The organism is Rhizobium sp. P40RR-XXII, assembly GCF_012641405.1.
Taxonomy (GTDB): Bacteria; Pseudomonadota; Alphaproteobacteria; order Rhizobiales; family Rhizobiaceae; genus Rhizobium.
Genome location: NZ_JABAII010000003.1, coordinates 343,936 through 400,223, shown reverse-complemented (window position 1 = coordinate 400,223; position 56,288 = coordinate 343,936). Strand labels below are relative to the sequence as shown.

Below are 56,288 nucleotides of genomic sequence, written 5' to 3'. Positions count from 1 at the left end.
AAAGGCACAGTAGCAGGCCATGGCGAGCAACAGATCGAAGCGCGGCAAAATCCCAGGTGGATGCTTTCGGTCACCGCAATGATAATGGCAAACGTCGGAAAGGCGCATCATGACACTGGTTACGTTCATCATTCCCGTTCGCCACCAGGCCAACTCCAATGATTGGCCCGCGCTGAAACGGCGGTTGTCGCAAACGATCGCCTCGATCTCCGGACAATCCAACAGCAACTGGCGCGGTGTCGTTGTTGCCAATGAGGGCGCAGATCTGCCCGACCTGCCGCCGAATTTTACGGCGGCGCGCGTGACATTTCCGCCGAACCAGCTCCACGACATCAACGGCGCCGACCGGGAGAAGGTCTACGACGCATTCCGGCTGGACAAGGGCCGCCGCGTTCTGAGCGGCATGCTGTCGGCGCGCGACACCCGCTTCTTCATGATCGTCGACGACGATGATTTCGTCAGCGCCAACATCGTCGACTTCGCGGCCAAAAATACCGATGCCAATGGCTGGAAAATCGATCGCGGCTATCTCTGGAACGAAGGTGGCCGGCTGCTGCTGCACCATAACGACTTCGCCAATTACTGCGGCACGTCGCTGATCATTCGCTCCGATCTCTACCGATTGCCGGCAAGCTTCGCGGACGCCGAGGTCGACTATATCAAATCCATGCTCGGCAGCCATGTGCGCATCGGCAAGCTGCTCGCCGATGCCGGCTCCCCGCTCGGGTCCCTTCCCTTCCGCGGTGCGATCTATCGGGTCGGCCATAGCGGCGCCCATAGCAAATCCTCCGGTCTGATCAGGACCCATTTCCTCAACCGGTCGGTACTCACAAGTCCCCGCCAATTCCTGGGCAATCTTTCGCGGGTGCGCCCGCTCGATCGAAACTTGAGAAATGAGTTTTTCGGGGCGCGCGCCGCCGGATAGCAGGCGCAATCCTTCCGCTCAACGAGGCTTCGACCAATGCCGGCTGACGCAACGAAACATAGATACGCCGCCCTGGATGCGATGCGCGGCCTGGCAGCCCTCGCCGTTGTCGTCTATCACCTCGACAGGCCCTATGCCCCATCGGCCTATATCGCGGTCGACTTCTTCTTCGTGCTCAGCGGCTTCGTCATCGCCAGGGCCTATAGTGAGAAACTCGCCGGCGGCATGACCGTTCTTGCCTTCATGAAGGCGCGCTATGCCCGCCTCTACCCGCTCTTCCTGATCGGCAGCGTCTACGGTCTTGTGCAATTGCTATTACATTGGCAGGCGGCGGGCGTCGGACAGGCCGATCTCTGGGCAAGCATCCTCACGACGGTTTTCATGCTGCCTTCGCCGAGCTTTCTGACCCGATCGGCGGGTGATATCTGGGCGCTCTATCCGCTGAACGGTCCAGCCTGGTCGCTCTTCTGGGAATTGCTCGCCAACCTCGTCTTCGCGCTCGCGCTGTTCAGGCTGACAACACGGAGCCTCATCCTCATTGCTGCCTCATCGCTGGCGCTGCTGATCGGCTCCGTCTTCCTGCACAAATCGCTTGATCTCGGCTGGGAATGGCGCTCGGTGGACGGCGGCTTTGCCCGCGTTTTCTTCTCCTTCACGCTCGGAATGATCATCTATCGGCTGCGAAGCAGCACAGCGTTTGGCTGGACCATGAACAGCTATGCCGCCCTGCTGCCGATCGTGGCGATCTCAGCCTTGTTGTTTCTTCCGACCTATTCGCTGAAATATGCGCTTGTTTTCTGCATCCTGATCTCGCCGCTCATCGTCCTTGCCGGCACGATGCTCGAATTGCCGGCCAGGCTGCAGCGGCTCGGCATTTTTCTCGGCTACCTCTCCTATCCGATCTACATGTGCCATCGCGGCTTTACCGAGATCTACGGGCATTTGATGCGCGACGTCCAACTGCCGCAGCCGATCTACATCGCGATCTATCTCGTCGCGATTTCCGTGATTGCATTCCTCTCGGCAAAGCTTGCCGCGATCCTGGTAAAATATGCATCACCCTGGAAAGGCGCACCCAAAAGCATAGGCGCGACCCCGAGCCGATAACATGGCCGGTCACGTATGGACGGCCGCCAGCGCAATGGCATCGGCAACTTCTTCCAGCCGCTCCGAGAGATTGGCCGTCGCCACGCGCAAGTGGCTGCTGGGCAGAATGGAGAACTTGGCGCCGGGATGCACCGCGATGCCTCTGGCGGCAAGCGTCACCACCGCGAAGGGCTCCGACGAAACCGGTATCCAGGCGCACAGCCCGTCGCCGTGGCGCGCATTGACGCCGCGCTCGCCGAGCGCATCGATGAGGCCGGCCCGGCGCTGCCGATAGGTCTGCCGGGCGTGGTCGAGACATACCGCCGTCGCCGGATCGCGCAGCAGCCAGGCACCGGCCGCCTGCAGAATCCGGCTCGTCCATCCGGCACTGAAGCTGCGATAGGACTGGATCTGCTCGACAATCGCCCGCGAGCTCGACAACACCGCCAGCCGCAGATCCGGCCCATGCGTCTTCGAGTAGGATAGAATATGGATGACGCGATCGGGAAAGAGTTGCCCCATCGAATGACGCGGTGCCGTCGAGATATCGGCAACGCCGTCGTCCTCGACGATCAATGTATCCTTGCCGCGAAGAATCCCGGCGATGCTCGCCATGCGCGCCGGGCTCACACTCTGGCCGGTGACGGAATGAATGCGCGGCTGGAAGATGAAAGCGACCGGACGATATCGCAGCGCCTCGTCCAGCGACGACGGCAGTGGCCCCTCCTCATCGCATTTCACCGGAATGATGCGCGCACCGCGATCCTCGAGGATATCCAGAAGGCGCATGGCGGTCGGGTCCTCGATCGCAACGGTCGCTCCCGGCATCACCAGGGCGTTGATCAAGGTATAGACGGCATTATAGCCGCCATTGGTTGCCAGAAACGCCTCGGGTTCGTAGGGCCACGTCTTCCTGACCTGCTCCTCCAGCTCCGGCAAGATCCGGCTGCGCTCGTAGCTGTTGAGATTTTCAGCGGAGGCTCCATAGGCCATCGCCGCCTCCAGCTTCGGCAGCAATCGCACGTCGGGAACGGCGGCTGTCAGGTTCAGAGCGTCGGAGCCGTAGTCACCGACGCTTGCGAGCCGCGCCGGCTTGGCAACGAAGCGATCGCCGCTGACCCATGTACCGTTCCTGCCGCGCCCGCTGATGATCTTCTGGCGCCTGAGCTCGCTCCAGGCTTCGGATAGGGTTGCCGGGCTCACCCCAAGGACAAAGGCGAGATCCCGGATCGGGGGCAACTTGGTACCAACAGGCAGCGCGCCGGCGCGAATAAGCGCGCTGGTCTCCAGCGCGATACCGCGGATCGTCCGATCGTTCAATTTTTCGGCAAACCATTTCGCGTCTCGGATTTCGCTCATTTCCGCGCCATTTTTAATGTTCAATAACGTAATAACATTTGATCGTGTTATTTTGAACATTTAATCAATGGGAAAATAAGTTTTCCCGCGAGTGAATTTCATGCCCCTTACTCTCCGCCTTGCCCTCCGTGATTGGGACTACATGACGCCTTTGGTTTTGGGCGATGTCTCTTCTCCGAAACTCGACATCAAGGTGGACCGCGTCGGTACCTTGATCTCACATATCGGCAAGAGCGATGCGTATGATGCTGCCGAGACCTCCTTCAGCCGCTACACGCAGCTGCGCATAGATGGCGATGACAGCGTGGTCGGGATACCGAATTTCATCATGCGCGGCTTCCGCCACCGTTGCGTCATCACCTCCAAGGACAGCCCGATCACGAGCTTCGCCCAACTTGCCGGCAAGCGCATCGGCGTCACCGGATGGCGCGACTCCGGCAATACCTGGACGCGCGCAGCCCTCCGGCGCGAAGGCGTCGGCGTCGAGGATGCCATGTGGTATGCCGGCCGTCTCACCGAAGCCCATCCGATCACCGATCGCCTCGACGGCTTCGGCCGCCCCGGCCGCATCGAGGCGGCCCCGGGTGAAAGGCCGATGGTGGATCTGCTCAAGGAAGGCGAGCTGGACGCGATCTTCACACCGTTCATGCCGGACGGCTATTTCGCCGGCAATTCCGGTTTCCGCCAGGTCCTCCCGGATTTCCGCGCGGCCGAGCATCGCTATTTTGCTGACGTGGGCTATGTACCGGGTATGCACCTGATCGGATTGAACGCGGAGTTTGTCGCCGAGCATCCCTGGGTCATGGCCGAGCTGAGCGCTCTCATCGATGAATCGCAGCGCGTCTGGCTGAGCAAGCGGCGCAAATATGCCGACACCACGCCATTCATGCTCGACGAACTGCTGAAATCGGCGGCCGAGCTGCCCGAGGGTTGGGATGCGAGCGGCTTTGCCGCCAACCGCAAGATGGTCGCCGATTTCGCTGGGGAATTGCACGTGCAGGGCATCCTGCCGCGGCTGATGGCGCCGGAGGAACTCTTTGCCTTCGACGTCGACGGCAGCAGGACAAGTGCTGCCTGATCACCGACTGAATTTCAAAGACGCAAAGCAAAAAGGGGAATGAATATGTCGTTGAAAAAGATAACCTACCTCGCACTCGCAAGTCTGATGATGTCCGCCGCCGCCTATGCGGAGGATGCCAGCCTGCCGAAACTCTCGGTCAACAAGGACCTGCAGGCCAAGCTGCCGGACGCGATCCGCACGGCAGGGAAGATGATATCAGTCAATAACGGCTCGTTCCCTCCCTACGAGATCGTCACCGGCACCAAGCTGACCGGCGCCAGCGCCGATCTGACCGACGCGATCGGCGAAGTGCTTGGCCTAAAGATCGAACATGAAAGCGTCAGCGGACTGCCTGCCATCCTCGCCGGCATCAATTCCGGCCGCTATCAGTTCGCCTTCGGCCCGATCGGCGATTTCAAGAGCCGCGAAGAAGCAAACGACTTCGTCGACTGGGTACAGGAATTCGTCGTCTTCGCCGTTCAAAAGGGCAATCCGAAGGGCATTACCTCGCTGGACAGCGCCTGTGGCCAGCGCATCGCCGTCATGGCGGGCGGATCGGCCGAAAAGGTGATCCAGGTCCAGGCGGAAAAATGCAAGACCGATGGCAAAGGCGCAATCGAGATTCAGTCCTTCACCGACCAGCCAAGCTCGATTCTCGCGGTCCGCTCAAAGCGTTCCGATGCTTTCTTCTCCTCGCAGGCGCCGCTCACCTATTTCGTTTCGCAGGCGAACGGCCAGTTGGCGCTGACCGGTGTCGGCCAGAAGAACGGCTTTGAAGACCTCTATCAGGGCGCGGTGGTACCGAAGGGCTCGCCGCTAGGGCCTATTCTCAAGGATGCCGTCAAGCTTCTGATTGATAATGGCACCTATGCCGCCATCATGAAGAAATGGGGCCTTGAGAACAATATGATCAAGGAGCCGGGTATCAATCTTGGCGGGACCTTGCCGAAATGAGCACCAATGCCGGAAACATCGCATCGCCATCCGGCGATGCGTCCGAGCGGGATGTGGCGAACGCCCACACACCGTTTCCGAAGGGCCGCGTAGCAGCCTGGATCGTAACGCTATCGATCGCAACCTATTGCGCCTGGTCGGTCGCCCATAATGAGAATTTCGGCTGGCATGTCGTCGTCCAGTATTTCTTCGATCCGGTCGTCATCAGCGGGCTCTATGTCTCGCTCGGCCTGACCGTCGTCGCCATGGCGCTCGGCATCGCCTTTGGCCTGTTGCTGGCGATCGCCAGGCTGTCGAAGGATACGCTGGCAAGCTCGCTTGCTTCGCTGTTCATCTGGTTCTTCCGCGGCACGCCGCTCCTCGTGCAGCTGATCTTCTGGTACAATCTCTCGACGCTCTTCCCCACATTGTCGATCGGCATTCCCTTCGGCCCAACCTTCGTCAGCTGGGACACGAATTCGGTGATCAGTCCCATGACGGCGGCGATTGCCGGCCTTGCCCTCAACGAGGCCGCCTATATGGCCGAGATCATTCGCGGCGGCCTGCTTTCGGTCGACAGGGGCCAGTTCGAGACCGCCGAAGCCTTCGGCATGACGCGCATCCGCGCGCTGCGCCGCATCATCATTCCACAGGCCATGCGCTCCATCGTGCCGCCGACGGGAAACCAGCTCATCAGCATGATCAAGGCGACGTCGCTCGTCAGCGTCATCGCCATGGCCGATCTGCTCTATTCCGTGCAGTCGATTTACAACCGTACCTTCGAAGTCGTCCCGATGCTGCTCGTCGCCGTCATCTGGTACCTGCTGATCACCTCGGTGCTGAACATGGGCCAGAGCTATATCGAGCGCTACTATAGCCGCGCCGACCGCCGCTCCGGTGGGATGAGGGCCGCAAAGGACAGCGCGCCGGCGCAGGAGGCGAACCAATGAACGCCCCGATGAATACTACGCCAGTGAGCACTGTTGCCGACTTGTCGCCGCTGGTGCTGGCGCGCAACGTCCATAAATCCTTCGAAAATCTCGAAGTCTTGAAAGGCATCGACCTCGATGTGATGCCGGGCGAAGTGGTCGTCATTCTGGGACCGTCCGGCTCCGGCAAATCGACCTTCCTGCGCTGCATCAATCATCTGGAAGCGATCAATCGCGGCTCGATCGAGCTGGATGGCGAGCAGGTCGGCTATCGGCTGAACAAAGGGCGGTTGGTCAAACTGTCCAATCATGCGATCGCGCTGCAGCGGCGCAAAATCGGCATGGTGTTCCAGCAGTTCAATCTCTACCCGCATATGACGGCGCTGCAGAATGTCATCGAAGCGCCGATCGGCATCCATGGCGAGAGCCGCAGCCAAGCGACCGAGAATGCGCTGGCACTGCTCGACCGCGTCGGGCTTTCGGCCAAGGCGAACAACTATCCAAGGCAGCTTTCCGGCGGCCAGCAGCAGCGCGTCGCGATTGCGAGAGCACTGGCGATCAAGCCGAAGCTGATGCTCTTCGACGAACCGACCTCGGCGCTCGATCCGGAATTGGTCGGCGAGGTCCTGTCGACCATGCGGGATCTTGCCAGCCAGGGCCTGACGATGATCGTCGTCACCCACGAGATCGGCTTTGCCCGCGAAGCGGCCGACCGCGTCGTCTTCATGGACGGCGGCAAGATCGTCGAACAGGGCAAGCCGGAAGATGTGATTGGCAATCCGCAGCATCCGCGCACCAGAAGCTTCCTGTCGCGCTTCATCTAGCGCGGCAGGCCCATCATCAGTGAGGCCTGCACGCTCTATGGCGGATGGCGGCTCAAGCGAACTATTGGAATAGCCATGACCCTCGACAACGATTTCGCCCGCCTCTCGGACTTCGAGCCGATGAAGGCCGAACTGACCGGCATCCGACAGCATCTCCACGCCAATCCCGAGCTCTCCTTCGAGGAAGCGGAAACCGCGCGCTTCGTCGCCGAGAAGCTGGAAGCCTGGGGCTATGAGGTGACGCGCAATGTCGGTGGCCACGGTGTCGTCGCCCGTCTGACGGTCGGGGCAGGCAAGAAGAGCATCGCGATCCGCGCCGACATGGACGCCCTGCCGATCACCGAGCAAACCGGTCGCCCCTACTCCAGCAAGGCGCCAGGGAAGATGCATGCCTGCGGTCACGACGGCCACACGACGATGCTGCTGGGGGCTGCTGAATATCTCGCTCGCACCCGCCGCTTCAACGGCACGGTGAACCTGATCTTCCAGCCAGCCGAAGAGGCAGGGGCGGTCAGCGGCGCTCCGGCGATGATCAAGGATGGCCTCTTCGAACGCTTCCCCTTCGATGTCATTTTCGGCCTGCACAATCACCCGGGCGCGGCGGAAGGCACCTGGCTGCTGCGCTCCGGCCCGCTGATGGCGGCGGCGGATACAGTGGAGATCACCATCATAGGCAAGGGCGGCCATGCCTCGCGCCCGCATCTGACCGTCGATCCCGTCGTGGTTGCCTGCAATCTCGTCGTCAGCCTGCAAACGATCGTTGCCCGCAGCATCGATCCGACACAGACCGCGGTCGTGACGGTCGGCGCCATTCATGCCGGCGAAGCTTCGAACGTCATTCCGGAAAGCGCCAAGATGTTGCTGACCGTCCGCTCCTTCGATCCGAAGGTGCGCGAGCTGCTTGAGGCCCGGATACGCAAGCTGACCCAATCAGTCGCAGAGGGCTACGACGCGACCGTCGAGATCGACTATGTCCACGGCCATCCGGTCGTCGTCAACTCGGAGAAGGAAACGAAATTCGCGCGCATGGTGGCCGAAGAGCTCGTCGGCGCCGACAAGGTCGCCACCTGTGGCCTGATCCCCGGCAGCGAGGATTTCTCGCATTATCTGGAGCACAAGCCGGGCAGTTTCCTGCGCCTCGGCAACGGCATCGGTTCCGCCGTCCTTCACAGCGCCAAATATGATTTTGCCGACGAAAGCCTCACCGTGGGGGCTGCCATGTGGGCACGGCTGACGGAACGTTATCTCGACGCCTGAAGCGATAGAAACGACAGCCCTGGCTTAGGCCGGGGCTGTTTCTTTTTAGGGGCTGCAATGGGAAAAGTGGCAGTGCCGGCGGACAGCATTGCAGGAGTTACAGCCTGTCGGTGCAGCGCGATCCGGCCTCCGGAAACGATTACTTATCGAGGGATCGGAGACCATCGGAGGTTGCCGGCGCGGTGTTGACGGGCGTTTCAGCCCGCAGTCCGGTCTTGGACGGCACGTTCTCAGCTTGCATGAGCCGCCATTCATTTTCTAGGCGATCAATCACATACGTAGGAATTTCATCTCTTACGTTTTCAAACTCTTGCATCACGACCTCCATTGCCATGCATTTACGGCATGACATGGAAGAGTTTCTTTGTAAATCAAGGCGTTAAATCATTTAAACGATTGAAATAATTTTAATCGTTTGAAACATCCTCCCCTGTGGAAAAGAATGGAGCTGCGTTAACATGCGCGTGTAAAGATGATTGGTTCGCGAGGGATCACCGGCCGTCTCGGCTGGTTGCCGGCAGCTGCAAACGACCGTCAAATTCCAGATCCTGTGTGCGCGAAATCGAATCGTGCTGCTCGCGCATTGCGTCGGCGGCTTCGCGAACCACCTCGGAAATCTGCGCGAGCTGCCTGGCCAGGGGGCTCGTCTTGCGCCAGATCATGCCGATCGTTCGCGAGGGCTGCGGGCTCTGGAAGCGCACGGTCGAAACCGAAGCCGAGCGCGTCTCCACCGCGACGGCCATCTCCGGTATCAGGGTGACACCGATGCCGGCGCTGACCATCTGCACCAGCGTCGACAGCGAGCTGCCATCCATCAGTTCCCGAGGAAGGGCCGACTGTATATTACAGAAGGACAGAGCCTGATCGCGGAAGCAATGCCCCTCCTCCAGCAATAGCAGCCGCATTTCGCGGAGCGCTTCGCGGTTGGGCACCGGCTTGCCCTCATCCTCGCGTGGCCGCACCAGCACGAAGTTTTCGGCAAATAGCGGGATTTCCGTCAGCGACGGCTCGGATACGGGCAGAGCGACAATGGCGGTGTCAAGCCGCCCCTCCTCCAGCTCCTCCACCAGTTTCGACGTCAGGGTCTCGCGCACATGGATATCGAGTCCGTCATAGATGCGGGAGAGATTGCCGATGATGCTCGGCAGCAGATACGGGGCGACCGTCGGAATGATCCCGATTCGCAGTCGGCCGACAGGCTGGTTGTGCGATGCGCGCGCAAGGTCTCCGAGCTCATCGACCGATCGCAGGATATTGCGGACGCGGCCCGCGAAAGCCTCTCCGAAATTCGTCAGCCGAACCTGCCGCGCACCTCTTTCGAAAAGATCCGTGCCGAGCTGCTCTTCCAATTCCTTGATCTGCATCGACAAAGCGGGCTGAGAGATGGCGCATACATCGGCGGCGCGTCCGAAGTGGCCGTGCCTGGCCAAGGCTTCGAAATAGCGAAGCTGCTTGAAAGTCAAATTTGTCATAAGTTTATCTTATCGCACCAATCAGGAAATCCAACTTAAATTAATGGGTAGCCTTGGCTATAGTCCCGCCGCAGAGATGAGATGCGGCCGCCTGTCATACGAAGCTCACATTGAGAGCATTGACTGCGTTCAATTCATCGACGCGCGGACCGTTTGGAAAGCGAGGCATTTGACTTGTCGGTTTTCCGCGAATCCGCTTTATGCGAGGTCGATACAATGAGAGATTTTCATGCGTCGGACATGCCGCCGTTACGCTTGTCATAAAACCAAACGACTTCCCGGGAGGGTCACCAACCCCTTTCTCCAGTCGTCGCAGTCCACATCATCGTAAGGGAGAAAATTATGGATACAAAAGTCGAAAATGCCGGCAAGTGTCCGTTTCCGCATGGAAACACAAGCGTTTCGGCCCGTTCGAACCGTGACTGGTGGCCAAACCAGCTGAACCTCAAGATCCTTCATCAGAACTCCGCGCTGTCCAGCCCGATGGGCAAGGCATTCAACTATGCGGAAGAGTTCAAGAAGCTCGATCTGGAGGCCCTCAAGAAGGACCTTACCGCCCTCATGACGGATTCGCAGGACTGGTGGCCGGCCGACTTCGGTCATTACGGCCCGCTCTTCATCCGCATGGCCTGGCACAGCGCCGGCACCTACCGCACGGGCGACGGCCGCGGCGGCGCCTCCTCCGGTACGCAGCGTTTTGCGCCGCTCAACAGCTGGCCTGACAACGTCAACCTCGACAAGGCACGCCGCCTGCTCTGGCCGATCAAGCAGAAATACGGCAACAGCATTTCCTGGGCCGACCTTCTGATCCTCACCGGCAACGTCGCCCTGGAATCCATGGGCTTCAAGACCTTCGGCTTCGGCGGCGGTCGCGAAGACGTCTGGGAACCGGAAGAGGACATTTACTGGGGCGCGGAAGAGACCTGGCTCGGCGACAAACGCTATTCTGGCGACCGTGACCTGGAAAACCCGCTGGCTGCCGTGCAGATGGGCCTCATCTACGTTAATCCGGAAGGCCCGAACGGCAATCCCGATCCGCTTGCAGCAGCACGCGACATCCGCGACACCTTCGCCCGCATGGCGATGAACGACGAGGAAACCGTGGCTCTCATCGCCGGCGGCCACACCTTCGGCAAGACCCATGGCGCAGGCGATGCGGCGCATGTCGGCCCCGAGCCGGAAGCAGCCGGCATCGAGGAACAGGGCCTCGGCTGGAAGAACAGCTTCCGCAGCGGCAAAGGCGGCGACACGATCGGCAGCGGTCTCGAAGTCACCTGGACCTCGACGCCGACGAAGTGGAGCAACAATTTCTTCTGGAACCTGTTCGGCTACGAATGGGAACTGACGAAGAGCCCGGCCGGCGCGCATCAATGGGTGCCGAAGCACGGCGCCGGCGCCGGCTCCATCCCGGACGCGCACGACAAGTCCAAGCGTCACGCTCCCTCCATGCTGACCACGGACCTCGCCTTGCGCTTCGATCCGGCTTACGAGAAGATTTCTCGCCGCTTCTTCGAAAACCCGGACGAGTTTGCTGACGCCTTCGCCCGCGCATGGTTCAAGCTGACCCATCGCGATATGGGTCCGCACACCCGTTATCTCGGCCCGGAAGTGCCCAGCGAAGAGCTCATCTGGCAGGATCCGATTCCTTCGGCCGATCATGCATCGATCGACGCCAACGATATCGCCACCCTCAAGAGCGAGATCGCCGCATCGGGCCTGACCATTCCGCAGCTGGTTTCGACGGCCTGGGCCTCCGCCTCCACCTTCCGCGGCTCCGACAAGCGCGGTGGTGCGAATGGCGCCCGCATTCGTCTCGCTCCGCAGAAGGATTGGGAGGCCAACCAGCCAGCCCAGCTCGCTTCCGTGCTGCAGACGCTCGAAGGCATCCAGAAGAAGTTCAACGATGCCCAGAGCGGCGGCAAGAAGGTATCGCTCGCCGATCTGATCGTTCTCGGCGGCTCGGTCGCCGTCGAGCAGGCTGCGAAGAAGGCCGGCCACGATGTGGTTGTTCCCTTCGCTCCGGGTCGCACCGATGCATCTCAGGAACAGACCGATGTCGAGGCCTTTGCCGTTCTCGAGCCGATGGCAGACGGGTTCCGCAACTATCAGCAGAAAGCCTATAGCGTCTCTTCCGAGGAGCTGCTGATCGACAAGGCACAGCTATTGACACTGACGGCTCCGGAAATGACGGTTCTCGTCGGCGGCCTGCGTGCGCTGAACGCCAATGTCGGCCAGAGCCAGCATGGCGTCTTCACCAAGCGCCCGGAAGCACTGACGAACGACTTCTTCGTGAACCTGCTCGACATGGGCACGGAGTGGAAGGCCGTTTCCGATGCCAAGGACGTCTTCGAGGGACGGGATCGCGCAAGCGGCGACGTCAAGTGGACCGCCACACGGGTCGATCTTGTTTTCGGCTCAAACTCGCAGCTGCGCGCGCTCGCCGAACTCTACGGCCAATCCGACGCCGAGAAGAAGTTCGTGCAGGACTTCGTTGCGGCCTGGACCAAGGTGATGAACGCCGACCGCTTCGACATTGCTTGAAGTGAAGTAAAATAGTTCCGGACGCGACCAGCTTCAGGTCGCGTCCGGTTGACGAATGACCCGCGTACGCGACCGCGCAGCGAGGACATCATGTTGACGGCGTGCTTCCATACGGCAGCGCTATCGCCGCGTCAGCTAGCCGGACGCAATTGCAGGCGGGAAACGCCGGCTGCGACATTCAGGCCGGTTCCCGCTTCGCCGCTCAGCGGCTGCAGCGCAAAATTCTTGGAATTGCCGCCGACCAGCGCATTGGCTCCAAGACCGAGGCCAACGGAAGCACCCGCGGATGCACCGACATAGGTGCCAGCCAGGGCACCATCGCCGACGCGCGTGGGTGCGGTGTTGATGACGATCCAGCTCAGATAGGTCTTGCGGGTCACGCCGATGTCGATCCCGAGCTTGCCGATCGCGCCCGTATAGCGTTCGACCTTGCCGGTTCGCTGTTTGAAGGTGCAGCTGACCTGCTTGTTGGAACCGATGATCATGCCGACGCCGCCTGCCACTTCGCAAGAAAGCGTTCCAAGGCGTTGCCTGGGCTCGGAGGCGACTTGCGCCGATTGCCTTTTCGGATGGTGTTGCTGGCTGCTGGCGGCGGAAGCCGCGGAACCGAACGCCACGGCAATGGCCGCGGCCGCAATGATGGTCTTTTTCATGTCACCTCCTTCGGCGGTTTAAGCGCCGCGGTCAGCCCGGACGGCGCAGGGGAACTCGACGAGCCGATCCCGGTCTCGATGGAAGATCCGCGATTAGCCTGGATAACGATGTTGTTGATGATGCGGGTCCCAGCATATTCGCCGGCAATCGCAATGGCTCGCTGACGTGCCTGATCGGAGGGCGCAACCCCGGACAGGACGATGGCCCCCTCCGAGGCGATGACCTCGATGCGGCAATCTTCGAGTCCTTCGGCATAAGCAATCAGGCACCGGATCGCCGCGCAGGTCGCACCTCGATCCGGTGATGTCATCAGCGATGAAAGCTTGGCCAGGAAAAGCATCGGAAGCCTCGACAAGTCGCAAGAACAAGTGTTTGCCCGCCGCATGGCGTCAACGAAGCGCGTTCCGGCTCAGCTTTCCGGTTGTTTGCCTGACTGCGCCTTTGACACGGTTTTTGTCCATTTCCTGTCTCCTTGAGCTTTTTCAAAAGAAGCAGCGCGGGCATTCCCCGAAGCCATGACAATGAAGTAGGGCGGCAACGCCTGCGCGTGTAGAGCAGAAACGAACATGACTACTAGTAGAAAACAGCCTTTTTGAGGCCAGGACCGGCCCGGATAGGGCGTTCCCGTTCACATTCAGTGGCGGCGACGTGCCTCCCGCTCATGCCATTCCTCGTCTCGATATTGGCAACTCAGATAGGAGGAATGATCGATAAGCGAAGCCGTCGCGTGAGCAGGCAGGGACGGCATTGGCAAATGATCAAAGGCCGACCGCTTACCGGGGCGTTATCCACGCGCTGGCAGGAGCGGCGTCGCGCAGTAATAGCGATGGGGCAAGCGAATGACTCGGGATCGTTAGCGCATCGAGGGTCACCGTCTGCTCTGTCGATAGGCAGACATCGAGTGCACCAATATCCTCGTCAAGCTGCTCCATGCTCCGCACGCCGATAACGGTGGACGACACGGCCGGACGCGCCATAGCCCAGGCAAGGGCGACGCGAGCAGTGCTGGTGCCAAGCTCGCCGGCGACGCGGATCAGGGCATCGACGATTTCGAAATCCTCCTCGCCGGGCGTCTGCGCCAATTGCGCAGCCTGACCCGACCTCAGCCGTGCATTGTCTGTGCGCGTATACTTGCCGCTGATGAGCCCGCCGTTTAACGGCGAATGCGATACGACGCCGAGCCCCAATCCCCGCGCCATCGGAATGAGCTCGACCTCAAACAGGCGCGCGGCGAGCGAATATTCAATCTGCAGACCGATGAACGGCGGCCAGCCGTTGGATTGTGCGAGCAGATGTGCATGCGCCACCTTCCAGGCCGGTGCATCGGAGATGCCGAAATAGCGCAGTTTTCCCGATTGGACGAGATCATGCAGCGCCGCGAGTATCTCCTCCAGCGGAGCCTGTATGTCCCAATTGTTCAGCCAATAGAGGTCAAGATAGTCCGTACGAAGCCGCCGCAGGGCCTGTTCGAAGCCATTTATCACGGCTTTGCGGCCAGATGCTTGGCCGTTCCGATCCGCGTTGAACCTGGCAGCAATGACAAGCCGATCGCGCCTGATCGAGTTCTGCGCAAAGTAATTGCCGACAACCGTCTGGCCACCCGCTTTTACGTCGCCGTTGCCAGTGTCGATATAATTGCCGCCGAGATCAAGGTAGCGATCAAGAATCACCTCAGCCTTGTCGCGCGAATGCCAGGCAAAATCCTCATCGAAAGTCATGGTTCCGAGGGCAAGCGGGCTGACGCGCAACTCCGAATGCCCGAGCGCGGCATAATCACCAAGATGCATGCATTATCCCCCAGCCGGCGCAAGCCGATACATATCCGATGTGGTATGTAAGATCGTCGAATAAAGGAATTAAGCCGCAATTTTCGATTTTACAATTCGGGAATTCGGATAATGGTCGGTCGCTGATCCGCTGATCGCTTGCCACGCGGGACTAAGCTTTCAAGGGTGCGAGGAATTCTCCGACAGGAGCGCGCGGGAAGGCCAAGGATTGCGGCCTTCCCGCAGCCAGGCGAGCGTGTCGAGGACTGGCTAGGCTCGGTGCTTACGGAGGCTGGAGCAAGCGATAATGCTTTACCGCCCGCACGCCAGATCATGCTGCTTCTCGACGGTTCGTTTGCCGTCGTGCTGCTTCATCGCGATCTAAGCTACATGGAAACCGCCGCGGGTGCGGTCGCCGAACTTATTAGAGGTAGGCTGGTTGCCTCAAATACCACAGGACAAGCGGGTCGCTTTAAATCAGCTAAAGGACAGGAGACCATATAGGCCAGCGGCAACTTGATCGACCACCACCTCCTGCGTTGTCTTGCTGCCATCGTCCGTCTCGGTATCGTCTTTCTTATCTTTGTCCTTATGCGACCGCTTTTCGAACGCGCGGGTCACCTTGTCATTGTCGCCACCATCCGTGGCGCTGTTGATGACGTCCTCAAGCGATAGACCGAGCTTGTCGAGACCAAGTTCCTTTTCCAGCCCGTGGATAGCCCCCATTCCGCCCGGCTGTACCTTTATCTCGCCAAAGGCTTTTTTCATCGCCGCGACAAAATCATCCATGGACGCATAACTGCTCCGCTCGATGCCAAGAGCCTTGCCCGTGCGCTCGATAAGATCGAGCTTCTGTTTCGCAATACTATTCCCGCTCATGCTGAACATGGCCTCGGAGACTTTCGACTGCGCAGGGGTCGGTTGCCTGGAGACGCTCACCATATTTGCCTGACCGGTTGCCACCGCAATTAAGCTGTCGGTGCCCGATTGTGCCCGCTGCGGTGCCGCAGTGCCGGTGGCGTCAGCCGTTGAAGGATGACCAACGCCACTGACGGCGTGTTGGGGATGGAAGTCATAGCGAATCCTCGCAACGCTCAACCTCCCCTTCATGGAGACCTGGCGCAAAGCTCTATGCCTCATGCGATAGTCTATACGATCAGCACTACCAGAGGTTAGTTAAAGCTTGGATAACCCAGGATATAAATGTCCATGATGACTTCTCCATAAGTTGCATCCCAGCGCAAAGCCAATCCGACGTCCGATCGACACTCGGCACTTAGCAAGTGCCCTGCAACGCGGACGCCGGCCTCGCGATGCGATCAATGATATTTCAGCCGTTCCCGTCCAAGAATGGCAGGCGCGTCGACACCGGCAATGGGCTGGGAAAGATCGCTCGAAATGTCGCCGGCAAGCTGCAGGTCGAGATAGCGCGCGCAGCAGACACGCAGGAACGAGGTAAAATTACCGAGATCATGGCCGGCATCGATTGATTCATGGTGCAGCTTCGTAATCAGCTGCACCACGTTCATACCGTCGCGCCGGGCGATTTCCTCCAGCTTCGACCAGAAGAAGTTTTCCAATCTCACGCTGGTCACCATGCCGTCGATGCGCAGGGAGCGCGTGGTGCTTTCCCATGGCCTGGCATCGGCCTTGATGAACAATTCGCACATGCGTGTCCCCTTCAGTTTCAGGCGGCGTTGGCTTCCGACAAAGCGTTGGCATCGAGCACGGCCATGAAGTGGCGCAGCCATGCCGGATGCGCCGGCCAGGCCGGCGCTGTCACGAGATTGCCGTCGGCGACGGCGTCGTTGATGGCGATATCGGCATATATGCCGCCGGCGAGCTCCACTTCCGGGCGGCAGGCGGGATAGGCCGAGCAGGTGCGCCCCTTGAGGACACCAGCTGCGGTCAGCAATTGCGCCCCGTGGCAAATGGCGGCAACCGGCTTGTCTGCCTCGAAGAAGTGCTGAACGGCATTGATGACGTCGGGGTTCAGGCGCAGATATTCCGGCGCCCGGCCGCCCGGAATGACGAGCGCGTCGTAATCCTCGGCGCGGATGCTGGCGAAGGTGGCGTTCAACGCAAAATTATGGCCGCGCTTCTCGGAATAGGTCTGATCGCCTTCGAAATCATGGATGGCCGTTGCCACTGTCTCGCCGGCATTCTTGCCCGGGCAAACGGCATGGACCGTATAACCACAGGCAAGCAGCGTCTGGAACGGCACCATGGTTTCGTAGTTTTCGGTTAAATCACCCGTGATCATCAGGATCTTTGCTGCCGGCATTGTCTTCCTCCCTCAAAACCAACAGACGACACTCTAGCAAAACGCCGGGCGGCGGGGGTATTAAGAGAATACTACACGCCGTTTATGACCCTGCTTACTGCCTCGGCGGATGGCTGATGTCCGGGATTGTACAGGCTTCGCCGCCGCCAAAAAGGCGCGACCGTGTGAGAAACCGCCTCTCCCGCCCATTGTCGAGCGAGAACATGCCGCCACGCCCCGGCACGACATCGATGATGAGCTGCGTATGCTTCCACGCCTCGAACTGGCTACCGCTGATATAGACGGGCACGCCGCCGATCTCGCCGAGTTTCACGTCATTATCGCCGATCATGAACTCATCAGCCGGATAGCACATCGGCGACGAGCCGTCGCAGCACCCGCCCGACTGATGAAAAAGGATATCGGGATGCTCCTTCTGTATCTCGCGGATGAGCTCGAGCGCCTTGCCGGTCGCAAGCACCCGAGGCTCCGATCCACTATCGTCCATGATGATCCTCCCTCCTCGATATGCGAATACCTGAAGGCCCCCAGCTGCCGCTGGGAGCCTCAATGGCTTCGTTGGGAGGTCTCAGAAGAAGCCGAGCGCTTTCGGGCTGTAGCTGACCAGCATATTCTTGGTCTGCTGATAGTGATCGAGCATCATCTTGTGCGTCTCGCGCCCGATGCCCGACTGCTTGTAGCCGCCGAAGGCCGCATGCGCCGGATAGGCATGATAGCAATTCGTCCAGACGCGTCCGGCCTGGATTTCGCGGCCGAAGCGATAGGCGCGGTTACCGTCGCGGGTCCAAACGCCGGCGCCAAGGCCGTAGAGCGTATCGTTGGCGATTTCGAGTGCTTCCTTCTCGTCCTTGAAGGTGGTCACCGATACGACAGGGCCGAAGATTTCCTCCTGGAACACACGCATCTTGTTGTGGCCCCTGAAGATGGTCGGCTTGATGTAGTAGCCGCTCGACAATTCGCCACCGAGATCAGAGCGCGCGCCGCCCGTCAGCACTTCGGCGCCTTCCTGCCTGCCGATATCGAGATAGGAGAGGATTTTCTCCATCTGCTCGCTCGAAGCCTGGGCGCCGATCATGGTTGCGGGGTCGAGCGGATTACCCTGCTTGATGGCTTCCACGCGTTTGACGGCCCGCTCCATGAAGCGGTCGTAGACCGATTCCTGGATCAGCGCGCGGCTGGGGCATGTGCAGACTTCGCCCTGGTTAAGCGCGAACATCGCAAAGCCTTCGAGCGCCTTGTCGAAGAAATCATCGTCCTCGGCAGCGACATCGGCAAAGAAAATGTTCGGCGATTTGCCGCCGAGTTCGAGCGTCACGGGGATCAGGTTCTGACTGGCATATTGCATGATGAGCCGGCCCGTCGTCGTCTCGCCGGTAAAGGCGATCTTGGCGATACGCGGGCTGGTCGCCAGCGGCTTACCGGCCTCCAGGCCGAAGCCGTTGACGATGTTGAGCACACCCGCCGGCAGAAGATCGCCGATGAGCTCCGCCCAGACCAGCAGCGAGGCGGGTGTCTGCTCGGCCGGCTTGATGACGACGCAATTGCCGGCTGCGAGCGCCGGCGCAAGCTTCCAGGCCGCCATCAGGATCGGGAAGTTCCAGGGAATGATCTGCCCGACGACGCCGAGCGGCTCATGGAAGTGGTAGGCGACGGTATCGTGATCGATTTCGCCGATCGAGCCCTCCTGGGCGCGGATGCACGAAGCGAAGTAGCGGAAGTGATCGATGGCGAGCGGGATGTCGGCCGCCATGGTTTCGCGGATCGGCTTGCCATTGTCCCAGCTTTCCGCCTGCGCCAGCACTTCCAGCTTGTCTTCCATGCGCTGGGCGATCTTCATCAGGATGTTGGAACGCTCGGTGACGGAGGTCCGGCCCCATTTATCCTTTGCCGCATGGGCGGCATCGAGGGCGGCGTTGATATCCTTTTCGTCGGAACGCGGTATCTCGCAGATCTTGGCGCCGGTGATCGGCGTGAGGTTGTCGAAATACCTGCCGGCGATCGGCTCGCGCCACTCGCCGCCGATATAGTTGCCATATTTCAGCTTGAACGGAGATTCGACGATCTTCTGATGCAGCATGCCATCCTCCCTTGGTCGGCGGGTCCGGTCAACGAACCCAATGGGAAAAGTCTGCGTGCATATGGCCACCGGCGATAGGGGCGACCTTACGTGCTGCGGCGCACAGTGTCGCAACTCTGCGACACGTGCCCCTGGGAATGTACCTCTATCGGCAATTCAGTGCAGATTGAGCCGGTTCATCTTTCGATGCAGCGTCGAGCGGCTCATGCCGAGCGCCGCGGCTGCCTGGGAGACATTGCCATTGGCGCGGGAAAGCGCCCTGAGCAGGGCGGCACGTTCTGCCTCCAGGAGATCCTCACTCCCGGCGCCCTGCTCGCGCAGAATATCGGACGCGGGAATTCCCGCAGCGATACGGTGATCGTCGAGCCGCAGGGCAAGACGGGCTGCCCGTGTCGCACCGAGCACGAGATCGTTGCGATCGACCGCGAGCAGCGCAGAAGTGGAAGCCGTATCCGTCGGCACCATGACGAAGCGGGCGCCTGCAAAGGCGCCGCGGAAGAGATTGAGCTCGATGCGCACCGCCGCGTCCCGCACGGTCTGCGACAGGATCGCCAGGGTCGCGTCGTTGATATCGTCGCGGCAGGAGGAAATGTCGAGAGCGCCGGCAAGCTGGCCGCGATGATCGCGGATCGGAGCGGTCGTGCAGCTGAGATTGATGTTGGAGGAAAAGAAGTGCTGATCGCGAAAGATCGCCACGGCCCGCTCGTCGGCAAGCGCCGTGCCGATACCATTGGTGCCGATGCTAGCCTCGGTCCAGACGGAGCCGGTCCATAGGCCCAGATCGTGGAATTCCTTGTCGTCGCCGGCAGCACCACGGCGTTCGAGCGCGATGCCGTCACGATCGGTCAGCAGCAGGCAGCAACCGGCCTTGCCGACCGCAAGGAAAAGACGATCCAGTTCGTTCGAAGCTTCGGCAACCAGCCGCTGCGACCGCTCCAATGCCACCTGGAACTCCTGACCGGCCAGGCGCATCGGCAAACGCTGATCCTCCGGCGCGAGACGATGCATGGTCATGCAGCGCCGCCAGGAAGCCACTACCGAAGAACTTGCCGCCGCCGATTGCGCGGACGCATAGACCTGATCCGCATGCGCGGAATATTCGTGCATCTGGCTCCTCCCACCGAACGCTGCCTTGATTGTCGCTAAAAAAGGCGGTTGAGGCAATCCTCCCCTCGCTTTGCGAGGGCGACTGCGAAATTCCGCCGCTACCTCGTTGGCGACAAAGTCTTTTTCAGCGCCGCGCGGCCTTCAGGCGGCTGTCAGCGTGTTGTTGTAGCAGCTTTTTCCAAGGGAAGCGGAGCTGAAGGCGATTGGTGAGCCCGGCTCCATGAGCGAATGATCGACAGCAATGGGAAGTCGGCTTCATGCAGGCATGGCAGCGGAAACAGGAGGTCATGAAAGAAGCGCTGGGGCATTCTGCGAAAACCTGTCGCAGACGCGTAACCGGCGGCCTTCGATGCTTCTTCAGAGCGCCTGCCGTCGCGCCTCCCGAAAATCGTGCATTTCTCGAACGCCCTATCGCCATCATCGCCATCTTCCTTGTCCTATCATTGCTCGTGATGGTGACTTCAGACTACCCTCTCGGCCTCTGGATGAAGTCGTTCCCCGAGCAGCTGCGCGGAATGGCGAAATGGATCAGCAGCCTCGGCACGGGGTTGCTCGTGCTTTCGTTCAGCGGCGCCCTGCTGATGTTCGCCATCCTCGCGCCCGCACACAAATTGCGCAAATCGGTGCGAACCGGCACAGATCTCATCGCCACTGCCACGGCATTCGTCTTCCTGGCCGTCGCCGGCGGCGGCATTGTCGCTTCGCTCGCCAAGAACATTATCGGCCGCGCCAGACCGGAACTGCTGCAGACGAATGGCGCCTTTTATTTTCAACCCTTTGCCTTTCACGCCGACTTCGCATCCTTTCCTTCCGGACACTCGGCAACGGCCGGCGCCATGGCGATGTCGCTGGCGCTCGTCTTCCCCCGCCTTCGCCCCGTCTTCATGCCTGTCGGCGTCCTGATCTGCCTGTCGCGCCAATGGGTCGGCGCCCATTGGGCAAGCGACACGCTGATGGGCTGGGGCGTCGGCGTCGCCTTCGCCCTGTGGCTGGCGCATGCATTCGCGCGGCGCCGTCTGCTCTTTGCCTATGATTCCGATGGCCGCCTGTGTCCTGGAGAGCAGTATAAGGCGATCCTGGCCGTCCTGCGCACTTTGATACGGCGTATGCCGATGATCGGAAAAAAGGTGGCACCCGCGGAAAAGACATGTCCGTCACAGTCCGGCCGCATCCCAAATCTTTGAAATCCAGCCCTGATCCCGCAGCAGGCACAGCTCCTCGGCGTGGCTTGTAGGCTTGCGCACTGCAAATGCCTGTTTTCCTCATGTGAATGCAAAATGATCGAAACGCAGCGACGGATTTACCGATCTCGGCCGTTTAAGCGCTGAAGGGATAACAGCGTCAAGCTCTTCTAGGACGAATGAGGACATCATGAAAAAGATCATCTTGCTGGCTTTTGCAGCGACTGCCTGCTTCGCCGCGATCTCGCCGGCCGAGGCTCGCGACGGATGCGGCATCGGCTTCCATCGCGGCCCCTACGGCTATTGCCGCCCGAATGGACGGCCGGTCGTTGTCGTACCGGCTGGTCCGGTGGTGGGTATCTTTTATCCCGGCCGCGGCTACTGGGACGGGCATCGCTACTGGCTACATCGCGAGCGGTGGCACGGCGGCTGGCGCTATCGCTAAGCCCCTTTTCTGACGGAAATTCGGCCCGGTCATCAAGATCGGGCCGCATGCCGGCGGGGCAGCTCGATGGTCCTGTTTGTCCCGCCCCTCTCCACAACCTGCTCTCTGCGACACAAACCTCACGCTCTTGTGTTGGTTTGGCATGGCAGCACCCCGAAACGGGCAATTGACGACGGCCGCTCAACCGGACAAAGCTGCGAACAAACCGGGGGCGGAAAAACGCGACGCCAGCATGTGCAAAAGCAATATCAGCGAATCCCAAGGGCCGATCATCGTCTTCGACGCCATGTGCGTCCTCTGTACCGCCAACGCTCAGTTCGTGCTTCGCCACGACCGCATCGGCCGCTTCCGCCTCGCCTCCATGCAGAATGAAACCGGCGCTGCTCTTTATCGCCGCTGCGGGATAGACCCCGCCAATCCGGACAGCCGGATCATCGTCGATGGGGCAAAGGTGCTGCGAGACAGCGACGCGGTGCTTTCGATCTATGCCGGCCTCGGCTGGCCCTGGAAGGCAATTTCCCTCTTGCGCCTTGTACCCGGCATGCTGCGCGACCCGATCTATCATTGGCTTGCCCGCAATCGCTACCGCATCTTCGGCAAGCGCGAGACATGCTGGGTGCCGACACCTGAACAGGCGAGCCGCATTCTTTGAGAAAGATCCTCGTTCTCGGCGGTTATGGCGGCTTCGGCGCGCGCCTGTCCCGGCGCCTTGCCGGCGACGGTTTCGACGTGCTGGTTGCCGGGCGTAACCTTGAGGCGGCAAAGGCGCTCGCCGCTCAATTGCCCAACGCTCGGGCGCTCCGGGCCGACCGCAACGGCGATATGGCTGCGATCCTCGACGAGCACAAGCCATTCCTGCTCATCGATGCGGCCGGTCCCTTCCAGCAAAGCGACGACCGCGTCGCGCGGGCCTGCATAAAGGCGGGTGTCCATTACATCGATCTTGCCGACGCGCGCGATTTCGTCGGCGCGATCGGGTCGCTCGACGCACAGGCCAAGGCTCAGGGCGTCACTGTGATCTCCGGCGCATCGAGCGTGCCGGCTTTGTCGAGTGCCGTCGTGACGGAGCTCGGCAAGGGCATGCAGGCGGTCCGCTCGATCGACATGTCGATCAGTGCATCCAATCGCGCGACCGCCGGCGCCTCAGTCGCAGCGGCGATCCTGAGCTACGTCGGCAAGCCGGTGCGGCTCTGGCGCGGACGGCGCTGGCAGGACGCGACCGGCTGGCACATGCTAAGGTGCGAGACCTATGTGGTCGCCGGCCACCGCCCTCTGCGCCGGCTGGTGGCGCTTGCCGATGTGCCGGATCACGATCTGCTGGTCGATAGCGCTATCGGGCGCCCCAGCGTCATTTTTCGGGCCGGGCCTGAATTTGCATTTCAGACGCTGGCGCTCTGGCTGCTGTCCTGGCCGGTCGCCTGGGGTTGGCTGACATCGCTCAGGAAGATCGGCCGCTTTCTGCTGCCACTGCAGAGCACGACGGCGAAGCTTGGCACGGCGCGCTCTGCTGTAACCATCGACATCAAGGGGATCGCGCAAGGCGCCATGCAAGCCCGTCGCTGGACGCTCATCGCCGAAAACGGCGACGGCGTGGAAATTCCCACCCTTCCGGCGCAATTGCTGGCCCGCGCGCTGCGCGATAACCGGCTTTCGCCCGGCGCCCGTCATGCAGGCGGGCTTCTGTCCCTCGATGATTTTCGAACCTTGTTTCGCGATATGACGATCGGCGAGGAAACAACGGAAGCGCTCTACACGCCGCTCTATCAGCGTGTCATGGGTTCCGCGTTCGCGCATCTGTCCGAGCCAGTGCGCACCATGCACGACGTCTTCGGAGATGGCGGCGCCAAGGGCGAGGCTGTCGTGATCCGTGGGCGATCGCTTGCTGCCCGGCTGACCGCGAAATTGTTCGGCTTCCCCGCAGCTGGAAAACACGCGCTGCATGTATCCTTTGAGGAACGCAATGGGATCGAGCAATGGACCCGGGATTTTTCCGGTCAGTGTTTCTCCAGCCGTCTGAGCGAGGAAAACGAACGGCTTGTCGAGCGCTTCGGCCCCTTCCGCTTCGCATTCGACCTTCTGCCGCGCGGCAACAGGCTCAGCATGGAGATACGGCGCTGGTCGTTCCTCCGCATCCGGCTGCCGCTCCTTCTTGCACCCCGAAGCACGGCTCATGAGTGGGCGCAGAACGATCGATTTCATTTCGACGTGTCGATCGCTTTGCCGTTCATCGGCCCGGTCGTTCACTATCGTGGCTGGCTGCGGCCAATCGATTGATCCAATCGGCCAATTCACGGCCGATAGAGCGAGCGAAACCGGCTAGGCTATTCTGACAGGACGATCTCTACCGGTCGCCCGCCAGGCAGCCGAACATGCGGAAATCATGGAAGGCCTCTTTGAACCGCGCCTTCTGGCGCAGCGTGCCCTCATATTGGAACCCTGCCTTTTCAAGAACCCGATCGGAGGCGGTGTTTCCCGGCAGCGTCCAGGCTTCGATGCGATTGAGGGAAAAAACGTCAAAGCCGCATCGAACGACGGCCTTTGCCGCCTCACTCATGAGTCCTTTGCCCCAGGCGGAGGGATGCAGCTCGTATCCGAGTTCGGCACACCTGGCGCGCCGGTCGATACTGTTGAAGCGGATCGCGCCGAGCAACTGGCCGGAAACCCGATCTTCGATAATCCATGAACAGCCTGTTCCTTTGGGAAAGATTTTGATCATCCATCGCAAGGAGCGCTCGATCTGCGGCATTTTCGGCGCATCGACCCAGTTCGAGAACCGCGTGACTTCCGGAATCGAAATCAACGCATGGAAGTCGCCGCGATCCTCCATGCTTGCTTCGCGAAGCCGCAGCCGCTCCGTCAAAAGCTCGGGAAACCTGTCTTTTGGCGAAACCACTCTTCAGGCTTTCAGGAAGTTGGCGAGGATGATCTCGCGCCAGACACGCGTGGGCGTTATCCAGGCATCCCATGCATTATATTTGCCGGAATAGATGACGGCGGCAATTCCCGCATCGGGCATCAGCCAGAGCCTTTGACCGCCGTTCCCGAAGCCCGCATGCCAAGGGCGTGGATTGGCAAACGCCGGCGCGGGCGCATCCCCGCAAAACCACAGCATGCCATAGTGCAAACCGTCGCCGGTCGAAATGGCCGGCGTGAAGGATCGCGCGATCCATTCTTCCGAAACGATCCTCTGGCCGTTCCAGACACCATTTTGCAGAAGCAGCATGCCGACCTTCAGCAAATCTGGGGCCGTCAGGCGCAATCCGGACGCGGGCGACGCCACGCCGTCATATCCCGTCGACCAGTGGAACTTTGTAATATCCAGCGGCTCGAAGAGGGCGGTTCGCGCGAAATCAGGCAAGCGCTGGCCGGTGCCCCGCTCGATGATGGCGCCGACCAATGCGACACTGCCGCCGGAATAAATCCAACGTGTTCCCGGCTCTGCGACCATCGGGCGCTCCAGAACGAAGCGATAGCGATCCGGCGCGTTTTCCATGGCTATTTCGCTGTTCAACGGGTCGGTGTAGGGACGATCCTCGTCCCACTCCATCCCCAGCGTCATCGTCAGTGCATGCCCGATGGTGATCTTGGCGCGTACGGCATCCTTGGCGAGATCGTTATAGTCCGGAAATTGCTCGTAAAGAGGTGCATCCAGCGGCGGCACCAATCCCTTGTCCAGCGCGATGCCGTAAAGGAGGCTGACTATGCTCTTGGTCACCGAGCGGAGATCGTGCAGCGTGTCCGCATCGAATGCGACGCTGTCGAGCGGCGTGCCCCAATTTTCATCGGAACCGACGCCGTAATACTCCATGAAGATCTGCTGGGAACGAGCGGCGAGTACGACATGCAGATCACGCAGCAAGCCGGATTCGATGCCAGCCGCAAACTTGCGGTGAAGGGCCGGATCGAAGCCTACCGACTGCAGGGTCTCGCTATCCGAAGCATTCCGCGTCATTCCCATAAATCGCGCCCTCCATTTATGCGATTTCCGGCCTCAAGCTACAATCGAGACGCGCATTCGACAAGGCGGCAAAACCGGATTTCGGCGTGATATTCGCGCCCTTTAAAATCAGCTCTGCCCTCTCTTCAATTCCTCCTCTGGTTCCATCGCAAAGGCCGCCACCGTCCTGTTGCGTCCGTCGAGCTTGGCCTTCAGCAAAGCGCCGTCGGCACGATTGATCAGTGTCTTGGCAGGTCCGGAAGCCGGGGATGAGGCGATGCCAACGGAAACGGAGAGCGGTCCGACGATGCGTGCGCGATAGGAAAACGGTGTGGCGAAGACGCGCGCGCGCAGTCGCTCGGCGAGCACGAAGCCCGCTTCGTCGGCCATGTCGGTGGCGATGACCGTCAGTTCCTCTCCGCCGAAACGATAGACCGTGCCGGTCTCGGCAACCGTATCGGCGACGATCTGCCCGACATGGCGCAGCACTTCGTCGCCGGCATCGTGGCCGAACTCGTCGTTGAAGCGTTTGAAGTGATCGATGTCGATCATCATGCAGATGACCGTGCGGGCTGAATGATCCCGGTAAAGATTGTTCAGCATCTCATCCAGCGAGCGCCTGTTGAGCAGACCCGTCAGCGCGTCGCGCACGGCAAGATTGATCAGCCTGTCGCGCAGCTGCAGGTTTGCGATGGCAAGGCCGATATTTTCGGCAATCAGTTCCAGGTAAAGCCGCGGCGCGTCGGCCGCGGTCGCGTCCTTCGATCGATCTTCGAAATAAAGCAGGCCGATCGCCTCGCCGAGCGCTGTCAAGGGAACGCAAAGGCCGGGCACGCCGGAACCATCCAAATGCTGGCAGGGAATATCATTATCCGCGACATGACTGACATGCGGCCGGCCGCGCCGAAGCCCCCAGCAGGCCGAAGCGGAGAAAGAAAGCTCGGTATGGGCCGGCTCCAGCCACCGGCTGACTTCCGTTAGCGCCGTCCTGCTCTCGTTCATCGTATAGAGGCATCCGGCGATGCCCGGAAAGATCTGCGGCACGAACAGCGCGACCACTTCGGCAAGCTCGTTCTGAGCGTAGCAGGCCTGCAGGCGGTGCATCATCTGCAGGATGAGATCCTTCGTCTCCAGGTCCCGCTTGCGCTCGGCGTCCAGCCGGTTGCGCTCCAGGCCGTTCTCGCGGAAGATCTGTATGGCGTCGTTCATCTCACCGATTTCATCACGGCGGCGGTCGGGCGGCACTTCGACGGCATAGTCCTGCTTGGCCAAACGGTTGACGATGCCGGTCATGCGGATCAGCGGCAGCGCAACCCGGCGCCGCAGGACGAAATAAAGCACGCCGAGAAACACCGCTGCCGTGAAGGCAAGCATCACCTTGGCGACATCGGCCCAGAGATCGCTGCGTGCCTGCGTGCCGCGGACAGCCGCTTCGGTGCGGGCTGTTGCCATGGCGCGAAATTGGCTCACACCGCTGAGGAGCGCCATCTGGATGCGTTCATGCTCCGCGCCGAACAGGGTGTCGCGTGCACCTGTCTGATTTCCACCGGTATAGGCAGCAACCGCCGCTTCCTCGATCTTAGCGAGCGCTTCCGCGTTGGCTGCCACCTGCCCGACGACCTGCAGTTCGGCGTCGGGAATCCCGGAGCCGCGCAGGGCGTTGATCGCGGCATCGCGCCGCCGCTCTTCGCCTTCGTCGACCGTGAAAGCATCAAGATGCCTCGCCTCCCCACGCATGACGTAGAGACGAGCCTCGTCCGTCGTCTCTTCCGCCGCGAGCGCAAGCTCCTCGCCCATGCTGGTCAACAGCAGATGCTGCTCCACTGCCTGCCTTTCCTGCACGGCGCTTCGGGCCGACAGAATGAAGGCCACGGCAGACAGCACGGTCAGGACGACGGTAATGCCGTAGGCCCAATTCGTAATCGTCGTAATTCTCATCTGCCGTTTCCTGCGCCTCGCTCATGCATTCCTGAAGTATTCCTCTCGTCGAGCCTTCGGTTATGACATCAGCCTCTATGATAAAGCGTGAATAAGCGGCGAGGAAAGCCTATTGCGGACCTCTATGATGCCATCCCCGGCAATCCAATCCACGACTATGGCGAATGGCTGGATTCCGATACGCCCCAATATTTCCAAGCCGCCCTCTCACCCTTTTGGGCGCCGGCTGACCGGTATTGGTATCCTCTGACGGGAATCTCGGCCGCAGCCGAGGGGCCGCCTCCGAGACTCCCGGCTGTCGTCAGGGGTGAATACGACAGCGCCGACAACAAATCGATTTTCAAACCGGCAATCCATAGGGGGACCGGAAGCTGGAAAACAGAAGGTTAAATTCCACAAGTAACTGCCCCGTTTTGGGACATCCATCGCAAAAAGCTCGAATTAATCCTGGCCAAGATTAGCGCACCCGAAGCAATTGTTGTTCGGCACCCGCACAGTGCCGATGAATTCGACTTTCGAACTTAACTCGCCAATCTGGCGGAGAACGCCTTTCAGAATGGCGCCATGACCCTTGCGATCAGGACGGGCGGCAATGGGCGACGGATGACGATCTAAGTTCGCGACAATGGCACGGGCATGGGCCTCGGTATCGTGCGGGCGATGCTCGCCTCGCATGGCGGCGGCATCGAGCTGCTGGAGAGCAGCAAGGGTGGCACGATCTTTCAGATCATTCTGCCGCATATCTCCTGAAACGGAGATGAAGCAGTCTGTAGAGGATCTAATGTCGACAAGAGAAAGCGGTCGATGGCTCCAACCGCCGACCGCTTTCTTGTTCAGGAGCAGAAGCTTACGCCGCCTGTGATTGCGACTGAGCTTCCAAGGCCATGGCGCGGGCCGTTACGAAATCGATCTTGCCGGAGCCGAGGACCGGCACCTTGCCGACGGTCACGTCGGCGGGAACCATCATTTCCGTGGCGCCCTTCGATTTCGCGAATGCCAGGAAATCGCTTCGGGTCGCACCCGGTGCATCGGTCAGAAGCACCAAACGCTCCCCCTTCTTGGCATCGGGCACGGCCGAGACGACGCTCAATGCACCGGGCCAGAGCTGCGCGGCAAGGGTCTCCACCGCGGCAAGCGAAATCATCTCGCCGCCGATCTTGGCAAAGCGCTTGGCACGGCCGCGGATCTTGACGAAACCATCCTCGTCGATGGTGACGATATCGCCGGTGTCGTGCCAGCCCTCCGGCAGCGGCTCGAGGACGCCGGGATTATCGGCGCGCAGGTAGCCGGCCATGACGTTGGCGCCGCGGATGAGCAGACGGCCGCCCTCGTCGATGCCGGGAACCGGCTCAAGCTTCCATTCCATGCCTGGCATGATCTTGCCGACCGTTCCGGAGCGGTTGTACATCGGCGTATTCAGCGAGATCACCGGAGCGGCCTCGGTCACGCCATAGCCTTCGAGGATGCGCAGGCCGAATTTCTCCATATAGGCCTCGCGGGTCGATGCCTTCACCGGCTCGGCGCCAGAGAAGATATAGCGGATCGATCTCAGGTCATAGGGATGAGCGCTGCGCGCATAGCCGTTCAGGAACGTATCCGTGCCGAAGACGATGGTCGCATTCGAGACGTAGATCAGCTCCGGCACGATGCGATAGTGCAGCGGCGACGGATAGAAGAACACCGGCACGCCCGAGACCAGCGGCAGGATGGTGCCCGCCGTCAGGCCGAAAGAGTGGAACATCGGCAGGATGTTGAACACTTTGTCGCCGGGGTGGAAATCGATGCGCGAGGCGGCCTGGGCTGCGTTCGATAGAATATTGCGGTGGCTCAGCACCACGCCCTTCGGCGCACCTTCGGAACCGGAGGTGAAGAGGATGACGGCCGGATCGTCGGCACTGCGCTTCACCAGCGGCCGGTACTTGCGGATAAGGCCGACGATCTTGTCGAGGAAGGTGACCTGCGTGCGCAGCTCATCCAGCCAGACGAACGTCACGTGCTTTTCCAGCTCCTCGACCACGGGGCCGAGCTTTGCCTGGGTGATGAAGGCGCGCGAGCAGAGCACATGCTCGACCTCTGCCGTCCGGCAGGCGGATAGGATATTGGCGGCACCCGCCGTGAAGTTCAGCATGGCCGGAACCTTGCCCGCCGACATGACGCCAAGCACGGTCGCGGCGGTGCCGTTGGCGTTCGGCAGCATGACGCCCAGCGTCTTCTCGTTCGGGAACATCTTCCGGAACTTCGCGCCCAGCACCGCAGCACCGGTCAGGAGCTTGGCATAGGATAGCTTGCCGGCAATCGGATCCTCGACGGCGAGCTTCTTGCCGCCATATTCGTGGGCGCTTTCGATGACGCGGCCAAGCACGGTGTTGTCGGTGTCGGCGGTGCGGAACATCAGCGTCGACATGATCTGATAGAGGGCGGCACCGGCGGCGATGCGCCGCTTCCTGCCCTTGAGTTCGGCAGGAACGTCGAGCTTGACCGGCTCGAGGATTGTCACCTTGACCTTGGGGAAGAGACGGCGGCGAACATGGCTCGACGTCAGATAGGAGGCGTAACTCTTTTCGAGACCGTCGATGCGAACCGGCACGATCATCGCGCCGGTCTTGTCGGCGACCATGGCGGCCCCGTCATAGACCTTCATCAGCGTGCCCGTGACGGTCAGGCGACCCTCGGGAAAGATGCCGACGGGGCTGCCGTCCTGGATCACCTTGATCAGCGAGCGCGTCGCCATCGGCTTCGTGGGGTCGAGCGGCAGGAACTTGCACTTCGTGAGAAGCGGCCGCACCCACCATTTCTTGGCGAAGGCATAGTCGATCGCAAAGACGGGCTCTTCCTCGGTGATGGCAAGTGCCAGGGCGCCGTCGAGCAGGCTCACATGGTTGAGCGCGATGATCGGCGCAGGCCCGGCCTTGCGGATATTTTCAAGGCCCTCGACTTCCAGCCGCATGAAGGCGCGGAAGATGATGGAGATGAGATCGCGGAAGGCATTGGTCGGCAGCATCTTCAGCATGAGCCAGGCGATCGCGACGTTGAGCACGGAGATGCTGAGAATGACCACCGGAACCGACAGGCCGACGGCCTGCAGGACGGCCACGAGCGCCAGGCCGACGGCAATGAAGAGGGCCGACAGCACGTTGGCTGCGCCGATGACGCGGGCGCGACGATCCTCATGCGCCCAGCTCTGCATCGCCGAGAAGGTCGGGACGGCCAGGAAGGCACCGCCGATCGCCATGCCGGCGAGATCGATGGCGACGCGAATGGTCTTCGGCCCGGCGAAGAAGGCGAGAATGGTTTCGGCATGCGACGTCGACTGCAGACCCCACAGGTTCCAGGCGAGATCGAGGCCGAAGAGCGCGACGATCAGCATGCCGATCGGTGCGGGAAGCAGCACGATGCGGCCCGCGGCCATCCATCCGGCAATGGCCGAGCCGATGGCGACGGACACGGCGAAGATCGCCAGATAGGCGGGAACGACGATTTCCGAACCGCCGAGAATGTCGGTCACCATGACCGGCAGCATCGACATGATGAAGGCGCCGACGAACCAGAACCAGCAGTTCATCAGCGAGGCTCGCCAGATGCGGCTATCGGCGCGAAGTTCGTTGACCAGCCTGTAGCTGGAACGCACGACATTGGTGTCGACGACCAGATCCGGCGCCTTGGAACCGGTGGACGGGATCATGCGCGCGGCGAACCAGCAAAGGATGGAAAGCCCCATCATCATCGGGCCGAAGATCCAGACATTCTCACCCTCGCGGAAGGCGACCGCTGCGATCATGGTGCCGGTGAGAATGGCGATGAAGGTGCCGCCCTCGATCCAGGCATTCGCCTTGGGCAGATCCCGGCTTTGCAGGTGATCGGGCAGGATGCCGTATTTGATCGGTCCGAAGAGCGAGGAAATCACACCGAAGCCGAAGAGGGCAAGCATCAGGATCCAGATGGACGAAAAGGCGATGCCGACGACCGAGATCGCCGCCACGCCAAGCTCGCAGCGCTTCAAAAGCTCCGCCATCTTGGCCTTGTCGTATTTGTCCGCCAGCTCACCGGCAATCGCCGACAGGAGCAGAAACGGCACGATGAAGATGCCGCCGGCAAGCGTCACCAGCGCCGCACCCTCTGTCGCCATCTGCGCGAGGATGACGAAGACCAGAGTCTGCTTGAGAAAATTATCGTTAAAGGCGGTGAGGAACTGCGTCCAGAACAGCGGCGCGAACTTCCTCGATCTCATCAGGTGCTTTTGCATGACGTATCCCTCATTCAGCCAACAACAGGACGCCACAGAGTTGTTACGCAAAGATTGAGCGCGGATACAACTCTGCGGCACCGTTAACAAAGACTAGGCCTGACCGTCACGATTGAACTTAACGAGCAGCTTTTCCGTGCGGGCATCCTCTACCTTGCGGATCAGCTTGTCAGCCTCGCTGTTATCGCGGATCGTCTTGGTGACGTTGACCGCCGTCTGCACCAGCATCAGGATGCCCATGGCGAGATAACCTTTACCCCAAAGATCGATCGGCATCATGTAGAGACCGACGAACAGCATGAAGGCGGCGGCTGCGAAGGAGATGTAGGAGAAGCTGACCCAAGCCTGGGAATGTTTCTGGAAGCTGTCGTTCATGATCGTATCCTCTCAAATATGTTCGATGTGTTCGGTTTCAGGCTGCTGAATTCATGCGCTCACGCAGGCGGGCGAGCACGTCGTCGGCCGATGGGCCGAGCGGTGCGCCGCAACCCGCATTGGCAAGCTTTTCGATGATGTGCGCCTGCCGGCTTGCCGCATTCATTTCCTTCATGGCCGAGGCTGCGATCTCGCAGCGGCTCTGGTAGGCCTGGAGACGGGCAAGCGTTTCCTCGGCGTCATCAAGCGTCGCTGGACCGGAATTGTCGTGGCAGACGGCATTCAGCTTCTGTGTCTGCTCGGTGGCACGCGCCAGGCGCTCGCCACGCTGCAATTCCTGCAGGCGCGCTTCCGATGTGCGAACAATTGCCTTGAGCCTGCCGATGGTCTGGGTGAATTGCGCCTGCGCCTTCTCGGAAGCATCGCGCTCGGCTTCGAGCTGGGCAATCGCCTCGGCCGCTTCCCTGGCAAGTTCGTCGCTGCCCTTTAGCAGGGCGGCAACGGCGCGCGTTTCCAGATCCGCAATGCGGCCGGCAATTGCTGCGTACCGGTTCTTTTCCTGCTCATTCTGCGCGATGGCGATGGCCGCTGCCCGCCGCGCCGACTGAATGGCACCGGCTGCGTCGCGGATCTGCTGGGCCAACAGAGGCACGGCATTTCGATCGATGAACGCCTGTTCCGCATCGTAGGCCCGACCGCGAATAAGCGTCAGAATTGAATTGAACATTTGTCGCCTCCTGTTTATGAACGATGTTCACGGAATGATGTATGCCAGAATCATGAACATCGTTCAAGAATAATTTTGAACAATGTTCAGAAAATCGGATTGGAATTGATAATGGCGAGAAAAACCCTGGAAAAGCGCGAGGATCTGAAGCTGCGGCTGATCGAGGCGGCGCGTAATCGCATCGCGGCCGGCGGCCTTTCCAACCTGCGGGCACGCGACGTCACCCAGGATGTCGGCTGCGCCCTTGGAGGTCTCTATACGGTCTTTGCCGACCTTGACGACCTGGTGATCCACGTCAATTCCGCGACGCTGAAGGCGCTCGAGGCGTCCCTGACCCTGGCCGAAGTCAAGGATCACACGCCGACGGACCGGCTGCGAAACCTGGCGCGCGGCTATCTGCGGTTCGCGGTCGCCCACCGCAATCTATGGAAGGCGCTCTTCGATCACCGGCCGCCGGATGATCGGGCAAGCCCCGAATGGCATCTGGAAGAACATATGTTCCTGATGGGCGTCATTGCCGAGCCGCTTGCGGAATTGCAGCCGACCATGCCGGAGACGGCGCGCGCCATCCGCGCCAGAACGCTGTTCGGCGCCGTCCACGGTGTCGTCAGCATCAGCCTCGAAGGCCGTTTCGTCGGCCTGCCGGTCGAGAGCCTAGAGCAGGAACTCGACGACTTCATCCTGACGGTTGCGACAGGAGCCGCGGCAAGACAGGCCTGAGCAAATTCAGGTGGTTCAGGGATTCGGCGGCGCGTAGTTTCTGATATCGCCGAAGGCATAGCCGCGTTCGCGAAGCTTGTGGATCAACGTTCTCAGATTATCCTGCCCATTGAACTGATCCTGGAACATTTCGTCGTGCATCAGCAGGATCATCTTTCCCCGCTGCGTGAAGCGGCCGTATTGGAAAAGGTGATCGATCTCGTTGACGAGATGATCCACCGATTGCACCGGCTTGCCGTCGTCGCTGTGGACCCATTCGAAATCCCAGCCGTAGAGATAAAAGCCGGCTTCGGCGACGAGTTCATAGTCCAGCCATTCGCGCTCCCACTGAGCGACGTTGATGGATAGATCCTCTCTCGATACGGTCGGGAGCCGAAAGACGTCCCTGCCCGGCAGCCGCGCATTCACGATCGGCGTCAGGCCGAGGACCTGATTGGCATGGCGCATATCCGCGACCACCGCCTGGGTATCCGAGTAATATTTCCTGTAGCGATTGTTGGCGTGGCTGTAGCTGTGGTTGCCGACCGTCACGAGCGACATGGCCTTGGCCTCGGCAAGCAGATCGCGCCCGGATGGAATGGTTTCGACATGCAGACCGACCATGAACATGGCCGCCGGAACCTTCTCTTCGCTCAGCACGGCGAGAATGTTCTTCGTTCCCGGCAAGGGGCCGTCGTCGAATGTGAGATAAATCGTCTTGTCGGCCGCCTGGGCACCGATGGCACATACAGCGAGGAAGATGCCGGCAAGCAGCCATGAGAACACGGCATTCCGTTGATTGTCCAATCCGCCCAAGCCAACCGCCTCCCCGCATGATAGGCGCAAACTGGCATATCGCATCGGCCAAGAAAAGTGCCGTGCCGCGAACACGACAAAAGCAAAGGGCGCTCTACCCATTTCTGGGGAGCGCCCTTGCTTCTTTAACCCGGACAGCGAACACCGTCTCGACACGGAAATGTCAGCGGCAGGCCATCGATACAGGTGATAGCGTGCAAATAGTCGCGAATCGCACCCTTTGCAAGGGCGAACTTCGAAATATTTCGAAGATCCGCCACAAGGGAAAACCATGTGCCATCATTCGCACACATATGCGGCGTCGATGCTTCCGTCAGGCCGCCTTCAAGGCCGCATCACGGGGGATCTCGACATCGATCTCCAGCATGGAAACGTCCTTGTCGCGATCCATCTTCACCTGCACCTTGTCACGATCGACCTGCACATGCTTGGCGATGACGGCGAGGATTTCCTCCCGCAGCACGGATACGAGATCCGAGCCCACGGAAGCGCGCTCATGGGCAAGGAGGATCTGCAGGCGCTCGCGCGCCATGGGTGCAGATCTCTGCTTGCGGAACAGTCCGAAAATGCTCATGCGGCCCTCCTTGCGAAGATTTTGCCGAAGATACCCCGCTTTTCGCCAGGGATGGTGATCGGCACCTGCTCGCCGGCAAGACGGCGCGCGGCGTCGAAATAGGCAAGCGACGGCGCGCAGCGTGCATCGGCAAGCGTGACCGGCGAGCCGAGGTTGGAAGCGCGCAGGACGTCCGTGCTTTCCGGGATGATGCCGAGCAGCGGGATGGAGAGGATCTCCAGCACGTCGTCGACCTTCAGCATGTCACCGCGTTCGGCGCGGGCGGGGTCGAAGCGGGTCAGCAGCAGGTGCTTTTCCATGCGCTCGCCGCGCTCCGCCTTTAGCGTCTTGGAGTCCAGCAGGCCGATGATGCGATCGGAATCGCGCACCGAGGAAACTTCCGGATTGGTGACGACGACGGCGACGTCGGCATGGCGCATGGCAAGAGTTGCGCCGCGCTCGATCCCGGCTGGGCTGTCGCAGATGACCCAGTCAAAATAGTTCCTGAGTTCGTTGATGACGCGCTCGACACCCTCGGGCGTCAGATTATCCTTGTCGCGGGTCTGCGAAGCCGGCAGGAGGAAGAGCGTCTCCAGCCGCTTGTCGCGGATCAGGGCCTGCGGCAGCTTGGCATCGCCATGAATGACGTTGACGAGGTCGTAGACGACGCGGCGTTCCGCACCCATGACGAGATCGAGATTGCGCAGGCCGACATCGAAATCGACCACGACGACCTTTTCGCCTCTCTGTGCCAAAGCCGCCCCCAATGCAGCCGTCGAAGTTGTCTTTCCAACTCCGCCCTTGCCTGATGTGACGACGATTACCTTGCCCATCTCGCTCTCCTGTTTTGGCCGGCTTCGGCTCAGATTAGTTTTTCGGCCACGATCGTTTCGCCATCCAGCCAAAGCTGAACGGCCTGCCCCCTGAGGCCGGGTGATATGTCTTCCGCCATCTTGTAGATGCCATCGATCGCCAAAAGCTCGGCCTCGAGCTTGCGGCAAAAGATTCGCGCCGAGGCATTGCCGATCGAACCCGCCATGGCGCGGCCGCGAAGGGCGCCATAGATGTGGACCGATCCGCCCGCGATGACCTCAGCTCCCGACGCCACCGAACCGATGACGGTGACATCGCCCTCGGGAAAGATCACCGACTGGCCCGAACGCACCGGCTCGCGGATGATCAGCGACTGCGTGACCGGCCTAATTTCCGGCGGCGGCGCCTTAGGCTCGCTGTTGCGCCGTTCCACGACCGGCTCGGCCTCGGAGACTTCGAAATCGGCAGCCGGACGCCCACCCTTCAGGATCGGCGGCATGCCAGGTCCGGCGATCGACGGACGACCGCCCTCGATGCCCATGATGCTGACATTGCGGGCCGAAAGCTCTGCTATCAGCTCCTTGAGCTGCGCCTTGTCGATCGGCAGATCGGTGATGTCGAGCACGACCGGCCGCCCCAGAAAGAAGCCGGCCGAACGGGCTGCAAGGTCGTCAAGCCTGATCAACCACTGATCCAGCGGAAGATCCGGCGAAAGCATGACCGCAAGAAAGGAGCGGCCCTTGATACGGATCGAACGAGCGTCTGTTAGCACTTTGGTCATCTATGTGAATAAATCGTTGACCTTGTGTACCGTTGATATGGTTAACAAGTGGTTAACGTGGGCTCCCATTCGAGCCCGAACCGCCCCACAAAACGGCGATGCTCGCAAGCGCCGAAGGCTCGCTGGAACTGGGGTCGTAGACGCATGGAGCGGCGAAAATCGCAGCTCCTGCAAGGAGAAGAATGATGGGACGCATGTGATCCTCCAGTCGCAAAGCTGAAGCTGCCTTGCTGATATCCGATGCAATAAAAATTAACGATTCGGCGCGCCGCACCTTCAGGCACGGCGCGCAATATCAAGGCGCGGGCGATTCTCAGGCGAGCTTCAGTTCGACATTGATGTTGCCGCGGGTCGCCTTCGAATAGGGGCAGGTCTGGTGGGCTTCCTCGACCAGCGTGCGTGCCAGCTCAGGCTCGATGCCGGGTATGCTGACGGTCAGGCGAGCCTGCAGGAAGTAGGCGCCTTCCGTGGTGCCGAGATCCACTTCAGCATCGACGGCGAGATCGGCCGGAAGCTTGATCTTGCGCTTGGCCGCAGCAAGGCCCATTGCGCCGATGAAGCAGGCCGACCAGCCGGCTGCGAAGAGCTGCTCGGGATTGGTGCCGGCATGCGCGCTGCCGGGAGGGGAAAGCTTGACATCAAGCTGATGGTCATCGCTGCGCGCGAAACCATCGCGGCCGCCGATGGTGTGCGTTCTGCCGGTGTAGAGCACCTTGTCGATCTTGGTCATGGAACACTCCTTTGTTGCGTCGCCCGGTTTGTTGTGGCGTGGGGCAACGTCTGTTGACGGAGTTGTTTTTGATGGATCGACGTATCCGGCATGTTTCCGGAATCGCCGGAAGTGTCACAAAACGTAGGGCCTAAAAGGCCGGATACAATGGCTTACAAATGCCCTGAAAATCGTCGCAAGGAGCATCAGGAAATGATGACTTCGGCCGCTAGGCCGCCACCCTCGCGGTTATAGAGCCTGACGGAACCGCCGAGTGTCTGGGCTAGCTGCTGGGCAATCGCAAGCCCAAGTCCTGTGCCGCCGGTGTTGCGGTTACGCGACTGTTCCAGCCGGAAGAAGGGCCGCATTGCCGCCTCGATCTGGTCGTTCGGAATGCCGGGACCACGATCGAGCACGGTTATGGCAATCCCGCCGGTATCCCTGCGTTCCACGGCGATTTCCGCCGCGCCTGCAAACTTTATGGCGTTGTCGATGAAGTTTGTGAGGATACGGCGAAGGGCATGCGGCTTCGTCGCCGCCGTTCCCTGGATAAGGCCGAGAATCTCGACGGACTTGCCGGTGTCCTGATAGTCGTAGCAGATGCTTTCGATGAAGGAGGCAAGATCGATGCGCGTGCTCTTCTCGCCATTGCCATGAGCGCTGCGCGCATAGGCGATCCCATCCTGCACCAGACGCTCGATCTCGCCGAGATCCTGCAGCAGCTTGGTCTTCTCGGGCGAATCATCAGCAATATCGGCGCGCAGGCGCATGCGCGTGATCGGCGTCTGCAGGTCGTGCGAGATGGCGGCGAGAATCTGCACGCGCTCTTCGAGATAATGCGCAATTCGGTCCCGCATGGCGTTGAAGGCCTTGGCGGCATGAGCCACTTCGCTTGGTCCCCGATCGCTCAATGCCTGGCTCTTCTTGTTGGGATCCAGCGCATCGGCGGCAGCGGCAAACTCGGCAAGCGGCCTGATCGCCTGGCGGACGGCAAACCAGGTACAAAAGACGATCAGCAGCATCTGGACGATGAAGACGTAGGGCAGCCAGGCCGCGATCGGCATGACGCCCTTCGGCGTGACATCGATCGTCAGCGGACTGCCATCGCTCAAATTGAGATGCGCCTGCAGGCGCATGACTGGCCCGGGTATCGATTCCATGCGGATGGGAAAACGATGACCGACCGCCTCCTCTATCTTGGCGGCGATTTCGGCGCCATGGGTCGAGGTATCGGGCACGCCTGGCAGACCATTGCCCAGCTCGAAATTATAATTGCCGCGGCTGAGCCAATCGACGAAATTTGCCCTCTCATCCGCCGGCAGGCGATCGAGCACCGCGATCGAGGTCGCGACGTCGCTCTCCAGCGTGCCAAGCATGACGGCCTTTGCCGACATGTAACGCTCGATATAGAGCACGCTGAAGGACAGGCCGTAGGCGATCGCCAGCCCGGCAAGCAGGATCAGCGAAATACGTGCACGCAGGGTGCTCGGCCACCACGGCCGGTGACCTGAGAGGTCAACCATGGTCATTGGCGAAGCTCCGTTATTTCCACCGGCACGGAGAAGACATAGCCTTCGCTGCGGACCGTCTTGATGTAGATCGGCTCACGCGCATCGTCCCCCAATCGCTGGCGAAGACGGCTGACGAGCAGGTCGATCGATCTGTCGAAGAGATCGGCGTCGCGGCCTTGTGTCAGGTTCAGCAACTGATCGCGATTGAGCACGCGTTGCGGGTGGTCGATGAAGACGCGCAGCAGGCGGTATTCGGCGCCGCTGAGCGTGATCTCAGTGCCGTCCCGGTCGAGAAGATGGCGCCCGACCGTATCGAGCCGCCAGTCCCCGAAGACCAGCATCTGGCCGGCTTCACTGATCTGCAGGTTGGGCGGCAGCATGCGGGTGCGGCGCAGAACCGCCTTGATGCGGGCAAGAAGCTCGCGGGCCGCAAAAGGCTTCGCCAGATAATCGTCGGCACCCATCTCCAGGCCGAGGATCCGGTCCATTTCGTCACTACGCGCCGTCAGCATCAGAATGGGCGTCGCCTTGTGCTTTCCGGCGCGAAGCTCGCGACACAGTACGAGGCCATCGTCGCCCGGCATCATGACGTCGAGCACAATCAAGTCGACCGAATTGGCCTCGAGAAAGCTGCGCATCTGCCGGCCATCGGCAGCTGTCGTCGCCCTCAAGCCGTTCTTCTTCAGATAGCTCGACACCAGTTCGCGGATTTCCCGATCGTCATCCACAACCAGGACATGGTCGACATGATCCATTTTGACTTCCCATTCATCATCGTAAGCATCAGCCTACGAATAGTCATTTTCGTCGTGCCAACGGCAACAGGCGCCAGCTTAAACCGGCGCCCTCCCGCACACTACCGCTGAACTAGAAACGATCAACATCTATCACAGCCTGGGCGAAGGCTTGCGGCGCTTCCTGGGGAAGATTGTGGCCGATGCCGCCGGTAATGGTGCGATGTTCATACTTGCCCGAGAACTTGCTGCGATAGGCCGATGGCTCCGGATGAGGCGCGCCGTTGGCATCGCCCTCCATGGTGATGGTCGGGATCGAAATGACCGGGCCTGCGGCAAGCTTCTTTTCATCGGCATCGAACTTCGCCTCGCCTTTGGCGAGACCCAGGCGCCACCGGTAATTATGGATGACGATATCGACATGGTCCGGGTTGTCGAAAGCGGCAGCTGAGCGATCGAAAGTGGCGTCGTCGAAGGCCCATTGCGGCGAGGCGGTGTGCCAGATCAGCTTTGCGAAATCATGGCGGTTTTCCTGGTAGCCGAGGCGGCCGCGCTCGGTGGCGAAATAGAACTGGTACCACCATGCAAGCTCTGCCTTCGGCGGAAGCGGCTTGCGGTTGACCTCCTGGCTGCCGATGAGATAGCCGCTGACCGAGACCAATGCCTTGCAACGCTCGGGCCAAAGCGCCGCCATGATGTCGGCGGTGCGGCCGCCCCAGTCGTAGCCGGCAACGACGACCTTTTCGATCTTCAGCGCATCGAGAAGCGCGATCATGTCGGCGGCAAGCGCTGCCTGCTGGCCGTTGCGCAGGGTCTTCTTCGACAGGAAGCGGGTGGTTCCATAGCCACGAAGATAGGGAATGATGACCCGGTAGCCGGCTCCGGCCAGAAGCGGCGCGACATCGACGAAGCTGTAGATATCGTAGGGCCAGCCGTGCAGCAGAAGCACGACCGGACCATTGGCCGGGCCGGCTTCGGCGTAACCGACATTGAGCACGCCGGCATTGATCTGCTTCAGCGCGTCGAAGGAAGTATGGCTTCCGGCCTTGATCGCCGGCAGGGTCGAAGCGGAAGCCTTTTCCTCGGCACCAGCGATCGCCGGCAGGCCGAATTCGGCGGCTGCAACGGCGACGGCGGCAATACCAAAGAAGCGGCGGCGGTTGTGATTGATTTCCTCAGACATCTGTCTCTCCTGTCGATTGGATCGTGAGACTGAGAAAACCAGCGGCATGTATCGCCGATGTGTCGCCAGTCGCATGGTTTTGAATGACTATGTAGCTTCCGAAGGCGGAGATACAGTCTGATACAATCCACTCCTTTTGATCGAGCAATGTCTGGAAGCCTCTGAAGCGCGGATAAAAATCACATCGGCACCCTTCAGTTTGTATCGCAGTGTATCGAAACCGAAGACATCGACGTTTCGGTACATTCCTCCATCTGGCCAGACACATTCGAGATACGTCGCGAACGATAGATGGCGTCACTGCCGGGCGCGGCCCGTCGCCGCTAGCAGCCGGTCAATCGCTTCTGAAGGAACAAGACGATGACGCTTCTCATCATAGCCTATCTCGGCGGCGCGCTGACGATCTTAAGTCCGTGCATCCTGCCCATCCTTCCCTTCGTCTTCGCCCGTGCGGGACAGCCTTTCGTCAGGAGCACGCTGCCCATGCTGGCAGGCATGGCGCTCACCTTTGCCCTTGTCGCAACTCTTGCCGCGATCGGCGGCGCCTGGGCGATCCGCGCCAATGAATATGGACGCCTTGCGGCAATCGTCCTGCTCGGCCTCTTCGGCCTAAGCCTGATCTCGCCGCGCATCGCGAGCGTCCTGTCCCGGCCGGCCGTCGATCTCGGCAATAATCTCCTGAACGCCGCGGGCAACGGCCGTGCGACATCGAGCGTCAGAAGTTCCTTCGTGCTCGGCATTGCGACCGGCCTGCTCTGGGCGCCCTGCGCCGGCCCGATCCTCGGGCTCGTGCTGACAGGTGCCGCCTTGAAGGGTGCCAATCTGCAGACGACTTTCCTGCTGCTTGCTTATGGTGCGGGCGCCGCCACTTCGCTTGCCGTTGCACTCGTTGCCGGCGGCAGGATCTTTGCCGGCATGAAGAGGTCACTCGGCGTCAGCGAACGTATCCGCCAGCTTGCAGGCGTCGCCGTCCTGGCCGGCGTGACTGCCATCGCCCTTGGCCTCGACACCGGCCTGCTCGCGCGCCTTTCCTATGCAAGCACCGGCTTCTTCGAGCAAGCCCTGCTGGAGAAGCTGCATAGCAAGAGCGCAAACCCAGGGACCGAAGTTGGCAGCAACAACCCAATGAAGATTGCCAGCGACGCGACGCGTCCCTTCCATAGCGACCTGCCCATCGAGGGTCCCGCCCCTTCGCTCGACGGCGCCGTCACCTGGCTGAACTCGGAGCCGCTGACCACAGCCCAGCTTCGCGGCAAGGTCGTGATCGTCGATTTCTGGACCTATTCCTGCATCAACTGCATCCGCACCATCCCCTATGTTCGCGCCTGGGCGGAAAAATACAAGGATCAGGGCCTCGTCGTCATCGGCGTCCATTCTCCCGAATTCGCCTTCGAGAAGAATGTCGACAACGTCAAGAAGGCGATTGCCGACTTCCAGATCGGCTATCCGGTCGCGATCGACAACGACTACCGCATCTGGCGCGCCTTCGAGAACAATTACTGGCCTGCCCTTTACCTGATCGATGCCAAGGGACAGGTCCGCTACCAGCACTTCGGCGAAGGCAACTATCGCCAGACCGAACAGGCGATCCAGGATCTTCTGCGCGACGCGGGCAGCAACATGGTCCAAAGCGGCCCGGTCGTTCCGGATGCAAGGGGCGCGGAAGCAAGCCCGGATCTCAGCCATATGCGCTCTGGTGAGACCTATGTCGGCTACAGGCAAGCAACCGGCTTTGCTTCCCCGGAAGGCATGAAGGCAGATACCGAGGCCGACTATTCGATCGCCAATCCCGGCCTCAACCAATGGGGACTGGTAGGCACCTGGACGATCGGCCCGGAAGAGGCAACGCTCGACAGGGCAGGCGGCGGCATCAGCTATCGCTTCAGCGCCCGCGACCTGCATCTCGTCCTCGGACCGGCGGCCGACGGAAAACCGATCCGCTTCCAGGTGACCGTGGACGGAAAGGCACCCGGCGCTGACCACGGCTCCGATACCGATGCCGCCGGAAACGGCACCGTGACTGAAACCAAGCTCTACCAGCTCGTCCGCCAGTCCGGTGACGTGACCGCGCACAACTTCGAGATCCGTTTCCTTGATCCGGGAGTCCAGGCCTACGCCTTCACCTTCGGCTGAAATTCCCTCTTACCCCAAGCATGAACCTTAACTGACAGGAGTTACCCCATGAAGACCCGTTTTCTCGCCATCGCCGCCCTCAGCCTCGCTGCAAGCACCTTTGCCTTTGCGGCGCAGGCAGCCGAGATCAAGAACATCGTCATCGTCCACGGCGCCCTTGCCGACGGTTCGGGATGGCGCAAGACCGCCGAGATCCTCGAAAAGGATGGCTTCAAGGTCACGGTCGTGCAGGAGCCGATCACCTCGCTCGCCGACGATGTCGCCGCCACTAACCGGGTGCTCGACCTTCAGAACGGGCCGAGCCTGCTCGTCGGCCACAGCTATGGCGGCATGGTCATCACCGAAGCGGGCAATCGCCCGGATGTCGCAGGCCTCGTCTATGTCGCCGCGTTCCAGCCCGACAAGGGCGAGAGCCTGATCAGCCTCGCGAGCTCCAAGCCCGCCGGCGGCATGAACATCCGCGAAACCAAGGACGGCCAATATCTTTATCTCGATCCAGTAGCCTTCGCCGCGGACTTTGCAGCCGACCTCCCGAAGGACGAGGCCGATTTCATGGCGAAATCGCAGGTCTTTGCCTCGAAGGCCGCCTTTACCGCCAAGGTCGGCGATCCTGCCTGGCGGGCGAAGAGGAGCTGGGCCATCGTCGCAACCAACGACCGCTCCATCAATCCCGAGCTTGAGCGCGACATGGCAAAGCGCGCCGGCAGCGACGTGACCGAAATCAAGGCGAGCCACGCCGTCTTCGCCTCGCAGCCTGAAAAGGTTGCCGCCGTGATTGAGAAGGCGGCCAAGGACGCCGGCAAGTAAGGTCAAACCGGCGGCGGCCTCGTCAACGGGGCCGCTGCTTGCTTCCTATAGGCTTCACGCACGCATCTTTCGCCCACGATCAGCGGGAAGCGTTTTGTTCGCGGATCAGATCGATCAAGGCCCGCAGCCGCGCCGGCATCTGGCGTCGCTGGGCAAAATAGAGGCTGAGACCCGGATAAGGCGGGCTCCAATCCTCCAGCACGGAGATCAGATTGCCCGCCGCTAGGTGGTCGGCAATGGACGCTTCACTGATATAGGCCAGCCCCGCCCCATCGAGTGCGGCACTCAACATCAGATCGGAAGCATCGAGAGTGAGGCTTCCCGGCGCGTCGATCAACGCGGCCTGACCGTGCCGCTCGAATTCCCAGCGATACAGCCGACCACTTGCCATGCGAGCGCGGATGCAGCGATGCTTGAGAAGATCGCCGGGAACAAGGGGGCGCGGCCTGCTGCCGAAATAGGCAGGGGAGCCGACGACGAGGGAGCGCAGCGTCGGAACAATGGGTATTGCGACCATATCCGTCGGAACGGCCTCGACAAGCCGAATGCCGGCATCGAAGCCCTTGCCGATGACATCGACCAAGGCATTGTCGGTGACGATCTCGATGTCCACGCTTGGATAGCGCCGCCCATATTCGAGGATGAGAGGAACCAGCAGCATCCGCGCCGCGCCGGCCGCCATGTTGAGCCGCAGTGTGCCCGATACCGAACTGGAAGCCATGCCGGCATTTTCGATCGCCTGGTCGATCACTGCTAGCGCCGGCGCGATATCCGCCACAAAGCGCTCGCCAGCTTCCGATAAGGTTACGCTGCGCGTCGTCCTGTTGAAAATCCGCAGCGACAGGCGCTCTTCCAGCGCAGCAACCGCATGGCTGAGCGCCGACGAGGACATGCCGAGTTCGCGGGCGGCGGCGCGAAAGCCGCCATGGCGGGCAACCGCCGCGATCGCTTCGAGCTCCGCCAGGCTAGCCTTCATTGCGCGATTTTCCTCATCAGCCTGTTCCGCTTTGTCCTGCTAGACCGATCAGATAGCGCATCTTACCTCTCTGGTGAAGATAAAGGAGACGCTCATGCGCACCATCGACACCATCTACATCAACGGCAGCTTCGTTCAGCCCCACGGCACGGAGGAGGCCCCTCTTTTCAATCCGGCCACGGAAGAGCAGATCGGTACGGTACGTCTTGGAAACGGACAGGACGTCGACGATGCCGTCCACGCCGCCAAATCGGCATTTCCGGCAATGTCGCAAAGCTCGAAGGCCGAGCGTATTGCCATGCTGCAAAGCCTGCACGATGCCGTCGCGGCTAGAGCCTCCGACCTCGCCGACGCCATGCGCGAGGAATATGGCGCACCGGCATCCTTTATCGGCTTTTCGGTGCCGCACGCCGCCACGGCGTTTCTCCACATGGCCAAGACGCTCGAAAATTATGAGTTTCGCCGTCGCGTCGGCCATGCGGAAATCGAGATGCGACCCGCCGGCGTGGCAGCCGCGATCACGCCGTGGAACAGCAATTACGGCTTTATCTGCAGCAAGCTTGCCACCGCCATCGCGGCTGGGACGACCATGGTGATCAAGCCCTCCGAGATGAGCGCGATCCAGACGCAGCTCATCACCGAATGCCTGCACGCGGCCGGCTTGCCGGGTGGTGTATTCAACATCGTCAATGGTTACGGCCATGTGGTGGGTGCCGCTCTTAGCGCCCATCGCGATATCGCCAAGATCAGCTTCACCGGCTCGACGGTGACGGGACGGGCGATCCTCCAAGCGGCATCTACGACCTTGAAGCGCGTGACGCTTGAGCTTGGCGGCAAGAGCCCGAACATCGTTCTGGACGATGCCGATCTTAATACCGTCATCCCGCAGATATTGGCCGCCGGTTTTGCCAATAGCGGCCAGGCCTGCATCGCCGGCACCCGCATTCTCGCGCCCGAGAGCCGGCTGGCGGAAATCCATGATCGTCTGACCCGGGCGGTTGCGACGCTCAAGGTGGGCGATGCCAGCGATCCGAAAGTCAGCATCGGCCCGATGGTCAGCCAGAGGCAGTGGGATCGCGTCCAATCCTATATCCGCCTCGGCCAGGAAGAAGGCGCTCGGCTAATCATCGGTGGCGAAGGACGTCCCGAAGGGCTCGATCGCGGCTGGTTCGTCCGTCCGACGATCTTCTCGGGCGTCGACAACGATATGCGGATCGCTCGCGAAGAGATTTTCGGGCCTGTGCTTTGTGTCATCCCCTATCGCGATGAAACACATGCGCTCGAAATCGCCAACGATACGGTCTATGGCCTGCAGGCTTATGTCTTCTCATCCGATATTGTTAGGGCAAAGCGGATCGCCGAGCGCATCGAAGCCGGCCGCGTCGTCATTAACGGAGCGCCGCATGAGCCGCTTGCCCCCTTTGGCGGCTTCAAGCAATCGGGTATCGGCCGTGAATTCGGCATTTATGGCCTGGAATCGTTCCTCGAACCACGTGCGGTGCTCAGCTGATAAGACGGAGCCCCCGGGGACCTTTATAGGTCGTCCGGGCATTCCCTTGAACTACCGGTGAAGGGCTCCCCAGCCCCACCACCACCTGACAACCCAACAAGCCGCCCGTGGCGTTCAGGTTCTCGTTAGAATCACGTTCTATCTTTAGAACAGTTTCAATCTAAGGAGATCCAATGCCTGCCAGATCTGCCTATTCCATCCCGCAACGCATCCTTCACTGGCTCATGGCCTTGCTTATCTTTTTCAATCTCCTGTTTCCGGATGGGATGAATGCGTGGCGGCATCTGGTCCGCAATGGCCAGACGCCCTCATCGGCCGACATTGCCAGCGCCAATATCCACGCCTATGCCGGCATTGCTGTCCTGTTGCTGGCCATCGTGCGCCTTGCGGTCAGATTTTCGTCCAACGTCCCCGCCACACCGGATGATCAGCCTGCCTTCCTGCACTATCTTGCGCAGCTGACACATGTCCTGCTCTACGTGCTGATCTTTGCGATGCCGCTGTCGGGAATGGCGGCCTATTATCTGGGGATCGATACCGCGGCCTTCGTCCATGGCGGACCGATCAAGTCCCTGCTCTGGATCGTCGTCGTCCTTCACATCCTCGGCGCACTCCTCCAGCACTTCTATTTCCGGTCGGACGTGCTGCGACGCATGACGATCGGCTAAATTGCCGGCAAGATTGGCGGCCTATGCTCCTGGGCCGCCAAAGTGCTTCTGGAAAGAGAACAGGCCAGTCGGCAATGTGCTTCCGCCTTCCAGCGCCAAATCCGCAAGGATTTCGCCCACCACGCTCGTAAACTTGAAGCCATGGCCGGAGCAGGCCGAAGACACGACGATGTCAGGCTGTCCCGGCACTCGATCGATGAGAAAATCCTCGCTCGGCAGCATGGTATAGCGGCAGGTCGTCGCCCGCACGCGAAACGACGCTGCCTCCGGCAGGCGCTTGCGGGCGAAATTGTCGAGCAGATCGGTGTCGGCGTCATTGACCGGCGGATTGGGCACGGTCGGGTCGATCGGTTCCCGGAAATGTGCGTGGCGGCCGATTTTGACGCCATCGACGCCGATTGCCGGGAAACCGAAATAAGAACCCTCGGCACCCTCGTCCCGAAGGAAGCAGGGCATGCGCCGCGGCTCGGCAACGAAGCCGTCCCTCGGCTGATACCAGGCGACCACCTGCCGGATGGGCTGGGCATGCCTCTTTAATTGCGGCACCAGCTCGGCAATCCATGCGCCGGTGGCGACGATCGCCTTGCGGGCGCGATATCGTCCCGTCGAGGAAACGACCGTGACGCCCGTATCGTCTGGCTCGATGGAAACGACACGTTCGCCGAAATGCAGAACCGCACCATCTTCCGCCGCCAACTTCAGATAGCCCATGATCGCCGCTTCCGGCCTGATATAGCCGCCCTGGGGATCGAGCAGGCCGACCTCGCCCTCCTCCAGCGCAAAAGCCGGAAACCGGCGCTTCATGGCGTCCCGGTCCAGTATTTCATGCGGCAGTCCATGCATGTCGCAGGAGGCGCGCGTGCCGCTGACGATCTTGCTGTCCGGTGCGCCGATTTGCAGCACGCCGGTCACCGTCAAGATCTCGGCGCGCAGCCTTGCCTCCAGCGAACGCCAATTGTGATAGGCCCGCTGCAGCAGCGGAACATAGGACGGGTCCTCGAAGTAGCCGAGGCGGATCAGCCGGCTGTCGCCATGCGAGGAGCTAGTCGCATGGGCGGGGAAATGCGCCTCGATCCCGATCGCCTTTGCGCCGCGAGCGGCGGCAAAGGACAATCCAGCACTTCCCATCGCCCCGAGACCGACGACGGCAACGTCGAATTGCGCGGACATGTTATGCTCCAGTTTCACGTTTCGGAGGGTGGCGCGACCTCGCAGACCATGGCGCGCAGGATTTCGATATCCGCGTTCAGCGGCCGATTGTCATCGTAAAGGGGAACACGCGAACGGACGGCGGCATAGATGCGCTCCGTTCCCGGTGCTCGCGCTCCCTTGGAAGAGAGGAAATCATGCGCCTGCGCCGCTGCCATCAGCTCGATCGCCAGGATATATTCGGCATTGTCGAGGATCGCCAGCAGCTTGCTGGCTGCAGCCGTCGGATGGGCGAGAAAATCCTCCTGAAGGCCGGAGGTCAGGCCGCCATCCAGCGATGCGGGCGCGGCAAGGCGCCTGTTGTCGTTGCTCAGCGCCGCAGCGGTGTACTGCGCGATCATGAAGCCGGAATGGCTGCCGGCGTCGCTCGCGAGGAACGGCGGCAGGCCGCTGACCAGCGGATTGACGAGGCGATCCATCCGCCGCTCGCTGATGGCTGACATCTGCGCGATCGCGATCGCCAGACCATCGGCTGCCTGCCCGAGAGCGGGTGCCACCGCATGCGCCTCGGAGGAGACGATCGGCCGCTCGGGCGTGCCCGAGACGGCCGGATTGTCCGTGACCGAGGCGAGTTCCTGATCGACGATACGGGCCGTCTGCGCAAAGACATCCCAGGCCGCGCCATGGGCGTGGGGGACCGATCTCAGGCTCAAGGCATCCTGCGTACGCCGACCGAGGGCGGCGGCAACGAGGCCGCTGCCCTGCAGGCGGCTGCGCAATCTGCGTCCGACTTTGGCAATGCCAGCCGACGGACGCAGCGCCAGCACGTTTTCATCGAAAGCCGCCATCTGGCAGCCCACGGCCTCCAGCGTCAGGGCGGCAATGGCATCGGCCCAGTCCAAAAGGCGTTCGGCGCGAGAGACGGCAAGCGCCGACAAGCCGGTGGCGCAAGCGGTGCCGTTGACGAGGCTCAGACCTTCCTTGGCGCCGAGCACCAAAGGGCTCAAACCGATTGCCGCAAGCGCCTCGCCGCCTTCAATGGATTTACCCTTCACGACAGCCCGGCCCTCACCGATCAGGACGAGAGCGGTGTGGGCATTATGCGTGAGGTAGCCGGCAGAGCCCTTGGATGGGACCTCCGGAATGCAGTCACGGTCGAGAAACGCGGCCAGATGCCTGACGACCTCGGGCCGCACGCCGGAATGACCATGGGCGAAATTGGCGATCTGCGCCGCGATGATGGCGCGCACCTCGCGCGCCGGCAGGAGCGGGCCGACGCCGCAGGCATGGCTCAGAATGATGTTGCGCGAAAGCCGGCTCTGGGAATCGCGATCGACCACCGTATCGGACAAGGCGCCGACGCCGGTATTGATGCCATAGGCGCGCACGCCCGCTTCGACGATACGCTCGACGATGCGGCTTGCCTCGGCAACCCGTTCCCAGGCAGCATCGGAGAGAGACAAGGGCTCGCCGGCACCGACCCGCGCGACGTCGCGCCAGGAAATCGGCTTATCGATGGTGATGGTCATTGCCGGTTCCGAAATGGCCGATGAACTGGCGGAAGGCCGGCGACGCGCCACCGCCGAACATCTCGTCCGGCGTACCGCTGCTTTCGACGAGCCCTTCCTTCATGAAGACGACGCGATTGGAGACATTGCGGGCAAAGCTCATCTCGTGGGTGACAACAAGCATCGTCGTACCCTCTTCGGCGAGCGAGCGCATGACGCGCAGCACTTCGCCGACGAGCTCCGGGTCGAGTGCTGAAGTCGGCTCATCGAACAGCATCAGCTTCGGTTTCATGGCGAGCGCGCGGGCAATCGCCGCGCGCTGCTGCTGGCCGCCGGACAGATGCGCGGGATAAGCATGGCGCTTGTCGGCGATGCCGACCTTTTCCAGCAGCACCTCGGCCTCGGCGATGCACTCGGCACGCGGGCGCTTCAACACATGCACCGGCCCCTCGATGACATTCTGCAGGATGGTCATGTGGGACCAGAGATTGAAGCTCTGGAACACCATGCCGAGCTCGGAGCGGATATGATCCACCTGCTTGTGGCTTGCCGGGTAGCTTTTGCCGTTCTTGTGGATCATGCGGATCTGCTCGCCATCCACCCAGATCTCGCCGTCCGTAGCGATCTCGAGGAGATTGATGCAGCGAAGGAATGTCGATTTGCCTGAGCCGGAGGCTCCCAGCAGCGAAATCACATCGCCGTCCTGGGCATCGAGCGATATACCGCGCAAGACCTCATGGGTACCGAAGCTCTTGCGGATGTTGCGGACGGAAAGTCGGGTGACATCTGGCATGATTTGCCTGCTCCAGTAAGCTTTAGGCCTTCAGCGCCGGCGGGATCGCGCGGCGATGGCGGGACAATGAATATTCCAGCAGGGCCATGGCCTGCAGAATGATGAAATTCAGCGCAAGGTAGATGATCGCGGCGCAGATGAAGACTTCCATTGTGCGATAGGTCTGCGAGATCAGCCGCTGGGCAACGCCGGTGACCTCCCAGACGGTGACCAGGCTCGCAAGCGCCGTCGACTTCATCATCAGCACGATCTCGGTCGAATAGGCCGGCAGCGCGTGCCGGAAGGCGATCGGCGCGATGATGCGGCGAACGAGCAGGAAGCCGGACATGCCGATCGAACGCGCCGCCTCGATTTCCTTCGGCGAAACGGCACGGATGCCGCCACGGAAGATCTCGGCCGAATAACCGGCGGTGCAGAGCGCCAGCGACAGGATGGCGCAGACGACGGGTTCGCGCAGGAACGGCCAGAGGAACGAGTAGCGGATGATGGAAAATTGCGCCAATCCGTAGAAGATCAGGAACATCTGGATCAGCAGCGGCGAGCCGCGGAACACGAAAATATAGCCCTTGGCGAAACCCGACAGGATCGGGTTGCCGCTAACGCGCATGGCGACGATGACGAGAGCGAGAAGGCCGCCGCAGAGGATCGACAGGGAGAAGAGCAGCAGCGTCATCGGCACTGCCTTCAGCAGGGTGACCATTGTGCTCGAGAGAAAATCGAAGTCCATGTCTTCCTCCTCAAGCCTGGCCGATAGTCGCAGCCGGCATGCTGCGATTGGCGCGTCGTTCGGCCCCGTTGAAGATGCGGTCCGACAGGCTGGTCAGGACCAGGTAGAGAATGCCGCCGGCAATGAAGAAGAGGAAATACTGGCGGGTGGAGCCGGCAGCGACCTGGCTGGTGCGCATCAGTTCGGCAAGGCCGGTCACGGAGATCAAGGCGGAATCCTTGAGGCTGAGCTGCCAGACATTGCCGAGACCCGGAATGGCGAAGCGCAGGACCTGCGGCATGATGATGCGCCGCAGGCGCAGGCCGCGATGCATGCCGATCGCAGACGCCGCCTCAAGCTCGCCCTTGGAAATGGCAAGATAGGCACCGCGGAAAACCTCCGCCTGATAGGCGCCGGAAATAATGCCGACGGCAAGTGCGCCCGCGGCAAAGGACGGCAAGCCGAGAAAGCCTTCGTAGCCGAGCCACTTGCCGATCGATGTCATCGCCGACGAGCCGCCGAAATAGATCAGATAGATGATCAGGAGTTCCGGAACGCCGCGAAAAACAGTGGTGTAGATGTTGCCAAGCGTCTTCAGCGTCAGACTTCCGGAGAGCTTGGCGAAAGCGACGATCGCGCCCAGCACGGCTCCGATGACGAGGGCCGTCGCCGTGACGGCGAGCGTCACCAAAGTGGCGACGAGCAGCAGCGCGCCCCACCCGTTCGAGCCGAAGCCCAACAATTGCAAGGTTGCCATAGATCCAATCCCTGTCCGTGGCAGTTTCATGCGTCAGGATATCATACGGTCTCCGGCCGCAAAGCCGGAGACCGGTGATAGCGGCCCGAAGGCCGCATTCGTCATTGCGGGCTGACGTCGACCTTGAACCACTTCATCGACAGGGTCTTGATGGTGCCGTCGGCAAGCGCCGACTTGATCGCCTCGTTGAACTTGTCGCGCAGATCGGTATCGGCCTTGCGGATGCCGAGACCTTCGCCTTCGCCCCAAATGGAGCCGGCGATTTCCGGACCGGTAAAGGCAAGCGAGTCGTTGGCGCTGGCAAAAGCATTGGCGAAGTAGACGGCATCATCGAAGCCGAGATCGATACGGCCGTTCTGCAAATCGAGATCGCGGTCGGCGCCGGTCTTGTATTCGCGGATCGTGGCGATCGAGCCGAAATTGTCGTAGACGAACTTGGCATAGACCGTGGCGGCCTGGATGCCGATCGTCTTGCCCTTGAAGGCTTCCTTCAGGACGTCGATTTCCTTGACGCCGGTCTGGCCGGGGGTCATCTTGATCGTGACGCCGGTACCTGCGGCATTGGCAAGCGGGCTATCCTTGGCGGTCGCAAAAGCGGCGGGCGTTGCGGCATAAGGAACGGTGAAGCCGATGACCTGCTTGCGCTCGTCGGTGATCGACAGCGCATCCATGATCACGTCGAACTTGCCGGCATTCAATGCCGGGATCATGCCGTCCCAATCGGAGGCAACGAGCTTGCAGTCGATCTTGGCGCGTTCGCAGAGAACTTTGGCAAGCTCCGGCTCGAAGCCGCCGAGCGTACCATCGGCATTCGTCATGTTCCACGGGGCGTAGGCACCTTCCAGGGTGATCGTCGCCGTCTTCCAGTCCTTGGCGACGGCCGGAGCCGCCAAAGCGGCGACAGCCATGACGCCTGACAAGAGAATTGCACTGAATTTCATCGTGTAGAGCTCCTCTGAGGTTGAAAACAGGCCTTGCAGCACTTCCTACCGATCTTCGCCGGCTTGCCCGCTTTCCCAATTTATTTTTAGGATTGATTGCGAGGTTGTATAGGGTACCATATGAGATAATTTATGATATGCAAGTGGGAAAGTTGTTTTTCGAGGCAGATTCACTCGGTGCAAAGGGAATAGGCAATGAAGCGCTCCGGCGAGATGAAACGCGAACTGGCGGAAAACGACGCCGCGCCTCTCTATGCCGGGGTCAAGCAGATGATACTCGATCGCATCCATAGCGGCGAGTGGCCACCCAAATATCGCGTCCCCTCAGAGAACGAACTCGTTACCGAACTCGGCGTCAGCAAGATGACGGCCAATCGGGCGCTGCGCGAACTCGCCAACGAGGGCGAACTGGTCCGCATCCAGGGCGTCGGCTCCTTCGTTGCCGAACGCAAGGGCGCATCCGCCTTGTTCGAGGTGCGCAACATCGCCGAGGAAATCGCCGAACGCGGCCATTTCCATCAGGCAACGGTGATCGTGCTGGCCCGGGAAGCGGCATCGCCGGACGTGGCCGATGCGCTGGAACTCGACATCGGATCGCCGGTTTTTCATTCGCTGATCGTGCATAGCGAGAACGGGGTGCCGGTCCAGATCGAGGACCGGCATGTCCATCCTGATGCCGCCCCTGACTACCTGGAGCAGGACTTCATCGACATGACGCCGAACGCCTATCTTTCGGCGGTCGCACCCTTGAGCGGTTCGGAGCATGTGGTCGAAGCGGTGATGCCGCAAGCCTGGGAATGCAAGCTGCTGACCATCCTGAAGACCGAGCCCTGCCTGACGATCCGCCGGCGCACATGGTCTGCGCGCGGCGTCGTTTCCACGGCGCGGCTGGTGTATCCGGGGAATCGCTATCGGCTGGAAAGCCAAAGCAGCAGGTCTTCGGATCGCTAGGTTGTATATGGAAGATAGGTCCTTCTTCCTATCGAAAGGAGCGGTGCCATCGATTGCCGCGCTTTGACTTGAGGAGCGGACCTAGGAGATCTGGTGCATAAGCTCCACGGACAGAGCACCTAAAATCAAGCCTGAAACCGTGGCAAGCACTTTCAGGATCGCACGCTCGACCCGCAGGCACTTTTTCGGCAGGACCAATGCAAGCGTTTCACTCGCCGCTGCGATCGATAGGCACACCAGGGCGACGATGCGACGGTCATCAGGGTAAGCCATGACGAACAGGAAGCCCAGAAGACCAAACGGGACGATGCCGTCGACATTTGCGAGCGTCATGAACGGATACTTCGTCCGGACCGGGACGACCGTGGTCGCGACGATCAGACCGAGGACGGTCCAAGCAACGGCGTAGGCGAGCAAACCGAGGTCCATGCGAAATCATAACAACACATGCAGCGAGTTTTCAAGCGCGGCGCCGCATCCCGCCATCCACGGGTGGATCATCCATGCGAACGCCATGTCACGACATGTCGGCGGCTGACCGCTCAGGATCTTCGGCAAAAGAGAATTCAACCCCTCGCGCTGCACCTTGACGACAGCAGCACCTTCACAAGCTGCTGAGCAGCAGGCTGGTTTCGCTATTGGCAACGCCGTCGATCATGCGCACCTCGCGCAGGACCCGATCGAAGTCCGAGAGGCTGCTTACCCGGATATTGGCGACCAGGTCCCAATTTCCGTTGGTCGTATGCAGCGAATAGATCTCCGGCAGACCGCGCAGCTTGCGGATGACCTGGGTCGTCGATTTCCCAACGACTTCGATCATCATGACGGCATGGACGGTCTGCTCCTCATAATCTTCGCGCACCCGCACGGTGAAGCCGAGAAGCGTACCGGTCTCGATCAGCCGCTCCAACCGGTTCTGCACGGTACCGCGCGCGACACCCAAGGCATCCGACAGCTTGGAGAGCGAAGCGCGGCCATCGGCGCGCAAATGCGCTATGATGCGTCGATCGAGATCGTCCGGAATATATTTGGCAAGCGCCATTGCGTAATCCACTTTTGTCTTTTCCGTCAAAAATACTAGGCAATTCGTACAAAGCAATACCAGAACTGACACAGTTTTGCGATTTCAGTCAATCGATCTGCTTGTTACCCTGTAGAAAATCACTGCATTGAGGACATGACAATGCCCGCACCGCTCCCTTCGGAAAAAGCCTTCATTCCCTTCGTCAGCGTCGAGAATATGATGCGGCTTGTCCATCATGTCGGCATTGAAACCATGCTGGTCGAACTCACCGACGCCATCGAGGCGGATTTCCGCCGCTGGGACCTTTTCGACAAGACGCCCCGTGTCGCCTCCCATTCGCATGACGGCGTCATCGAGCTGATGCCGACCTCCGACGGGGCGGTCTACAGCTTCAAATATGTGAACGGCCATCCGAAGAACATGGCAAGGGGATTGCAGACCGTCACCGCCCTCGGTCTATTGGCGGAAGTCTCAACCGGCTACCCGGTGCTATTGACCGAAATGACGCTCCTGACGGCCCTGCGCACGGCGGCGACCTCGGCAATGGCGGCCCGCCATTTGGCACCGGCCAATTCGCGCCGCCTCACCTTGATCGGCAATGGCGCACAGGCCGAATTCCAGGCGCTGGCGATGAAGGCGGTTCTCGGCATCGAGGAAGTCCGCCTCTACGACATCGATCCGAAGGCGACGGAAAAGACCGTACGCAATCTTGCCGAGACGGGCCTGCGCCTCGTGCCCTGCGCCTCGGCCCAGGCCGCCATCGAAGGCGCCGACGTCATCACCACCTGCACGGCCGACAAACAGTTCGCGACCATTTTGACCGATAATATGGTCGGCGCCGGCGTGCATATCAACGCCATCGGCGGCGACTGCCCTGGCAAGACCGAGCTTCACCGCGACATCCTGCTGCGCGCCGACACCTTCGTCGAATATCCGCCGCAGACACGCATCGAAGGCGAGATCCAGCAGATGGATCGGGATTATCCGATCACCGAACTCTGGCAGGTTGTCAGCGGCCGGGCGCAAGGCCGCAGCAGCGAGCGACAGATCACCCTGTTCGACAGCGTCGGCTTCGCGATCGAGGATTTCTCCGCCTTGCGCTATGTGCGCGAGAAGCTGGCCGGCACGGACTACTTCCAGAAGCTCGATATTATTGCCGATCCGGACGACCCGCGCGACCTGTTCGGCATGCTGCTGCGGGCGGCCTGAAAAATTCGATGGCGATCACATTCGCGACCGCCATCCATTCATCCATTCCTTGTCTCGGATGTTTTCAGCCCTTGCTGCCCGACGCAACCAGTTCCGGCTCCCCGACCCTGCCGTTCAGCGAGAAGGCGAGCAGTGCTGACAACAGCATCAGCGCCCCGACGATGAACATCGGCAGTTCGTAAAGGCCGGTCGCATCCTTGACGACGCCAGTGATATAGGGCGCCGCAAAGCCGGCAA

Annotated in this window: 57 protein-coding genes (2 of these 57 only partly in view); 21 read left to right on the top strand and 36 right to left on the bottom strand. The window is 60.9% G+C overall.

Features of this window, described 5'->3' with window-relative positions; genetic code table 11:
* The 3 genes from HGP16_RS08240 to HGP16_RS08230 form a co-directional block, all read left to right on the top strand.
* Nucleotides 1–13, top strand: partial view of a lipopolysaccharide biosynthesis protein gene (locus HGP16_RS08240; protein WP_168839519.1) — the end only. 1,478 nt of this gene lie to the left of the window's left edge; the window shows 13 of its 1,491 coding nt (coding positions 1,479–1,491); its start codon lies off the left edge, out of view; its stop codon occupies nt 11–13.
* A gap of 96 nt (nt 14–109) precedes the next feature.
* A complete protein-coding gene (locus HGP16_RS08235) occupies nt 110–925 on the top strand; it encodes a galactosyl transferase (RefSeq protein WP_168839518.1) in 816 nt (271 codons plus the stop codon).
* Nucleotides 926–961: 36 nt separating this feature from the next.
* Nucleotides 962–2,032: an acyltransferase gene (locus HGP16_RS08230; RefSeq protein WP_168839517.1), complete on the top strand. Its 1,071-nt coding sequence runs from the start codon at nt 962–964 to the stop codon at nt 2,030–2,032.
* A 9-nt stretch (nt 2,033–2,041) separates the two neighbouring features.
* Here HGP16_RS08230 and HGP16_RS08225 read toward each other — a convergent pair whose 3' ends face one another.
* A complete protein-coding gene (locus HGP16_RS08225) occupies nt 2,042–3,370 on the bottom strand; it encodes a PLP-dependent aminotransferase family protein (RefSeq protein WP_168839516.1) in 1,329 nt (442 codons plus the stop codon).
* Between the two features lie 100 nt (nt 3,371–3,470).
* Between HGP16_RS08225 and HGP16_RS08220 the strand changes: the two genes are divergently transcribed.
* The 5 genes from HGP16_RS08220 to HGP16_RS08200 all read left to right on the top strand — a co-directional run bounded on the left by HGP16_RS08220 (nt 3,471) and on the right by HGP16_RS08200 (nt 8,373).
* Nucleotides 3,471–4,448 carry an ABC transporter substrate-binding protein gene (locus tag HGP16_RS08220; protein ID WP_168839515.1) on the top strand — a complete coding sequence of 326 codons (978 nt, stop codon included), beginning with the start codon at nt 3,471–3,473 and terminating at the stop codon, nt 4,446–4,448.
* A 45-nt stretch (nt 4,449–4,493) separates the two neighbouring features.
* Nucleotides 4,494–5,384: an ABC transporter substrate-binding protein gene (locus tag HGP16_RS08215; RefSeq protein ID WP_168839514.1), complete on the top strand. Its 891-nt coding sequence runs from the start codon at nt 4,494–4,496 to the stop codon at nt 5,382–5,384.
* The gene (locus HGP16_RS08210) at nt 5,381–6,313 is read left to right on the top strand and encodes an amino acid ABC transporter permease (protein WP_168839513.1); all 933 of its coding nucleotides are present in this window, start codon (nt 5,381–5,383) and stop codon (nt 6,311–6,313) included. Before HGP16_RS08215 ends, HGP16_RS08210 begins: the two co-directional genes overlap by 4 nt.
* Nucleotides 6,310–7,116: an amino acid ABC transporter ATP-binding protein gene (locus HGP16_RS08205; protein WP_281408208.1), complete on the top strand. Its 807-nt coding sequence runs from the start codon at nt 6,310–6,312 to the stop codon at nt 7,114–7,116. Before HGP16_RS08210 ends, HGP16_RS08205 begins: the two co-directional genes overlap by 4 nt.
* Before the next feature lie 75 nt (nt 7,117–7,191).
* Nucleotides 7,192–8,373, top strand: a complete 1,182-nt coding sequence (locus HGP16_RS08200; RefSeq protein WP_168839512.1) for a M20 aminoacylase family protein — start codon at nt 7,192–7,194, stop codon at nt 8,371–8,373.
* A gap of 139 nt (nt 8,374–8,512) precedes the next feature.
* Here HGP16_RS08200 and HGP16_RS08195 read toward each other — a convergent pair whose 3' ends face one another.
* Nucleotides 8,513–8,689 (bottom strand): hypothetical protein, encoded by a 177-nt coding sequence (locus HGP16_RS08195; protein WP_168839511.1) that lies wholly within the window; start codon nt 8,687–8,689, stop codon nt 8,513–8,515.
* 175 nt (nt 8,690–8,864) lie between these two features.
* Nucleotides 8,865–9,845: a hydrogen peroxide-inducible genes activator gene (locus HGP16_RS08190; protein WP_168839510.1), complete on the bottom strand. Its 981-nt coding sequence runs from the start codon at nt 9,843–9,845 to the stop codon at nt 8,865–8,867.
* 342 nt (nt 9,846–10,187) lie between these two features.
* On the opposite strand from HGP16_RS08190, the gene katG reads away from it, so the two are divergent.
* Nucleotides 10,188–12,386, top strand: coding sequence for a catalase/peroxidase HPI (gene katG, locus HGP16_RS08185; RefSeq protein ID WP_168839509.1), 2,199 nt, complete (start codon nt 10,188–10,190; stop codon nt 12,384–12,386).
* A gap of 131 nt (nt 12,387–12,517) precedes the next feature.
* Here katG and HGP16_RS08180 read toward each other — a convergent pair whose 3' ends face one another.
* From HGP16_RS08180 to HGP16_RS08140, 9 genes are all read right to left on the bottom strand, one after another.
* Nucleotides 12,518–13,039 (bottom strand): DUF992 domain-containing protein, encoded by a 522-nt coding sequence (locus tag HGP16_RS08180; protein ID WP_168839508.1) that lies wholly within the window; start codon nt 13,037–13,039, stop codon nt 12,518–12,520.
* Nucleotides 13,036–13,380, bottom strand: a complete 345-nt coding sequence (locus HGP16_RS08175; protein WP_168839507.1) for a BON domain-containing protein — start codon at nt 13,378–13,380, stop codon at nt 13,036–13,038. Before HGP16_RS08175 ends, HGP16_RS08180 begins: the two co-directional genes overlap by 4 nt.
* Before the next feature lie 433 nt (nt 13,381–13,813).
* Nucleotides 13,814–14,827, bottom strand: coding sequence for an aldo/keto reductase (locus HGP16_RS08170; protein WP_168839506.1), 1,014 nt, complete (start codon nt 14,825–14,827; stop codon nt 13,814–13,816).
* Nucleotides 14,828–15,283: 456 nt separating this feature from the next.
* Nucleotides 15,284–15,931, bottom strand: a complete 648-nt coding sequence (locus tag HGP16_RS08165) for a hypothetical protein (protein ID WP_168839505.1) — start codon at nt 15,929–15,931, stop codon at nt 15,284–15,286.
* Between the two features lie 194 nt (nt 15,932–16,125).
* Nucleotides 16,126–16,476, bottom strand: a complete 351-nt coding sequence (locus tag HGP16_RS08160; RefSeq protein ID WP_168839504.1) for a ribbon-helix-helix domain-containing protein — start codon at nt 16,474–16,476, stop codon at nt 16,126–16,128.
* A gap of 17 nt (nt 16,477–16,493) precedes the next feature.
* A complete protein-coding gene (locus HGP16_RS08155) occupies nt 16,494–17,090 on the bottom strand; it encodes a DJ-1/PfpI family protein (RefSeq protein ID WP_168839503.1) in 597 nt (198 codons plus the stop codon).
* 94 nt (nt 17,091–17,184) lie between these two features.
* Nucleotides 17,185–17,577 carry a DUF779 domain-containing protein gene (locus HGP16_RS08150; RefSeq protein ID WP_168839502.1) on the bottom strand — a complete coding sequence of 131 codons (393 nt, stop codon included), beginning with the start codon at nt 17,575–17,577 and terminating at the stop codon, nt 17,185–17,187.
* A gap of 81 nt (nt 17,578–17,658) precedes the next feature.
* A complete protein-coding gene (gene adh / locus HGP16_RS08145; protein ID WP_168839501.1) occupies nt 17,659–19,167 on the bottom strand; it encodes an aldehyde dehydrogenase in 1,509 nt (502 codons plus the stop codon).
* Between the two features lie 156 nt (nt 19,168–19,323).
* On the bottom strand, nt 19,324–20,274 hold the full coding sequence (locus tag HGP16_RS08140; RefSeq protein ID WP_168839500.1) for a GAF domain-containing protein: 951 nt from the start codon (nt 20,272–20,274) through the stop codon (nt 19,324–19,326).
* A gap of 287 nt (nt 20,275–20,561) precedes the next feature.
* On the opposite strand from HGP16_RS08140, the gene HGP16_RS08135 reads away from it, so the two are divergent.
* From HGP16_RS08135 to HGP16_RS08120, 4 genes are all read left to right on the top strand, one after another.
* A complete protein-coding gene (locus tag HGP16_RS08135) occupies nt 20,562–21,458 on the top strand; it encodes a phosphatase PAP2 family protein (protein ID WP_246703281.1) in 897 nt (298 codons plus the stop codon).
* 187 nt (nt 21,459–21,645) lie between these two features.
* Nucleotides 21,646–21,900 (top strand): GCG_CRPN prefix-to-repeats domain-containing protein, encoded by a 255-nt coding sequence (locus HGP16_RS08130; protein ID WP_168839498.1) that lies wholly within the window; start codon nt 21,646–21,648, stop codon nt 21,898–21,900.
* A 232-nt stretch (nt 21,901–22,132) separates the two neighbouring features.
* Nucleotides 22,133–22,552, top strand: coding sequence for a thiol-disulfide oxidoreductase DCC family protein (locus HGP16_RS08125; protein ID WP_168839497.1), 420 nt, complete (start codon nt 22,133–22,135; stop codon nt 22,550–22,552).
* Entirely contained in the window at nt 22,549–24,174 is a 1,626-nt protein-coding gene (locus tag HGP16_RS08120) for an SDR family oxidoreductase (RefSeq protein ID WP_168839496.1), read from the top strand. Before HGP16_RS08125 ends, HGP16_RS08120 begins: the two co-directional genes overlap by 4 nt.
* Before the next feature lie 67 nt (nt 24,175–24,241).
* Here HGP16_RS08120 and HGP16_RS08115 read toward each other — a convergent pair whose 3' ends face one another.
* The 3 genes from HGP16_RS08115 to HGP16_RS08105 form a co-directional block, all read right to left on the bottom strand.
* The gene (locus tag HGP16_RS08115) at nt 24,242–24,793 is read right to left on the bottom strand and encodes a GNAT family N-acetyltransferase (RefSeq protein ID WP_168839495.1); all 552 of its coding nucleotides are present in this window, start codon (nt 24,791–24,793) and stop codon (nt 24,242–24,244) included.
* A 3-nt stretch (nt 24,794–24,796) separates the two neighbouring features.
* The gene (locus HGP16_RS08110) at nt 24,797–25,852 is read right to left on the bottom strand and encodes a serine hydrolase (protein ID WP_246703282.1); all 1,056 of its coding nucleotides are present in this window, start codon (nt 25,850–25,852) and stop codon (nt 24,797–24,799) included.
* Between the two features lie 114 nt (nt 25,853–25,966).
* Nucleotides 25,967–27,775, bottom strand: a complete 1,809-nt coding sequence (locus HGP16_RS08105) for a sensor domain-containing diguanylate cyclase (RefSeq protein WP_168839493.1) — start codon at nt 27,773–27,775, stop codon at nt 25,967–25,969.
* A gap of 636 nt (nt 27,776–28,411) precedes the next feature.
* Here HGP16_RS08105 and HGP16_RS34660 point away from each other — a divergent pair.
* Nucleotides 28,412–28,525 carry a hypothetical protein gene (locus HGP16_RS34660; protein WP_409526819.1) on the top strand — a complete coding sequence of 38 codons (114 nt, stop codon included), beginning with the start codon at nt 28,412–28,414 and terminating at the stop codon, nt 28,523–28,525.
* A gap of 97 nt (nt 28,526–28,622) precedes the next feature.
* Here HGP16_RS34660 and HGP16_RS08100 read toward each other — a convergent pair whose 3' ends face one another.
* The 3 genes from HGP16_RS08100 to HGP16_RS08090 all read right to left on the bottom strand — a co-directional run bounded on the left by HGP16_RS08100 (nt 28,623) and on the right by HGP16_RS08090 (nt 33,120).
* Nucleotides 28,623–32,018 (bottom strand): acyl-[ACP]--phospholipid O-acyltransferase, encoded by a 3,396-nt coding sequence (locus HGP16_RS08100; RefSeq protein WP_168839492.1) that lies wholly within the window; start codon nt 32,016–32,018, stop codon nt 28,623–28,625.
* 93 nt (nt 32,019–32,111) lie between these two features.
* Nucleotides 32,112–32,393 (bottom strand): YiaA/YiaB family inner membrane protein, encoded by a 282-nt coding sequence (locus HGP16_RS08095; protein WP_168839491.1) that lies wholly within the window; start codon nt 32,391–32,393, stop codon nt 32,112–32,114.
* 37 nt (nt 32,394–32,430) lie between these two features.
* Complete coding sequence (locus HGP16_RS08090) at nt 32,431–33,120, bottom strand: PspA/IM30 family protein (RefSeq protein WP_168839490.1); 690 nt, start codon at nt 33,118–33,120, stop codon at nt 32,431–32,433.
* A gap of 111 nt (nt 33,121–33,231) precedes the next feature.
* Between HGP16_RS08090 and HGP16_RS08085 the strand changes: the two genes are divergently transcribed.
* Nucleotides 33,232–33,840, top strand: a complete 609-nt coding sequence (locus HGP16_RS08085) for a TetR/AcrR family transcriptional regulator (RefSeq protein ID WP_168839489.1) — start codon at nt 33,232–33,234, stop codon at nt 33,838–33,840.
* 15 nt (nt 33,841–33,855) lie between these two features.
* Here the strand turns inward: HGP16_RS08085 and HGP16_RS08080 are convergent, their stop codons facing one another.
* From HGP16_RS08080 to HGP16_RS08045, 8 genes are all read right to left on the bottom strand, one after another.
* A complete protein-coding gene (locus tag HGP16_RS08080) occupies nt 33,856–34,635 on the bottom strand; it encodes a polysaccharide deacetylase family protein (protein ID WP_205926372.1) in 780 nt (259 codons plus the stop codon).
* 313 nt (nt 34,636–34,948) lie between these two features.
* Nucleotides 34,949–35,209 (bottom strand): cell division topological specificity factor MinE, encoded by a 261-nt coding sequence (gene minE / locus HGP16_RS08075; RefSeq protein ID WP_112344625.1) that lies wholly within the window; start codon nt 35,207–35,209, stop codon nt 34,949–34,951.
* On the bottom strand, nt 35,206–36,021 hold the full coding sequence (gene minD / locus HGP16_RS08070; protein ID WP_168839488.1) for a septum site-determining protein MinD: 816 nt from the start codon (nt 36,019–36,021) through the stop codon (nt 35,206–35,208). The genes minE and minD overlap by 4 nt, the downstream gene beginning before the upstream one ends.
* Before the next feature lie 29 nt (nt 36,022–36,050).
* Nucleotides 36,051–36,782 (bottom strand): septum site-determining protein MinC, encoded by a 732-nt coding sequence (minC, locus tag HGP16_RS08065; protein ID WP_168839487.1) that lies wholly within the window; start codon nt 36,780–36,782, stop codon nt 36,051–36,053.
* Between the two features lie 313 nt (nt 36,783–37,095).
* Nucleotides 37,096–37,512: an organic hydroperoxide resistance protein gene (locus tag HGP16_RS08060; protein ID WP_168839486.1), complete on the bottom strand. Its 417-nt coding sequence runs from the start codon at nt 37,510–37,512 to the stop codon at nt 37,096–37,098.
* Nucleotides 37,513–37,697: 185 nt separating this feature from the next.
* A complete protein-coding gene (locus tag HGP16_RS08055; protein WP_168839485.1) occupies nt 37,698–39,020 on the bottom strand; it encodes a HAMP domain-containing sensor histidine kinase in 1,323 nt (440 codons plus the stop codon).
* Complete coding sequence (locus HGP16_RS08050; protein WP_168839484.1) at nt 39,017–39,757, bottom strand: response regulator; 741 nt, start codon at nt 39,755–39,757, stop codon at nt 39,017–39,019. The genes HGP16_RS08055 and HGP16_RS08050 overlap by 4 nt, the downstream gene beginning before the upstream one ends.
* 112 nt (nt 39,758–39,869) lie before the next feature.
* The gene (locus HGP16_RS08045; RefSeq protein WP_168839483.1) at nt 39,870–40,919 is read right to left on the bottom strand and encodes an alpha/beta fold hydrolase; all 1,050 of its coding nucleotides are present in this window, start codon (nt 40,917–40,919) and stop codon (nt 39,870–39,872) included.
* Nucleotides 40,920–41,279: 360 nt separating this feature from the next.
* Between HGP16_RS08045 and HGP16_RS08040 the strand changes: the two genes are divergently transcribed.
* Together HGP16_RS08040 and HGP16_RS08035 are read left to right on the top strand one after the other, a co-directional pair.
* Nucleotides 41,280–43,052: a cytochrome c biogenesis protein DipZ gene (locus HGP16_RS08040; RefSeq protein ID WP_168839482.1), complete on the top strand. Its 1,773-nt coding sequence runs from the start codon at nt 41,280–41,282 to the stop codon at nt 43,050–43,052.
* 48 nt (nt 43,053–43,100) lie between these two features.
* Nucleotides 43,101–43,859 (top strand): alpha/beta fold hydrolase, encoded by a 759-nt coding sequence (locus HGP16_RS08035; RefSeq protein ID WP_168839481.1) that lies wholly within the window; start codon nt 43,101–43,103, stop codon nt 43,857–43,859.
* 79 nt (nt 43,860–43,938) lie between these two features.
* On the opposite strand, the gene HGP16_RS08030 is transcribed toward HGP16_RS08035, so the two are convergent.
* Nucleotides 43,939–44,835, bottom strand: coding sequence for a LysR family transcriptional regulator (locus HGP16_RS08030; protein ID WP_168839480.1), 897 nt, complete (start codon nt 44,833–44,835; stop codon nt 43,939–43,941).
* 94 nt (nt 44,836–44,929) lie between these two features.
* Between HGP16_RS08030 and HGP16_RS08025 the strand changes: the two genes are divergently transcribed.
* Nucleotides 44,930–46,345 (top strand): aldehyde dehydrogenase family protein, encoded by a 1,416-nt coding sequence (locus tag HGP16_RS08025; RefSeq protein ID WP_168839479.1) that lies wholly within the window; start codon nt 44,930–44,932, stop codon nt 46,343–46,345.
* A 173-nt stretch (nt 46,346–46,518) separates the two neighbouring features.
* Nucleotides 46,519–47,013, top strand: coding sequence for a cytochrome b (locus tag HGP16_RS08020; protein ID WP_168839478.1), 495 nt, complete (start codon nt 46,519–46,521; stop codon nt 47,011–47,013).
* 21 nt (nt 47,014–47,034) lie between these two features.
* On the opposite strand, the gene solA is transcribed toward HGP16_RS08020, so the two are convergent.
* The 6 genes from solA to HGP16_RS07990 form a co-directional block, all read right to left on the bottom strand.
* On the bottom strand, nt 47,035–48,183 hold the full coding sequence (gene solA / locus HGP16_RS08015) for an N-methyl-L-tryptophan oxidase (protein WP_168839477.1): 1,149 nt from the start codon (nt 48,181–48,183) through the stop codon (nt 47,035–47,037).
* 14 nt (nt 48,184–48,197) lie between these two features.
* Nucleotides 48,198–49,691 carry a histidine ammonia-lyase gene (hutH, locus tag HGP16_RS08010; RefSeq protein WP_168839476.1) on the bottom strand — a complete coding sequence of 498 codons (1,494 nt, stop codon included), beginning with the start codon at nt 49,689–49,691 and terminating at the stop codon, nt 48,198–48,200.
* Entirely contained in the window at nt 49,672–50,463 is a 792-nt protein-coding gene (locus HGP16_RS08005) for an ABC transporter ATP-binding protein (protein ID WP_168839475.1), read from the bottom strand. Before HGP16_RS08005 ends, hutH begins: the two co-directional genes overlap by 20 nt.
* Before the next feature lie 22 nt (nt 50,464–50,485).
* Nucleotides 50,486–51,190, bottom strand: coding sequence for an ABC transporter permease (locus HGP16_RS08000; RefSeq protein WP_168839474.1), 705 nt, complete (start codon nt 51,188–51,190; stop codon nt 50,486–50,488).
* A 10-nt stretch (nt 51,191–51,200) separates the two neighbouring features.
* Complete coding sequence (locus HGP16_RS07995) at nt 51,201–51,926, bottom strand: ABC transporter permease (protein WP_168839473.1); 726 nt, start codon at nt 51,924–51,926, stop codon at nt 51,201–51,203.
* Nucleotides 51,927–52,027: 101 nt separating this feature from the next.
* Nucleotides 52,028–52,867 (bottom strand): transporter substrate-binding domain-containing protein, encoded by an 840-nt coding sequence (locus HGP16_RS07990; RefSeq protein ID WP_168839472.1) that lies wholly within the window; start codon nt 52,865–52,867, stop codon nt 52,028–52,030.
* Between the two features lie 195 nt (nt 52,868–53,062).
* Here HGP16_RS07990 and hutC point away from each other — a divergent pair, with 195 nt between their 5' ends.
* The gene (hutC, locus tag HGP16_RS07985; RefSeq protein ID WP_168839471.1) at nt 53,063–53,818 is read left to right on the top strand and encodes a histidine utilization repressor; all 756 of its coding nucleotides are present in this window, start codon (nt 53,063–53,065) and stop codon (nt 53,816–53,818) included.
* Nucleotides 53,819–53,899: 81 nt separating this feature from the next.
* Here the strand turns inward: hutC and HGP16_RS07980 are convergent, their stop codons facing one another.
* Both HGP16_RS07980 and HGP16_RS07975 read right to left on the bottom strand, forming a co-directional pair.
* Nucleotides 53,900–54,247, bottom strand: a complete 348-nt coding sequence (locus HGP16_RS07980; RefSeq protein ID WP_168839470.1) for a hypothetical protein — start codon at nt 54,245–54,247, stop codon at nt 53,900–53,902.
* 175 nt (nt 54,248–54,422) lie between these two features.
* The gene (locus HGP16_RS07975; protein ID WP_168839469.1) at nt 54,423–54,860 is read right to left on the bottom strand and encodes an Lrp/AsnC family transcriptional regulator; all 438 of its coding nucleotides are present in this window, start codon (nt 54,858–54,860) and stop codon (nt 54,423–54,425) included.
* Between the two features lie 141 nt (nt 54,861–55,001).
* Between HGP16_RS07975 and HGP16_RS07970 the strand changes: the two genes are divergently transcribed.
* Nucleotides 55,002–56,051 carry an ornithine cyclodeaminase gene (locus tag HGP16_RS07970; RefSeq protein WP_168839468.1) on the top strand — a complete coding sequence of 350 codons (1,050 nt, stop codon included), beginning with the start codon at nt 55,002–55,004 and terminating at the stop codon, nt 56,049–56,051.
* Nucleotides 56,052–56,115: 64 nt separating this feature from the next.
* Here the strand turns inward: HGP16_RS07970 and HGP16_RS07965 are convergent, their stop codons facing one another.
* Nucleotides 56,116–56,288 carry the 3' end of an MFS transporter gene (locus HGP16_RS07965; protein WP_168839654.1) on the bottom strand. 1,147 nt of this gene lie beyond the right edge of the window, so the window shows 173 of its 1,320 coding nt (coding positions 1,148–1,320); its start codon lies beyond the right edge, outside the window — the gene reads right to left on this strand; the stop codon is at nt 56,116–56,118.

Coding starts and splice junctions, on each gene's coding strand:
- solA (WP_168839477.1), bottom strand. CDS start 48,183: ATGTCCGCGCAATTCGACGTTGCCGTCGTCGGTCTCGGGGCGATGGGA.
- HGP16_RS07980 (WP_168839470.1), bottom strand. CDS start 54,247: ATGGACCTCGGTTTGCTCGCCTACGCCGTTGCTTGGACCGTCCTCGGT.
- HGP16_RS07990 (WP_168839472.1), bottom strand. CDS start 52,867: ATGAAATTCAGTGCAATTCTCTTGTCAGGCGTCATGGCTGTCGCCGCT.
- HGP16_RS34660 (WP_409526819.1), top strand. CDS start 28,412: ATGGGCCTCGGTATCGTGCGGGCGATGCTCGCCTCGCATGGCGGCGGC.
- HGP16_RS08055 (WP_168839485.1), bottom strand. CDS start 39,020: ATGACCATGGTTGACCTCTCAGGTCACCGGCCGTGGTGGCCGAGCACC.
- HGP16_RS08125 (WP_168839497.1), top strand. CDS start 22,133: ATGTGCAAAAGCAATATCAGCGAATCCCAAGGGCCGATCATCGTCTTC.
- HGP16_RS08050 (WP_168839484.1), bottom strand. CDS start 39,757: ATGGATCATGTCGACCATGTCCTGGTTGTGGATGACGATCGGGAAATC.
- HGP16_RS07995 (WP_168839473.1), bottom strand. CDS start 51,926: ATGGCAACCTTGCAATTGTTGGGCTTCGGCTCGAACGGGTGGGGCGCG.
- hutH (WP_168839476.1), bottom strand. CDS start 49,691: ATGACCATCACCATCGATAAGCCGATTTCCTGGCGCGACGTCGCGCGG.
- hutC (WP_168839471.1), top strand. CDS start 53,063: ATGAAGCGCTCCGGCGAGATGAAACGCGAACTGGCGGAAAACGACGCC.
- HGP16_RS08130 (WP_168839498.1), top strand. CDS start 21,646: ATGAAAAAGATCATCTTGCTGGCTTTTGCAGCGACTGCCTGCTTCGCC.
- HGP16_RS08205 (WP_281408208.1), top strand. CDS start 6,310: ATGAACGCCCCGATGAATACTACGCCAGTGAGCACTGTTGCCGACTTG.
- HGP16_RS08180 (WP_168839508.1), bottom strand. CDS start 13,039: ATGAAAAAGACCATCATTGCGGCCGCGGCCATTGCCGTGGCGTTCGGT.
- HGP16_RS08020 (WP_168839478.1), top strand. CDS start 46,519: ATGCCTGCCAGATCTGCCTATTCCATCCCGCAACGCATCCTTCACTGG.
- HGP16_RS08090 (WP_168839490.1), bottom strand. CDS start 33,120: ATGTTCAATTCAATTCTGACGCTTATTCGCGGTCGGGCCTACGATGCG.
- HGP16_RS08175 (WP_168839507.1), bottom strand. CDS start 13,380: ATGCTTTTCCTGGCCAAGCTTTCATCGCTGATGACATCACCGGATCGA.
- HGP16_RS08105 (WP_168839493.1), bottom strand. CDS start 27,775: ATGAGAATTACGACGATTACGAATTGGGCCTACGGCATTACCGTCGTC.
- HGP16_RS08135 (WP_246703281.1), top strand. CDS start 20,562: ATGAAAGAAGCGCTGGGGCATTCTGCGAAAACCTGTCGCAGACGCGTA.
- minD (WP_168839488.1), bottom strand. CDS start 36,021: ATGGGCAAGGTAATCGTCGTCACATCAGGCAAGGGCGGAGTTGGAAAG.
- HGP16_RS08230 (WP_168839517.1), top strand. CDS start 962: ATGCCGGCTGACGCAACGAAACATAGATACGCCGCCCTGGATGCGATG.
- HGP16_RS08225 (WP_168839516.1), bottom strand. CDS start 3,370: ATGAGCGAAATCCGAGACGCGAAATGGTTTGCCGAAAAATTGAACGAT.
- HGP16_RS08030 (WP_168839480.1), bottom strand. CDS start 44,835: ATGAAGGCTAGCCTGGCGGAGCTCGAAGCGATCGCGGCGGTTGCCCGC.
- HGP16_RS08000 (WP_168839474.1), bottom strand. CDS start 51,190: ATGGACTTCGATTTTCTCTCGAGCACAATGGTCACCCTGCTGAAGGCA.
- HGP16_RS08060 (WP_168839486.1), bottom strand. CDS start 37,512: ATGACCAAGATCGACAAGGTGCTCTACACCGGCAGAACGCACACCATC.
- HGP16_RS08235 (WP_168839518.1), top strand. CDS start 110: ATGACACTGGTTACGTTCATCATTCCCGTTCGCCACCAGGCCAACTCC.
- HGP16_RS08040 (WP_168839482.1), top strand. CDS start 41,280: ATGACGCTTCTCATCATAGCCTATCTCGGCGGCGCGCTGACGATCTTA.
- HGP16_RS07970 (WP_168839468.1), top strand. CDS start 55,002: ATGCCCGCACCGCTCCCTTCGGAAAAAGCCTTCATTCCCTTCGTCAGC.
- adh (WP_168839501.1), bottom strand. CDS start 19,167: ATGCTGCATCAGAAGATCGTCGAATCTCCGTTCAAGCTGAAATATGGC.
- HGP16_RS08100 (WP_168839492.1), bottom strand. CDS start 32,018: ATGCAAAAGCACCTGATGAGATCGAGGAAGTTCGCGCCGCTGTTCTGG.
- HGP16_RS08095 (WP_168839491.1), bottom strand. CDS start 32,393: ATGAACGACAGCTTCCAGAAACATTCCCAGGCTTGGGTCAGCTTCTCC.
- HGP16_RS08155 (WP_168839503.1), bottom strand. CDS start 17,090: ATGCCGGCAGCAAAGATCCTGATGATCACGGGTGATTTAACCGAAAAC.
- HGP16_RS08195 (WP_168839511.1), bottom strand. CDS start 8,689: ATGCAAGAGTTTGAAAACGTAAGAGATGAAATTCCTACGTATGTGATT.
- HGP16_RS08035 (WP_168839481.1), top strand. CDS start 43,101: ATGAAGACCCGTTTTCTCGCCATCGCCGCCCTCAGCCTCGCTGCAAGC.
- minE (WP_112344625.1), bottom strand. CDS start 35,209: ATGAGCATTTTCGGACTGTTCCGCAAGCAGAGATCTGCACCCATGGCG.
- HGP16_RS08160 (WP_168839504.1), bottom strand. CDS start 16,476: ATGTGCGAATTGTTCATCAAGGCCGATGCCAGGCCATGGGAAAGCACC.
- HGP16_RS08215 (WP_168839514.1), top strand. CDS start 4,494: ATGTCGTTGAAAAAGATAACCTACCTCGCACTCGCAAGTCTGATGATG.
- HGP16_RS08110 (WP_246703282.1), bottom strand. CDS start 25,852: ATGACGCGGAATGCTTCGGATAGCGAGACCCTGCAGTCGGTAGGCTTC.
- minC (WP_168839487.1), bottom strand. CDS start 36,782: ATGACCAAAGTGCTAACAGACGCTCGTTCGATCCGTATCAAGGGCCGC.
- HGP16_RS08190 (WP_168839510.1), bottom strand. CDS start 9,845: ATGACAAATTTGACTTTCAAGCAGCTTCGCTATTTCGAAGCCTTGGCC.
- HGP16_RS08220 (WP_168839515.1), top strand. CDS start 3,471: ATGCCCCTTACTCTCCGCCTTGCCCTCCGTGATTGGGACTACATGACG.
- HGP16_RS08085 (WP_168839489.1), top strand. CDS start 33,232: ATGGCGAGAAAAACCCTGGAAAAGCGCGAGGATCTGAAGCTGCGGCTG.
- HGP16_RS08170 (WP_168839506.1), bottom strand. CDS start 14,827: ATGCATCTTGGTGATTATGCCGCGCTCGGGCATTCGGAGTTGCGCGTC.
- HGP16_RS08025 (WP_168839479.1), top strand. CDS start 44,930: ATGCGCACCATCGACACCATCTACATCAACGGCAGCTTCGTTCAGCCC.
- katG (WP_168839509.1), top strand. CDS start 10,188: ATGGATACAAAAGTCGAAAATGCCGGCAAGTGTCCGTTTCCGCATGGA.
- HGP16_RS08150 (WP_168839502.1), bottom strand. CDS start 17,577: ATGGACGATAGTGGATCGGAGCCTCGGGTGCTTGCGACCGGCAAGGCG.
- HGP16_RS08200 (WP_168839512.1), top strand. CDS start 7,192: ATGACCCTCGACAACGATTTCGCCCGCCTCTCGGACTTCGAGCCGATG.
- HGP16_RS08005 (WP_168839475.1), bottom strand. CDS start 50,463: ATGCCAGATGTCACCCGACTTTCCGTCCGCAACATCCGCAAGAGCTTC.
- HGP16_RS08045 (WP_168839483.1), bottom strand. CDS start 40,919: ATGTCTGAGGAAATCAATCACAACCGCCGCCGCTTCTTTGGTATTGCC.
- HGP16_RS07975 (WP_168839469.1), bottom strand. CDS start 54,860: ATGGCGCTTGCCAAATATATTCCGGACGATCTCGATCGACGCATCATA.
- HGP16_RS08210 (WP_168839513.1), top strand. CDS start 5,381: ATGAGCACCAATGCCGGAAACATCGCATCGCCATCCGGCGATGCGTCC.
- HGP16_RS08140 (WP_168839500.1), bottom strand. CDS start 20,274: ATGCACGAATATTCCGCGCATGCGGATCAGGTCTATGCGTCCGCGCAA.